Annotated in this window: 52 protein-coding genes and 1 tRNA gene (2 of these 53 cut by a window edge); 37 read left to right on the top strand and 16 right to left on the bottom strand. The window is 62.0% G+C overall.

Annotation, left to right across the window (positions count from 1 at the left end):
- On the bottom strand, positions 1–152 hold the 5' portion of the coding sequence (locus CVS28_RS12070; RefSeq protein ID WP_103481664.1) for an alpha/beta hydrolase fold domain-containing protein. 766 nt of this gene lie to the left of the window's left edge; 152 of the gene's 918 nt are visible here — the first part of the coding sequence; it begins with the start codon at positions 150–152; the stop codon falls past the left edge of the window.
- A 547-nt stretch (positions 153–699) separates the two neighbouring features.
- On the opposite strand from CVS28_RS12070, the gene CVS28_RS12075 reads away from it, so the two are divergent.
- Positions 700–1,263, top strand: coding sequence for a hypothetical protein (locus CVS28_RS12075; protein WP_133159120.1), 564 nt, complete (start codon positions 700–702; stop codon positions 1,261–1,263).
- On the opposite strand, the gene CVS28_RS12080 is transcribed toward CVS28_RS12075, so the two are convergent.
- The gene (locus tag CVS28_RS12080) at positions 1,253–1,951 is read right to left on the bottom strand and encodes a lysoplasmalogenase family protein (RefSeq protein ID WP_103481666.1); all 699 of its coding nucleotides are present in this window, start codon (positions 1,949–1,951) and stop codon (positions 1,253–1,255) included. The two genes, CVS28_RS12075 and CVS28_RS12080, sit on opposite strands and share 11 nt — an antisense overlap.
- A 96-nt stretch (positions 1,952–2,047) precedes the next feature.
- Between CVS28_RS12080 and CVS28_RS12085 the strand changes: the two genes are divergently transcribed.
- Complete coding sequence (locus CVS28_RS12085) at positions 2,048–2,665, top strand: GyrI-like domain-containing protein (RefSeq protein ID WP_207797202.1); 618 nt, start codon at positions 2,048–2,050, stop codon at positions 2,663–2,665.
- Between the two features lie 139 nt (positions 2,666–2,804).
- A complete protein-coding gene (locus tag CVS28_RS12090; protein ID WP_133159121.1) occupies positions 2,805–3,011 on the top strand; it encodes a hypothetical protein in 207 nt (68 codons plus the stop codon).
- A gap of 13 nt (positions 3,012–3,024) precedes the next feature.
- Here the strand turns inward: CVS28_RS12090 and CVS28_RS12095 are convergent, their stop codons facing one another.
- Entirely contained in the window at positions 3,025–4,824 is a 1,800-nt protein-coding gene (locus CVS28_RS12095; RefSeq protein ID WP_103481669.1) for an acyl-CoA dehydrogenase, read from the bottom strand.
- Between the two features lie 272 nt (positions 4,825–5,096).
- Between CVS28_RS12095 and CVS28_RS19715 the strand changes: the two genes are divergently transcribed.
- From CVS28_RS19715 to CVS28_RS12130, 8 genes are all read left to right on the top strand, one after another.
- Positions 5,097–5,270: a hypothetical protein gene (locus CVS28_RS19715; RefSeq protein WP_165788139.1), complete on the top strand. Its 174-nt coding sequence runs from the start codon at positions 5,097–5,099 to the stop codon at positions 5,268–5,270.
- Between the two features lie 115 nt (positions 5,271–5,385).
- Positions 5,386–6,342 (top strand): hypothetical protein, encoded by a 957-nt coding sequence (locus CVS28_RS12100; RefSeq protein ID WP_103481670.1) that lies wholly within the window; start codon positions 5,386–5,388, stop codon positions 6,340–6,342.
- A 39-nt stretch (positions 6,343–6,381) separates the two neighbouring features.
- Positions 6,382–8,241: a S8 family serine peptidase gene (locus tag CVS28_RS12105; RefSeq protein WP_103481671.1), complete on the top strand. Its 1,860-nt coding sequence runs from the start codon at positions 6,382–6,384 to the stop codon at positions 8,239–8,241.
- A 4-nt stretch (positions 8,242–8,245) separates the two neighbouring features.
- On the top strand, positions 8,246–8,620 hold the full coding sequence (locus CVS28_RS12110; protein WP_103481672.1) for a hypothetical protein: 375 nt from the start codon (positions 8,246–8,248) through the stop codon (positions 8,618–8,620).
- Complete coding sequence (locus tag CVS28_RS12115; RefSeq protein WP_103481673.1) at positions 8,617–9,261, top strand: hypothetical protein; 645 nt, start codon at positions 8,617–8,619, stop codon at positions 9,259–9,261. The genes CVS28_RS12110 and CVS28_RS12115 overlap by 4 nt, the downstream gene beginning before the upstream one ends.
- Before the next feature lie 45 nt (positions 9,262–9,306).
- A complete protein-coding gene (locus CVS28_RS12120; RefSeq protein ID WP_103466265.1) occupies positions 9,307–10,128 on the top strand; it encodes an SMP-30/gluconolactonase/LRE family protein in 822 nt (273 codons plus the stop codon).
- 199 nt (positions 10,129–10,327) lie between these two features.
- A tRNA-Lys gene (locus tag CVS28_RS12125) sits at positions 10,328–10,403 on the top strand.
- Between the two features lie 284 nt (positions 10,404–10,687).
- Positions 10,688–11,155 carry a GNAT family N-acetyltransferase gene (locus CVS28_RS12130; RefSeq protein WP_103481748.1) on the top strand — a complete coding sequence of 156 codons (468 nt, stop codon included), beginning with the start codon at positions 10,688–10,690 and terminating at the stop codon, positions 11,153–11,155.
- A 10-nt stretch (positions 11,156–11,165) separates the two neighbouring features.
- Here the strand turns inward: CVS28_RS12130 and crcB are convergent, their stop codons facing one another.
- From crcB to CVS28_RS12150, 4 genes are read right to left on the bottom strand one after another with little or no spacing between them, the layout of a single operon-like run.
- The gene (crcB, locus tag CVS28_RS12135) at positions 11,166–11,543 is read right to left on the bottom strand and encodes a fluoride efflux transporter CrcB (protein ID WP_103466264.1); all 378 of its coding nucleotides are present in this window, start codon (positions 11,541–11,543) and stop codon (positions 11,166–11,168) included.
- Positions 11,540–11,986 (bottom strand): fluoride efflux transporter FluC, encoded by a 447-nt coding sequence (locus tag CVS28_RS12140; RefSeq protein WP_243399866.1) that lies wholly within the window; start codon positions 11,984–11,986, stop codon positions 11,540–11,542. The genes crcB and CVS28_RS12140 overlap by 4 nt, the downstream gene beginning before the upstream one ends.
- Positions 11,983–12,471 (bottom strand): universal stress protein, encoded by a 489-nt coding sequence (locus CVS28_RS12145; RefSeq protein WP_165788140.1) that lies wholly within the window; start codon positions 12,469–12,471, stop codon positions 11,983–11,985. The genes CVS28_RS12140 and CVS28_RS12145 overlap by 4 nt, the downstream gene beginning before the upstream one ends.
- A 12-nt stretch (positions 12,472–12,483) precedes the next feature.
- Positions 12,484–13,257, bottom strand: a complete 774-nt coding sequence (locus CVS28_RS12150) for a hypothetical protein (RefSeq protein WP_103481674.1) — start codon at positions 13,255–13,257, stop codon at positions 12,484–12,486.
- A 217-nt stretch (positions 13,258–13,474) separates the two neighbouring features.
- On the opposite strand from CVS28_RS12150, the gene gcvH reads away from it, so the two are divergent.
- The 5 genes from gcvH (at position 13,475) to CVS28_RS12175 (ending at position 16,644) form a co-directional block, all read left to right on the top strand.
- Positions 13,475–13,861 (top strand): glycine cleavage system protein GcvH, encoded by a 387-nt coding sequence (gcvH, locus tag CVS28_RS12155; RefSeq protein ID WP_103481750.1) that lies wholly within the window; start codon positions 13,475–13,477, stop codon positions 13,859–13,861.
- Between the two features lie 150 nt (positions 13,862–14,011).
- On the top strand, positions 14,012–14,497 hold the full coding sequence (locus CVS28_RS12160; protein ID WP_103466261.1) for an FHA domain-containing protein: 486 nt from the start codon (positions 14,012–14,014) through the stop codon (positions 14,495–14,497).
- 50 nt (positions 14,498–14,547) lie between these two features.
- Positions 14,548–15,273: a transcriptional regulator FtsR gene (ftsR, locus tag CVS28_RS12165; RefSeq protein ID WP_243399873.1), complete on the top strand. Its 726-nt coding sequence runs from the start codon at positions 14,548–14,550 to the stop codon at positions 15,271–15,273.
- A complete protein-coding gene (locus tag CVS28_RS12170; protein WP_103466259.1) occupies positions 15,270–15,776 on the top strand; it encodes a bifunctional nuclease family protein in 507 nt (168 codons plus the stop codon). The genes ftsR and CVS28_RS12170 overlap by 4 nt, the downstream gene beginning before the upstream one ends.
- 274 nt (positions 15,777–16,050) lie before the next feature.
- Entirely contained in the window at positions 16,051–16,644 is a 594-nt protein-coding gene (locus CVS28_RS12175; RefSeq protein ID WP_103466258.1) for a MerR family transcriptional regulator, read from the top strand.
- A 71-nt stretch (positions 16,645–16,715) separates the two neighbouring features.
- On the opposite strand, the gene CVS28_RS12180 is transcribed toward CVS28_RS12175, so the two are convergent.
- Positions 16,716–17,654: an endonuclease domain-containing protein gene (locus CVS28_RS12180; RefSeq protein ID WP_103481675.1), complete on the bottom strand. Its 939-nt coding sequence runs from the start codon at positions 17,652–17,654 to the stop codon at positions 16,716–16,718.
- A 141-nt stretch (positions 17,655–17,795) separates the two neighbouring features.
- Positions 17,796–18,632 (bottom strand): ParA family protein, encoded by an 837-nt coding sequence (locus CVS28_RS12185; RefSeq protein WP_103466256.1) that lies wholly within the window; start codon positions 18,630–18,632, stop codon positions 17,796–17,798.
- Between the two features lie 153 nt (positions 18,633–18,785).
- On the opposite strand from CVS28_RS12185, the gene gcvP reads away from it, so the two are divergent.
- Entirely contained in the window at positions 18,786–21,632 is a 2,847-nt protein-coding gene (gene gcvP, locus CVS28_RS12190; RefSeq protein ID WP_423716401.1) for an aminomethyl-transferring glycine dehydrogenase, read from the top strand.
- Positions 21,633–21,938: 306 nt separating this feature from the next.
- Positions 21,939–25,334: a pyruvate carboxylase gene (locus CVS28_RS12195; protein ID WP_103481676.1), complete on the top strand. Its 3,396-nt coding sequence runs from the start codon at positions 21,939–21,941 to the stop codon at positions 25,332–25,334.
- An 84-nt stretch (positions 25,335–25,418) separates the two neighbouring features.
- Here CVS28_RS12195 and CVS28_RS12200 read toward each other — a convergent pair whose 3' ends face one another.
- The gene (locus CVS28_RS12200; protein ID WP_103466254.1) at positions 25,419–27,233 is read right to left on the bottom strand and encodes an AMP-dependent synthetase/ligase; all 1,815 of its coding nucleotides are present in this window, start codon (positions 27,231–27,233) and stop codon (positions 25,419–25,421) included.
- Positions 27,234–27,395: 162 nt separating this feature from the next.
- On the opposite strand from CVS28_RS12200, the gene CVS28_RS12205 reads away from it, so the two are divergent.
- Entirely contained in the window at positions 27,396–28,451 is a 1,056-nt protein-coding gene (locus CVS28_RS12205) for an ROK family glucokinase (protein ID WP_103466253.1), read from the top strand.
- A gap of 48 nt (positions 28,452–28,499) precedes the next feature.
- Here CVS28_RS12205 and CVS28_RS12210 read toward each other — a convergent pair whose 3' ends face one another.
- Together CVS28_RS12210 and CVS28_RS12215 are read right to left on the bottom strand one after the other, a co-directional pair.
- Positions 28,500–29,048: a hypothetical protein gene (locus CVS28_RS12210; RefSeq protein WP_103481677.1), complete on the bottom strand. Its 549-nt coding sequence runs from the start codon at positions 29,046–29,048 to the stop codon at positions 28,500–28,502.
- Positions 29,038–29,781: an alpha/beta hydrolase gene (locus CVS28_RS12215; RefSeq protein ID WP_103481678.1), complete on the bottom strand. Its 744-nt coding sequence runs from the start codon at positions 29,779–29,781 to the stop codon at positions 29,038–29,040. Before CVS28_RS12215 ends, CVS28_RS12210 begins: the two co-directional genes overlap by 11 nt.
- A gap of 179 nt (positions 29,782–29,960) precedes the next feature.
- Here CVS28_RS12215 and CVS28_RS12220 point away from each other — a divergent pair, with 179 nt between their 5' ends.
- Positions 29,961–30,851 (top strand): lysophospholipid acyltransferase family protein, encoded by an 891-nt coding sequence (locus tag CVS28_RS12220; protein ID WP_103466250.1) that lies wholly within the window; start codon positions 29,961–29,963, stop codon positions 30,849–30,851.
- A gap of 99 nt (positions 30,852–30,950) precedes the next feature.
- Positions 30,951–32,348, top strand: a complete 1,398-nt coding sequence (locus CVS28_RS12225) for a class II 3-deoxy-7-phosphoheptulonate synthase (RefSeq protein WP_103466249.1) — start codon at positions 30,951–30,953, stop codon at positions 32,346–32,348.
- A 181-nt stretch (positions 32,349–32,529) separates the two neighbouring features.
- Here CVS28_RS12225 and pknB read toward each other — a convergent pair whose 3' ends face one another.
- Positions 32,530–34,623, bottom strand: a complete 2,094-nt coding sequence (pknB, locus tag CVS28_RS12230) for a Stk1 family PASTA domain-containing Ser/Thr kinase (RefSeq protein ID WP_103481679.1) — start codon at positions 34,621–34,623, stop codon at positions 32,530–32,532.
- Between the two features lie 109 nt (positions 34,624–34,732).
- On the bottom strand, positions 34,733–36,106 hold the full coding sequence (locus tag CVS28_RS12235) for a LysM peptidoglycan-binding domain-containing protein (RefSeq protein WP_103481680.1): 1,374 nt from the start codon (positions 36,104–36,106) through the stop codon (positions 34,733–34,735).
- Between the two features lie 173 nt (positions 36,107–36,279).
- On the opposite strand from CVS28_RS12235, the gene CVS28_RS12240 reads away from it, so the two are divergent.
- Positions 36,280–36,633: an Rv2175c family DNA-binding protein gene (locus tag CVS28_RS12240; RefSeq protein WP_103466326.1), complete on the top strand. Its 354-nt coding sequence runs from the start codon at positions 36,280–36,282 to the stop codon at positions 36,631–36,633.
- Positions 36,634–36,840: 207 nt separating this feature from the next.
- Here the strand turns inward: CVS28_RS12240 and CVS28_RS12245 are convergent, their stop codons facing one another.
- Positions 36,841–37,944, bottom strand: a complete 1,104-nt coding sequence (locus CVS28_RS12245) for a polyprenyl synthetase family protein (RefSeq protein WP_103466246.1) — start codon at positions 37,942–37,944, stop codon at positions 36,841–36,843.
- Between the two features lie 106 nt (positions 37,945–38,050).
- A complete protein-coding gene (locus CVS28_RS12250; protein ID WP_103481681.1) occupies positions 38,051–38,614 on the bottom strand; it encodes a hypothetical protein in 564 nt (187 codons plus the stop codon).
- Between the two features lie 192 nt (positions 38,615–38,806).
- Between CVS28_RS12250 and dinB the strand changes: the two genes are divergently transcribed.
- The 15 genes from dinB to ftsZ all read left to right on the top strand — a co-directional run.
- Positions 38,807–39,964 (top strand): DNA polymerase IV, encoded by a 1,158-nt coding sequence (gene dinB / locus CVS28_RS12255; protein WP_103481752.1) that lies wholly within the window; start codon positions 38,807–38,809, stop codon positions 39,962–39,964.
- Positions 39,965–40,263: 299 nt separating this feature from the next.
- The gene (locus CVS28_RS12260; RefSeq protein ID WP_103466244.1) at positions 40,264–40,641 is read left to right on the top strand and encodes a DUF3040 domain-containing protein; all 378 of its coding nucleotides are present in this window, start codon (positions 40,264–40,266) and stop codon (positions 40,639–40,641) included.
- 522 nt (positions 40,642–41,163) lie between these two features.
- Complete coding sequence (gene mraZ, locus CVS28_RS12265) at positions 41,164–41,595, top strand: division/cell wall cluster transcriptional repressor MraZ (RefSeq protein ID WP_103466243.1); 432 nt, start codon at positions 41,164–41,166, stop codon at positions 41,593–41,595.
- Positions 41,596–41,869: 274 nt separating this feature from the next.
- A complete protein-coding gene (rsmH, locus tag CVS28_RS12270; RefSeq protein WP_103466242.1) occupies positions 41,870–42,868 on the top strand; it encodes a 16S rRNA (cytosine(1402)-N(4))-methyltransferase RsmH in 999 nt (332 codons plus the stop codon).
- Positions 42,865–43,524 carry a cell division protein FtsL gene (gene ftsL / locus CVS28_RS12275; protein ID WP_103466241.1) on the top strand — a complete coding sequence of 220 codons (660 nt, stop codon included), beginning with the start codon at positions 42,865–42,867 and terminating at the stop codon, positions 43,522–43,524. Before rsmH ends, ftsL begins: the two co-directional genes overlap by 4 nt.
- A gap of 62 nt (positions 43,525–43,586) precedes the next feature.
- On the top strand, positions 43,587–45,395 hold the full coding sequence (locus CVS28_RS12280) for a peptidoglycan D,D-transpeptidase FtsI family protein (protein WP_341476408.1): 1,809 nt from the start codon (positions 43,587–43,589) through the stop codon (positions 45,393–45,395).
- Between the two features lie 24 nt (positions 45,396–45,419).
- Positions 45,420–47,129 carry a UDP-N-acetylmuramoyl-L-alanyl-D-glutamate--2,6-diaminopimelate ligase gene (locus CVS28_RS12285; protein ID WP_243399867.1) on the top strand — a complete coding sequence of 570 codons (1,710 nt, stop codon included), beginning with the start codon at positions 45,420–45,422 and terminating at the stop codon, positions 47,127–47,129.
- Positions 47,122–48,639, top strand: coding sequence for a UDP-N-acetylmuramoyl-tripeptide--D-alanyl-D-alanine ligase (locus tag CVS28_RS12290; protein WP_103481682.1), 1,518 nt, complete (start codon positions 47,122–47,124; stop codon positions 48,637–48,639). The genes CVS28_RS12285 and CVS28_RS12290 overlap by 8 nt, the downstream gene beginning before the upstream one ends.
- Entirely contained in the window at positions 48,636–49,748 is a 1,113-nt protein-coding gene (gene mraY / locus CVS28_RS12295) for a phospho-N-acetylmuramoyl-pentapeptide-transferase (RefSeq protein WP_103466239.1), read from the top strand. The genes CVS28_RS12290 and mraY overlap by 4 nt, the downstream gene beginning before the upstream one ends.
- Positions 49,745–51,298: a UDP-N-acetylmuramoyl-L-alanine--D-glutamate ligase gene (gene murD, locus CVS28_RS12300; RefSeq protein WP_423716400.1), complete on the top strand. Its 1,554-nt coding sequence runs from the start codon at positions 49,745–49,747 to the stop codon at positions 51,296–51,298. Before mraY ends, murD begins: the two co-directional genes overlap by 4 nt.
- Positions 51,298–52,590 carry an FtsW/RodA/SpoVE family cell cycle protein gene (locus CVS28_RS12305; RefSeq protein WP_103466237.1) on the top strand — a complete coding sequence of 431 codons (1,293 nt, stop codon included), beginning with the start codon at positions 51,298–51,300 and terminating at the stop codon, positions 52,588–52,590. Before murD ends, CVS28_RS12305 begins: the two co-directional genes overlap by 1 nt.
- Complete coding sequence (gene murG / locus CVS28_RS12310) at positions 52,587–53,696, top strand: undecaprenyldiphospho-muramoylpentapeptide beta-N-acetylglucosaminyltransferase (RefSeq protein ID WP_103466236.1); 1,110 nt, start codon at positions 52,587–52,589, stop codon at positions 53,694–53,696. Before CVS28_RS12305 ends, murG begins: the two co-directional genes overlap by 4 nt.
- A 5-nt stretch (positions 53,697–53,701) precedes the next feature.
- The gene (gene murC / locus CVS28_RS12315) at positions 53,702–55,186 is read left to right on the top strand and encodes a UDP-N-acetylmuramate--L-alanine ligase (RefSeq protein ID WP_103466235.1); all 1,485 of its coding nucleotides are present in this window, start codon (positions 53,702–53,704) and stop codon (positions 55,184–55,186) included.
- Entirely contained in the window at positions 55,179–56,336 is a 1,158-nt protein-coding gene (locus tag CVS28_RS12320) for a cell division protein FtsQ/DivIB (protein ID WP_165788141.1), read from the top strand. Before murC ends, CVS28_RS12320 begins: the two co-directional genes overlap by 8 nt.
- Positions 56,337–56,636: 300 nt before the next feature.
- Positions 56,637–57,671 carry the 5' portion of a cell division protein FtsZ gene (ftsZ, locus tag CVS28_RS12325; RefSeq protein ID WP_103466233.1) on the top strand. 135 nt of this gene lie beyond the right edge of the window, so the window shows 1,035 of its 1,170 coding nt (coding positions 1–1,035); the start codon lies at positions 56,637–56,639; the stop codon falls past the right edge of the window.

Here is a 57,671-nt window from a genome sequence, read left to right on the forward strand (position 1 = left end):
GCTTTTGGTGGCGCGTAGGACTGAGGTCGAATGAGGTGTTCATCAGCTTTGCGCAGCGATGCCGTGGGAGATGAGTACTCTCTTTTGGAGCCTCTCCAGCGGATGAGGTGGGGGATGATGGCCGCGCCAACGCTGTGCCGGGGTTCGCTCATCGTCCTGCTCCTTGCTTGTTTTGGCCTGCCAGCGAATGATTGCTGTCCGAGCTGCCGCCGCGGGATGCCACAAATATGGCTGTGCCCATCCTAGCGAGGCAGCGCAACCGGGGCGGTCCGCCGTGCTGCGGGTCGCTGGACGGGAGTCCGGCAGGGGCGAATGAAAGGGTGCACGAGAAAAATTTAGCGCAGCAGGTGCTGCCAATGTTTCGCAGCCGGGCCAACCTATTCCGCTGGGATGCTGTCGATCGCTATTGCGCCCAAGCTTGGGAAGGTGTTGGGGTGCTGGAACAGGCCCGGGAGCATGAGGGTGCGGCGGCGGTGGTGCCGGTGGCACTAAAAGCCCTCACCGCGAGGGGCGGTGTCCCCTTGCCTGCCGATGACTCGAACGAGCGCATCAGCGACGTCTTCTGCCACCTGCTGAAACTCCACGCCAAACTGTGCAGGGAAGCACCGCCAACCACGGCAAAGTTGATCGGGTGGCTGATCAAGTTCCAGTTCGGCGACGGACAAGATTTCTTCCGGCCTGACGTGGTCGACTACGCGAGTGCTCTTGGAGGAAAGCCACCAGGCCGAGGCTGCAGGGGAGTACTGGTGTCAGCTGTTGCACGAACACCGGGGAGAGGAAGAGCTAGATGCTCGCCGCACGCTCTTTGTGCGGTGGCCACGCTTGGGCACTGCAAACCGGCTCCACGCTGTCGCTTCAGGGGCATGGCCGCCACAGGAAGCGGATGTCTTGGTTGCCTTGGCCGCTCGCCCTGACGACTACATTGAGTTCCCGTTGGAGACACTTCACAATGTGCCGCTGGCGTGGACGGAGGCGCATCGGCTGGACCTGGCCAGAACAGAGCTGTGGGATCGGCTCATCGCCGCCTATCAGGTGCATGACCCTGTCGCCGTCCTGCCCGTGCTGGAAAGCATCGTCGAGGCCGGCCTCATCGTGGCTGAGGTGCGCAACTACAAAATGGCAGTGGCGCGGCTGCGCAAACACCGCGCCATCGCTGCGGTTGCCGGTCGCCCGGAAGCCACTGCCGGGCTCGTTGCCTCGCTGCGAGAGCGGAACCGCAACCGTCCCAGGCTGCTGCGGGAGCTTGATCGAGTTAAGTTCTGAGCCCTTGCGCGAGCGCGGCACGGCGGCGCACGGTGAGCAGCGCCCCGGCCACTATGAGGCCTTGGCCCACCGTGTACGTGAGCATGACCATGCCGCTGGTCCAGTCCGGCATGAGTTCAAGGGCAAAGATGCGGAAGGACAAGATGGTGTCCGAGGCGAGGAAGAACAGGCCACCGCACATGACCAGGGGGTGGCAGCGAGTCGAGAGGGCAGCTGTTCCGCCCAGTACGACGCCGTACATCGCCACTGCGATGATCAACCCTCCCGCTCTGGGTCCGATAACTATCACCAGCACCAGCCACCATGCGGCGAAGGAGAATGCCCAACACGACAGTTTCTTGACGGCTAAGTGTTGCCAAAACGCCCGCATGTAGCACAGGTGCGCCACCCCAAAGAAGAGGAGCATCAGTGGCAGGGTGGGGGCGAGGGGAAAGAAGGTGCCAGCGCCGTCGCCCAGCCAGGAGAACAGTAAACCTGCCAACAACAAGCCACGAGCGTGCGGGGCGCCGAGCCGGTGCCAGCCCCAGAATACTGCAAGCATTAGAGCAGGCATGAGTAACAATTTGGTGGGATCTGCCAGCGCATCATGAGCGGCGAAGCGCGCGGCGACGTGGACTATCGACACTACGATGTAGGGGACAAACCCCCACCATAGCGGCCGGACGACGGACGTTGATGTGGTCGGCACAGCACTCCTTGGCTAGTTGCGGTTGGCATGATCCTAGACTGGACATCAACGACTGTGCCGCAGCAGGGGCCTGTGCCGGAGAAGAGGATGCCTGAGATGGACAAATTTGACGTCAAGAAAGCTTATAAGGAGCTCTTTGCGCCCAGCGCCAAGGACTTTTCCCTGGTCGAGGTGCCCCCGGTTCAGTACCTTGCGATTGACGGGCATGGCAAGCCCGGAACCTCCGCCGCATATACGGAGGCTCTCGAGGCCCTCTACTCAACGGCTTATGGAGTGAAGTTCGCCAGCAAGAACGTGCTCGGGCGTGACTTTGTTGTGGCCCCTTTGGAGGGACTCTGGTGGGCTGCGGACATGGGCGCGTTCACGGCCGGGGACAAGGACCAGTGGGACTGGACCATGATGATCAGCCAACCCGACTGGATCACTCCGGACATGGTGGCGGCCGCCGTCGAGCAGGCTTCTGCGAAGAAAACCTTGCCCGGCCTGGCCCAGTTGCGTGTCATGGAACTGAACGAGGGATTGTGCGTGCAGATCCTCCATATTGGCCCGTACGACGACGAGGCCCCCACCTTGGCCCGTTTGCACGATCACTTCATGCCGGAGAACAAATTGGTGTTCAACGGCAAGCACCACGAAATTTATCTCGGTGACCCCCGCCGTGCAGCGCCTGACAAACTCAAAACCATCTTGCGGCAACCCGTGGTTCGCCACTGAAAAGTGCCTTCCGGCATCCGGAAATGTGTTCGTTGGAGTGCGTCAGGAGCAACTGTCGAATCTTGACAGCGGAGCTGGCCATTATTGTGTTGCTCGTGGGGGCGGGCCCTCTCTGGGCCCCTGGCGGCCATCCTTGCAGGTGACCGGAACGTCGCCCACCACCATCAGGGCCAGAGTGTGGGAACAGGGACGTCCCAAGCCAGCCACATGGCAGCGCAGCATCACAGACACGACGGCAGCCCTGCAAGGCCCAGGCAGCGTGGGCTTTGCAAGCTACCTCTCCGGCACCGCCAACAACGCACCGCTGACGGTGCTGCTGGACAACCTGAAGGCGACAACATCCTAGACGAGGGTGGTTGCTAGATCCGAATCCGAGGACTGGCAACGCCAGCGAGCTGGTGCGCGTCCAAGGCAAACAAGTCGTGGGAACCGGCTGTGGCGGCTCCCAGCAAACCGGCCGACGCCGGGAGCAGTTGCTCCGCGTAGAATCGTGCCAGCACCAGCTGGCTCTGCGCCAGTGCGGCGTCGTTCGTGGCGGCGGCAGCCAGGGCCGCCCGGGCCAGCATCCACGCGCCGGTGCACAGCCCCCACATGCGCAGGAACGGCGTCGAACCGGAGAGGGCTGCATTGGGGTCAGTGGCGCCCGTGCGCAGCATCCAGTGGGTGGCCTCCTCAAGGGCGTCAAACTGCAGGCCAAGTTCCGCCGCGATACTGCCGAACTCCGCACCGGCCTGGGCCAGCTCGGTTTCAAGCTCACGCATGGTGGCGATGAACTCCAGGACGGATGCCCCGCCGCGGATGCCGAGCTTGCGCCCCACCAGGTCCGCGGCCTGGATTCCGTTGGTGCCCTCGTAGATGGCGGCAATCCGAATATCGCGCACGTGCTGGGCGGCCCCGGTTTCCTCGATGAAGCCCATGCCGCCTTGAATTTGGAGGGCAAGCGAGGTCAGCTCGTTGCCCAGGTCTGTGCCGAATGACTTGCAAATGGGGGTGAGCAGCCCCACGATCTCGGCTGCCCGTGCACGCACGGCCGGGTCCGGATCGTGGGTGCTCTTGTCCACATAGCTGGCGTCGAGCAGCATGAGGTAACGCATGGCGGCCAGATGGGCGCGCTGTGTCAGCAACATGCGCCGCACATCGGGGAACTCGATGATGGCCGAACTGGTCCCGGATGCGCCGATGGCACGTCCTTGCCTGCGCTCCTGCGCATAGGCGAGGGACTGCTGGTAGGCCCGTTCCGCAACGGCCAGGCCCTGCACCCCAACCCCGAGGCGGGCACTGTTCATCATGACAAACATGATGCGCATGCCCAGGTTCTCTTCTCCGATGAGATATCCGGTGGCGTCCTCGTAAGAAAGTACGCAGGTGGGGGAGGCGTGGATGCCCATCTTGTGCTCAAGGGAAACCGTCTGGACGGTGTTGCGCTCGCCCAGCGAACCGTCGTCGTTGATCAGGAATTTGGGCACAATGAAGCAGGAGATGCCACGGGTTCCTTCCGGGGCGCCAGGCGTGCGTGCCAGCACCAGATGGACAATCTGGTCAGCCATGTCGTGATCGCCGTAGGTGATGAAGATCTTTTGCCCGGTGATGGCGTAGCTGCCGTCGGCCCGGGGCACCGCCCGGGTGGTGAGAGCCCCGACGTCGGACCCGGCCGCAGGTTCGGTCAGGTTCATGGTGCCGGTCCATTCCCCGCTGATCATCTTGGGCAGGTAGCGCTGCTTGAGTGCGTCGTCGCCGTAGTGCAGCAGGGCCTCAATGGCGCCCTGGGTCAGCAGCGGGCACAGCGAGAACGCCATGTTGGCGCTGGTCATGAGCTCCTGGATGACAAGGCCTACCGTGCGGGGGAATCCGCCGCCGCCATACTCCTCCGGCAGTGGCACCGAGCCCCACCCGGCGTCGACGTACTGCTGGTAGACCTCCTTGAACCCGCTGGGCGTGACGACCGCACCGCCGGGCAGCAGGCGTGATCCTTCCGTGTCGCCCCGGCGGTTGGTGGGCGCCACCACCTCGGCCATGAACTCCCCGCACTGCTCAAGAAGTTCCACCACAGTTTCAAGGTCAGCGTGCTCGAAGCCGGGCAGTTTGGCCAGGTCTGGGTACCCCACGACGTGTTCCAGGGCGAAGGCAATGTCGGCAATGGGGGGCTGGTATTGGCTCATAAACGCCAGCGTACCCCGGTGGAATCGCTTTGTGGAAGGTATTTGTTACCAATCAGTAACGTGTCGCACGTCACCAAGGGTGGTGAGGGTTGCGCGGAAAATTCGGCCTTCCCCGACCAGCGCCCATGCAATGACGGATTTGGCTTCACTGTGGGCACCCAGCCCGGAGGCTGGGTTGGCCGGGGACACTCAGGTGTGTTCGTCTTGGGCGCAGGAACTGCCATGACGCTCGACGCCGAAAAACTCACCCTTGCCCTGGGCCCAAAAGGCACGTGGGTGCGCCCGCTGGGTCATTGGCTTTGGCAGCTTTTGCCGTGGACGCCGCCGGGAGGACAACCATGCGCCCGGAATTCTTCGACTCCCTGGGCTTGGCGACTTGGCGACTTGGCTGCGCCAGCAGCGCCTGCCCTGCCCGGATGGCTGACGTCCCGTCGTCGGGAACCTAGTGCGTGCAATTATTTCTTGACGGCCGGGGATCGCACCGAGGATGCTTGTCAGTACAGCGGCGGGTTCAAAATCGCTGGCACGCGGCACCGTTGGATGGGTTATCTGGAGGACCTGATGGACCAGACTGAGCGCCTAGTTTGTTATTCAGTCTCATTGGCCGACGGCGACAGAACCGACCCGTTGTTGCGCCAACTCGAGCGCAGCCTGGCCAGCCTTCGCCGCCACAACGGGAGCATTGCCGTCGTCGTCTTCCTGTACGGCACCCCCACCCCGCACCTTGTCCAGATCTGCGCTGAACAACGCGCCTGGCTCCAGCTGCAGGGCGACTACTCCCGCCGGTTGGCGGAGCTGTGTCCCCGCGGCTGGCCCGTTTTGGCCCGGTACCCTGCGCTGCACAAGTTCCTGAACAACTCGTGGCTGGCACACACCCCGGCACAGCAGGTGCTGTACTGCGACTGTGACACAATTTTCCGGGCCGACGTCGATCACCTGATTCGGGCCTACCGGGAGCCCGACATTGTGGCCCGCGAGGAGGTTCACAGCTCGCGCAGCCACCACGGTCCGGACGCCGTGTTTCTTGACGAGCCAGCGCTGCTGCGCCTGTGCAGCGCCATGGGTGTGGCCGCGGTACCCCCGTTCAACACTGGCGTGGTGTTGCTGAACCACCGGATCTGGGAGCAGCTTTCCCTGGTGGAGGGCTGGTTCATCGAGTGCGCCTGGCAACTGTTGCTGTGGATGTCGCTGCACCCGGGACACCGTTCCGATGCCCGCTTTGGGATGCTCGACGGCGTCGAGCAGGCCTACCAGCTGGCCTCCGCCACACAGTTGGCCCGGGCCCTCCCTTTCCCCTCGGCCAACCAATGGATCCTAGAGGAGATTGCCACGTGGCTTGCTCTGGGGGCGCTGCCCGCGCTGCGCACCGGCGATTTCAGTCCGGCGGATGTGGCCCAGAATGGGGAATTCACCGCCACTGACCCGGACAGGGCCGGGTGGACGTTGTGCCACTACTACTCAGGCAATCAGGGGAGCATTACCCGCTGGCTGGACGGTAGCCTCGCCAGCCGTCATTGACGTCGATCATCAAGAAAATACGATTGTAAGGGGAGAGTCATGGTTAGCAAAGCAGCAGGCAAAAAGGCCGTGAGCGCTGGTGCGGCCCACGGCGCTGGAAAGGGCAAAGGGAAGGCGTCCTCACCGCCTGCGGCAAGCAAGTTCCCGGACCGCATCTTCGCCATGGCTTCGCCACAGTCCGTCGGCGGAGTCTCGATGTTCACTCCGGGCCTGGTACCGACTGTGGACACGCTCGGGCTGCATTTCTCAGACGATGAGGTTGTCGAGAGAGCCATTGCGGCTCTCAGCGAGGCAGGCTTCGAAGTACTCCAGGCCACCAATCTCATGGTCAACTTTTGCGGCTCACGCGCATTGTTTGATTCAGCGTTCGGCGCCCACCTCTACACCCAGGAACGGCCCGTCCATAAGCCCGGCGGTGTCGAGGGGTTGGCTACTTTCATCGACAACGCCGACACGGACATCCCTGGTTTGATCGATCCGGCTGGGACAGTGTTTGAGGGCGTCCTCGATGGCATCGCCATCGAGGAACCTTACTATCTGCACACGGCGGACTCGCTGCCGCCAACGGTCAACTATTTTCATCTGAACGTCCCCGACGACGTTTCCGTGGGGCTCAACGCCGAACACCCCCATCGCTCCGGTATTACCGGCAAGGGCGTCAAGGTGGCCATGGTTGACACCGGATTTCAAACGCACCCGTTCTTCACCGAGCACGGCTACCTGGTGCAGCCCACAACTTTGGGCCCGGGCACGGCTGACCCCACAGTTGACGAGAACGGGCACGGTACCGGCGAATCTGCCAACATTTTCGCGACGGCACCGGACGTCACCTTGTTCCCGGTCAAGACGGCGACGGCGACCGGCGCACTCGTGAACGTCACCGCGGCCTTTAACGCCGCTGTGGCCCTGGGACCTGACATCATTACCAACAGTTGGGGATCGGACCAGCAGAACGGCCCGTTGAGCGCGGCCAACCAGGCGCTGGCGGCAGCAGTCGCTGCCGCTGTCTCCGGCGGAATTACTGTGGTGTTCTCTGCCGGCAACGGTGGCTGGGGCTTCCCGGGCCAGCATCCGGATGTTATTTCCGTCGGCGGCGTCAACCGCGAACGCAACGGGGCGCTGCGTGCCTCAAACTACACCAGCGGGTTCATGTCCAACATCTACGCCGGGCGGCGGGTGCCCGACGTGTCGGGCCTTGTCGGCATGCTGCCTCGGGCGATGTACATCATGCTGCCCATCCCGGAAGGTTGCGCCATCGACGTCGGCAACGGCGGCGGCACGCATCCCAACGGGGACCAGACGCTCACCAACGACGGCTGGGCTGCCTTTAGTGGCACCTCGGCTGCGGCGCCTCAGATTGCAGGAGTCTGCGCCTTGATCCGACAGACGTGCCCCCGGTTGAATCCGGCGGCCATCCGGGACATCCTCATGACCACGGCACAGGACGTCACCGCCGGAACCAACCATCCGAACTTCGGCAACGTGGCCGTGGTTGGCCCCGACACCGCCACCGGCCACGGTCTTGTTGACGCGCACAGGGCGGTGCTCATCGCCAAGCTGCGCTGCCGCATCGTCCGCCCCGTCCGTCCGCTTCCGCCGATTGTTCCGGTGATCCCGTTCCGGCCGCCCTTTGGGCCGATTGTTCCGGTGGGGCCGATCGTTCCCATCATCCCGTTCCGGCCGCCCTTTGGGCCCATCGTGCCGGTGATCCCCTTCCGGCCGCCGGTTGGACCCATTGTGCCGATCATCCCGTTCCGGCCGCCGTTTGGGCCGATTCCTCCGATCATCGGACAAGACGACGAGGGGCGGATGGAATCTGAGGGGATGTCGTTGACAGACCAAGACGTGACGGAAATTGAGCGGTTCATCATCGAGTCGCCCCAACCTCCGGAGCTGTAGAACCGTGGCTGAAACCGACGGGCTGGTCGCGCTGGTGGTCCTACAATCACCAGGTGGCCCGCCCTTGGATACCGAACTCACCGCTGCGACACTCGCGCGGCACCTGCCTGCGTCTGGAGCCTTTGCCGCAGTCCAATCCGAGCTGGCTGCGGCGGGGTTCACTGTTCATCAGCCGGTGGGCATTTCGTTTTCCATCGAGGGGCCTGCCAGCATCTTTCGGCGGTACTTCGGCGTCACACCAGTGAAGTCGGCGGATGGGGGCTGGTCGGCAGCAGGGCAAGCCGAACTTCCGCTGGACGGACTGCCGGACCACGAACGGGCCATGGTGCGCGCCGTGGTGTTTGAACCACCGGCAGAATTGATGGGAGGCGACGGTTGATCACACAGCTGCGAAGCGGGGCCGCGGAACGCCTGGCCATGGGCCCATTGGCTCAGGGCGGGGGCGTGATTGTGGTGGACGGCCTGCCCGGGACGACGCAAGCCGCCGAACTGCTGGCCGAGGCAATGATGCTGTATCCCGGCGCCGACGAGCAACGAGTAGTCGAAGGCGACGGGGCCACCGGACGTGGGGGAGCCCCTCCGCGCCAGCTCTTCACCTCAGGCGGGGGACTGGTACAGGATGCCTTATATGCCGCCCCGTGGCTGTCCGACTATCTGTCTGAGCTGTGCGGTGCACCGGTTTCGCCCACTGGTGGGCGCGGCAGCTACAGCTACTACGTGCGCCCGGGTGACTATTTGGGCCTTCACCTGGACATCGACGCCTGCGACGTCACCCTGATCACTGTGTTGCGCGATGATTCACCGCCGGATGATCCGGCAGGGGCACTTCTGGTCCATCCCGGCTACCGGGGTGCGGACCTTGACGCCGTGCGCAGGGACCCGAAGGGTGGTGCGGGCATGGTGAAGGCCGTACCGGGGCAGAGCATTGTGCTGTTGGGCGGGCTGGTGCCGCATGAAACAATTCCTGTGGATGAGCGTGGCCCGCGCATCATTTCAGCCCTCTGTTTCCGGGCCAGTTGACGGCGGATTCACGGTGCAAGTCACGGCGAAGGTGAAGGAGCCTCCATGAATAACATGCGTGTGCTGGCCGAAGGGCTCGGCATGGGTGAGTCGGCCCGCTGGCATGGCGGCCGGTTTTGGTACGCCGACTGGCTCCAGGGCCACATCCATGCCATGGATCCGGCCGGCCTGGACCATCAAAGCATCCCCGTCCCGTCGTTCCCCATCACCTTCGACTGGCTCCCGGACGGCCAGTTGCTGATCGTCTCCGGCTCGGAGTGCAAACTTCTGCGCCTGAGTCCGGCGGGCACCCTTGAGGACGTTGCGGATCTTGGCCAGCACTCGGGTTCCCCGTGGAATGAGGTGGCCACTGCAGGTGCCAACGCCTACGTCAACTGCATTGGATTCACTTTCCCCGGTCCTGCCGCAGTTGCCGGGACTATTGCCCTGGTGACTCCCGACGGCGCGTCCCGGGTTGTTGCTGACGGCCTGGCCTTCCCCAATGGGATGGTTGTTACCGGCGACGGCGGAACTCTGGTGGTTGCCGAATCCCACGCGGGGCACCTCACGGCTTTTGATATCCACGACGATGGTTCGCTGACCAATCGGCGCGTGTGGGCAGCCGTGCCGGGTAGTGCCCCGGATGGGATTTGCTGGGGTGAGGGCGGGATTTGGTATGCCGATGTGGGGCAACGGCACTGCGTGCTGGTTGCCGAGGGCGGCCACGTGGTGCGCACTGTTGCCTTCGAACAGGCCTGCTTCTCCTGCGCCGTGGGCGGCGATGACGCCAACACTCTGTACGCGCTGGTTGCGGATTGGCCCGGTGTTATGGATCAGTCACTGCCGGCGTCGGGCCGGGTTGTGGCGGTCCAACTGACAGCCAAATGACCACCAAAGTGACCTTTCCCTCATTTGGCTGTTTCGATGCCGATAATCCGGCTGGGGGCAGGTATTGTTCTACGTAGCCAAGGCGCCCTTCTCAGGGTTAGCGGCGGTTAGGCTCGTACAGTATCTCGCCGATGCTGTGCGAGTCGCCTTAACAAATTCTCCACTGGGGAGCATGTTGAGAGTGGTAAATGCCGTACATGCACCTCTAGCTCAATTGGCAGAGCAATTGACTCTTAATCAATGGGTTTCCGGTTCAAGTCCGGAGGGGTGCACCAAAAAGAACCGCTTCACCACCTGCAACATCGGGTGTTGAAGCGGTTTTTTGTTGCCCTGATGTGTCCGGGGGCCTTTGTGTTCTTTCGCCAGAGGCACCCTGTCGCCAGCGAATGTCTGCAACGGCCCCAGACGCGGAAAATATGTCATCGACAAGCAGCGGCAATAACATTTTGATCTCATCGGGCACATCCGGCATGGCCCGGCTGTAGGGTGAGAATTGCTCAGCGACGGACGCGCAGAAGCACTCACCACCAAGACCAGCCCAGGGGACGATGACGGGACCATGAAAAGTGCACCCGTTCTGACCCTGCGAGAATCTCGCGGACCTGAAGACTTGGAAGAACTCACCAATATTTGGCGCGATTCCGTGGAAGCAACCCATCACTTCCTGCCCCCGGAAGTGATTGATCGGCTGGAACCGGTAGTCCGGGATGAGTACCTGCCAAACCTGACGGTGCAGGTGGCGGAGGTCAACGGTTGCCTTGTGGGGTTCATTGGCATGCAGGCCCGGCAAATTGCCATGCTCTTCGTGGCCGACGAGGCGCGGTCAATGGGCGTTGGCAGCATGCTTCTTGACTGGGCCAAGCAGCGCTTTTCCACCTTGACCCTGGATGTCAACGAACAAAACCCGCGGGCTGCAGTTTTCTACATCAGGCGCGGTTTCAAGCCACGGGGCCGTTCGGAAACAGATGCCCAGGGATTGCTGTTCCCGCTCCTGCACATGAGCTGGAGCGTTGAGCCAACGGGCTAGCTGGGCGGCGTCAGAGCAGGCTTCCCAGCCCATATCCCAACGCCGCAGCCCCAACACTGGCCGCCAGTGTGCCCAGGGCATTGGTCAATGAGGCCAGAATGCGCCTGTCCATCAACAGCCGGATGGTTTCATAGCTGGTGCTGCTGAAGGTGGTGTAACCGCCTAGGAATCCGACACCCAAAATCAGGGACCACTCCGGCGGCAGGAAGACCCCAGCGGCCGCAGCCGACAACAAGCCCAAGGCCAATGAACCGGAGACGTTGATGATGAAGGTGGCCCACGGAAAAGAGGCTTGCAGCTTGTGGCCGATGAACCCGTCCAAGGCAAAACGGGCCGCAGCGCCCACACCGCCAGCAACGGCAATGGCCAGAAAAATCAGAGGTGTCATCGCTGGCCGTCTGTTTTCAACGGGCGATGGACGGCGCCTGGACCGGCCAGGATCCCCACAGCTATTCCGGCCCAGGTGGCAAGTGCCCCGAACAAAACTGTGCCCAAGGCGTAGGCGGTGGCCCAGAACAGGCCCCCGGATCCGGCCAGCACAACAACACCCAAGGCCAAGGTGCTGTAGGTGGTGAATCCGCCACAAAAACCAGTGCCCAGCAGCAACCGCAGCCGCCTGGTTCGCTGCGCGCGCGCCTGGGGGATCGTGGACAAGGCTGAATAGAGCAATCCCAAGAGGAACGCGCCCACAATGTTCGCAAGGACTATTGCCCAAGGAACGTGACCGACGTCGGGCATCCCCAGAATCAGCGCCTCGCGTGCCCCGGCGCCAAGAGTGCCCCCGAGCGCCACCCAACCCAAGGATTGCGGGCGCAGGAATGGCAGGCTCACTTGGGCTCCGGCGGCCGGTGGTGTGTGGGGATGACGAGAACGGGCCGGTGCTGTTGGCGGGCAAGCCTGGCGGCGACGGAATGGCTGAAAACCTGCCGCAGCGAGGTGTGGGCGTCGCCATGGGTGCCTACCACGATCATGCCGGCGGCCAGGGTGTTGGCGCAACGGGCCAGGGACTGCGCGGGGTCGCCGGCCAAAAGCAGCGTACGCCACGGCATGTGCAGCGTGGCGAGCTGCCCCGCCAAGGCAATCGCAAGGCCGGTGGGGAAATCTGCGTCGGCGTCGTCAGCGAAATCGGGGTCAACGGACGCCGAGGTGACGCTTCCGTCAGTGGCTTCGCTGACTAGATATCTGGCCGGGTTGGAATAGGCACACACCAGGGGATAGCCCAAAGCGTCAGCCAACTTTGCCCCCTCATGCACCACCGCCGCCGGCTGCCCGGGGTAGACGCCCACCAGCACGCACGGCATTGAAACAATCCGCATTGACGCAACCATCTAGGCCTGGGGTGGTTCCGGAGGGGAGCCAACGCCGGAGCTGCTGGCATTGTCGGGCGCCCCGCCCGGGCCGCGGCGGTTGGCCCGTGCCGCAGCCTTCTCGGCCTTGTCGGCTGCCCGGGCATCCTCACGGGCCTTTTTTTCGGCCATCTTGGCGTTCTCCTTGGCGGTGCGGGCTTGGGCCTGCTCAGTCTCACGGACCAGTTTCTGTGCAGCCTTGAATTCGCGGATACTCTTGCCACGGCGCAACAACATCCGGCCCAGGACGATCACCGCTACTCCACTGACAACACCAATCACCATGAAAAGTTGGCTCCAGGTGCCGAACCAATTGGCGCCGGTGGCCCAGGTGGCCCGCGCGTCGGCCGCAGTTCCCGTGTCCCCGTACAGGACTGCCAAGGTGAGCAGATTTGGCAAGGTGAGCAACAGACCCACTGCCAGGAGGGAAATTCTGACCCACTTGTTCAGCTTGGGGCGGCGTGCCTGCCACACCAGGAGAACCGGGAAAAAAGTGAAGATGAAACCGTAAAACATGCCCAGCGGAATGCTGTTTTGCAGCTGGCTGCCCACCTGGTCCCGGATGGAATTCGCCCACACCAAGGGAACAGTGACTGAGGCGATGAGAAAGGCAATCACCAAAAGCGCCGCCCCGCCCACGCCAAAAATGGTGAAGAGCAACCACTGCGGCATGGCGGCCTTCGTTTTCTTGTCCCCATCGGCGCTCAGTGTGGCTTGGGGTTGGCTGGCCGGACTAGGTGATGCGGAATCGGTCATAGCTAAATCATCGCAGAGATGAGGCCGCCTGCGGATAAAATACTGGCCAAAATTGCTAGAAGGTACCTTCGACTTGTGAATAATGCTGACACACTAAAGACTGGATATGGTTTATGGAAAGAAACGTCCTTCCTGCGCCGTGTTCTACTAGTTCAACTAGTTTTTTGTTTAGTCATATTCTTCGCCCGGCCGCGATGAACCTTGAAAGGTGCCCACCATGAGCAACATTCCCGCAGACTTGTCCTACACAGCAGAGCACGAATGGGTGTCAGCACCCTCCGCGGACGGTGTGGTGCGCGTGGGCATCACCGATTTCGCCCAGGACGCCCTCGGTGACGTGGTTTACGTCCAGGTGCCCGAGAGTGGCACCGACGTCACTGCCGACACCGTGGTGGGAGAGGTTGAATCCACCAAGAGCGTCAGCGACATTTACGCCCCCTTGGGTGGTGTGGTCAGCGCCCGCAACGAGGCTTTGGATGCAGAGCCAGCCTTGATTAACTCCGATCCCTACGGTGCTGGCTGGTTGCTTGAAATTACCCTTTCCGACTCCGCCAGCTACGGCGCTTTGCTCAGCGCAGCGCAGTACCAAGAAAAGGTAGGCTAGGGAGTTAAAGGTCGTTTGCATGGATTCACCAGCTCCACCAACACGGGGCACGTGAGATCATGCAGGCCTTTCCCAGCCACGGCTCGTAGGTTTGTAGTACTTGGGAACTCAACAGAATTCCCATCATCTTTTTTGCTAGGAGGAGTACCAATGGTTGACAGGAGTAATGACGCCGGTGTTACGGGTCAGGCGAACTCCCAGGACCAGCCTGGTGCCACGGACACCACCTCAATTGCGCTCCCATTAGTGGCGACTGGGGGACCCACATCGGTTCCCGTGTTGGCCCCTGATGAGCAAAATGCCGTGAACTCGCTTCCTGCCGGTTCCGCACTGCTCATTGCGCATGTTGGACCCAACGCAGGGGCACGTTTCCTGCTGGACAGCGCCGTCACCACGGCTGGCCGCCACCCCGATGCAGACATCTTCCTGGATGATGTGACAGTTTCGCGCCGTCACGTGAATTTCATGAAGTGCGACGGCGGTTTTGAGGTTCTCGACGCCGGAAGCCTGAATGGCACCTACGTTAACGGGGACAGGGTTGACTCGGTGCGCCTGCGGACCGGCAATGAAGTGCAGATCGGCAAGTTCCGCTTGACGTACTACTTCAGCGCCAGCGAACCCGCTACCGGCTCCTAGGGGCGAGAGTGGCAAGTTTGAACGCCGCTGCCGGACGCCGATTGGTGGATGTGCAATCCACCAATCGGCGGAACGGTGCTGCCGCCGTATTGAACATTGGCGAGGTCCTGGCTCTTTTGACCACGGACTTTCCCTCGGTGACGGCATCGAAAATTCGTTTTTATGAGGAAAAGGGCTTGATCAGCCCCCAGCGCACCCCTGCAGGGTACCGGCAATTCCGGGAGTCCGACGTCGAACGCCTGCGGTTTGTGCTGGGCCTCCAACGCGACCACTACCTGCCGCTGAAGGTCATCCGCGACTACCTCGATGACCTTGATGCGGGACTTACGCCGCAAAATCTTCCGCCCGGTGTTTCCGTGGCGCCGCGCATGGTTTCCGAAGATCTGGCCCGTGAACTCAACGGCAGGTCGCGCCGGTTTACCCCTGAGGAACTGCTGCGCGAATCCGGTGCCAGCGAGCAGCTGTTCGAGACCATGCTCAGCTACGGACTGGTGGAATCGCACAGGGGCACCTTCGATGACCACGCCCTCAAAGTCGCCCAGGCCTGCACGGCCTTGGCCGCCCACGGATTGGAACCGCGGCATCTGCGTCCGTTTCAGGCCGCAGCGGACAGGGAGTTTGGTCTGGTGGAGCGGGCGGTTGCGCCGTTGTCCTCACGGAAGGACAGCACCTCGGCCGTGCGGGCCGCTGAAGCCGCACGGGAGATTGCCGAGCTGTGCCTGAGCCTGCACAGCGCTCTGGTCCATGCCCGCATCGCAGACATGGAAGCGCCATGATTGAGGTCACCATCGTTGGGGTGCGGATCGAGATGCCCTCAAATCAGCCCCTGGTGCTGCTGCGCGAGCTCTTGGGCGAACGCCATATCCCGATCTGGATTGGTGCCGCAGAGGCCACGGCCATAGCCATGGCTGAACAAGGCGTGGTGCCGCCGCGGCCCCTCACCCATGACTTGCTGTGCGGAGTTGTGCTGGCCCTGGGCCACAGCATTGTGCGGGTCAATCTGACAAAAGTTGAGGACGGTGTCTTCTACGCGGAGCTGGTCTTTGACGACGGCACCACAGTGAGTTCACGTGCCTCGGATGCCATCGCCATTGCGCAGCGGGCCCAGTGCGCTATCTGGGCCGTCGAGAGCCTGGTGGAGGAGGCCGGCGTCGTGATCGGTGATCATGATGAGGACGGCACCGAGTCCGAGGTGGTCGACGACGAGGCCAAGGAACGTGAGCTTCGTCAGTTCCGCGAATTCCTCAACGACGTTGAGCCCGAGGATTTCGGCCAATAGTTCGCGTATTCTAGGGAATTTTGGCGAATCTCTAACCTTAAAGCTGAGGCTGAAACTTTCGACACGGCAAAATTGTTGTGCAAACGTCTTTGACCTTGCTCCCGCGGCGTTCTAACGTCGAAGTATAGAGTTCCCCATTGCGAGCCGCGGCTGGTACGGGCACACTGGAAGATTAGAGCCGTTAAAGTCTCATTTAAAGTCTCATTCCGGGTGTTTTGTGCTGTGCTGCGAGTTGGCAGCCCATCCATTCGGGGACTGTCAACAGGAGGATAACGTGAGTCCCACGAGCGATGCTGGCGAGCTGGCGGCAACCGTTGTCCCCAGCCCCGCTACAAGGGCCGGTGCCCAGGGCTTGCTCTTCACCGAGGATCTGCCTGTTCTTGACGAACATGCCGGCTACCGCGGACCTACAGCGTGCAAAGCGGCCGGGATCACCTACCGCCAGCTGGACTACTGGGCCCGCACCGGCTTAGTCGAACCGGCCGTGCGAGGCGCCGCAGGTTCAGGATCACAGCGCCTCTATGGTTTCCGAGACATCTTGGTGCTCAAAGTCGTCAAGCGCCTTTTGGACACCGGCGTATCACTGCAGCAAATTCGCACAGCCGTTGAACACCTGCGTGAGCGCGGCGTTGAGGACCTCGCCCAAATCACCTTGATGAGCGATGGCGCATCGGTATACGAGTGCACCTCAGCCGATGAGGTCATCGATCTGGTGCAAGGCGGCCAGGGCGTGTTCGGCATTGCCGTGGGCCGTGTGTGGCGCGAGGTTGAAGGCAGCCTGGCAGCCCTGCCCAGCGAACACGCAGCGGTTCAGGGCTACGCCGACGACGAGCTCAGCAAACGCCGCGCCAACCGCAAAATCTCCTAGCTTTTCCAACTGACCCGCAGAAAACGGCGAAAATACACGGTTTTACCGTGATTTTCGCCGTTTTCTGCGGGTCAGTTCTTTTTGGGCCGCCAGCCACGGCTGTAGAGCGCGTCGCGGATTTTGCGGACGGCCGCCTTGGCATCGTCACGCATGTGAACCTTGCCGATGCGCACCTCAACCCACCCAGCTTCCTGAAAGTCCTCTTGGCGCAGGATGTCGCGGCCCACCTGCTCTGACTCATTGTGGGTGCCGCCGTCATATTCAACAGCAACACAATAGTCGGGGAACTGCGCGTCGGGTGTGCGTGACTTTCCATGGGCCAGAGCCACGGGTACGTTGATCAGTGGCTCCGGCAAACCTGCATCGGCAAGAGCCAGACGCAGCCGGGTTTCGGGTGCAGAATCCGAACCCACGCGGGCCAGTGTCAGGGCTTGTCGGGCCTTCTGGATTCCGGGTGTCCCTTTGTGGCGTTCCAGCATTTGTTCGAGTTCTGCAAGGGTTGCGTAGGGTTCGGTCCGGTCTTCGAACTCGGGGCGCGGGAGTCGGAGGAGATGGTCGGCCACAACAACCAGCTCCTCGATGGACATGCGCCGTGAGCAATCTAGCCACGTGCGGACCCGCGTGGTGAGCCACAGCCCGTCGAGGCAGAACACCTCGTCGTCACGGAATTTGGTCGTGTGGCCATGGATTCCGGCACGTCGGGGTTCATCGTGGGGCGCTTGGCGGGAAATGTGGATCACGTTGTCGTCACTGCCGGGCAGGAAACCCGGAAACTCCCAAATAGTGAACGCCGTGGCATGGGATGCTGCCGAATATCCGGTTACCTGCGTGAACGGTGCGGTGAGCAGCGCCAGAGATGCGTCCTGGATGTTGATGGCCTTGATGCCGCGGCTGAGCCTGAGCACATCGGCGTGCTTGAGCCTGCCCGGGCCTACGCCAAGGAAATTGGCCAGTTCAATGCTGAACGGCCCTGCGAGCAACTCGGGTGGAAAGTTTTCTGGATGGAACATGGTTCCAGCATGGCAACTATTCTGGTTCAGCGTTTGGGTTATCCACAGTTGGCGGCCCATTAAGCAACTGACCCGCAGAAAACGGCGAAAAGTAACGTTTTTCGCGTAATTTTCGGCAGTTTCTGCGGGTCAGTTGGAAAGCTAGCCGCGGTAGAGGCGACTTCTGGTGGCGCTCTGGTTGAGCACCGAATCCAACAACCGGTCGAACAACGCCGAGGCGTTTTTGGCAGAATCGCCGGGCCACTGGTGCACCGGGTGGGCGGCGCCCTGGATCTGCTGCCAGTTGGCCTGCTCGGGAATGGTGGGGGAGAGCAGCAACTCGCCGAACATGGTGTTCATCTCGGCCAACCGGTAAGCATGCTCGTTGGAGCCAGTGCGGACACGGTTGGCCACAATGCCGGCCGGAACCAGTGCCGGGGCAAATTCTGTGCGGAACAGTTCAATGGCGCGCAGGGTGCGCTGGGTGCCGGCCACGGAGAACAGGCCAGGCTCAGCCACCAGGAGCACACGGCTGCTGGCCGTCCAGGCCATGCGGGTCAGGCCGTTCAGTGACGGCGGGCAGTCGATGAGCACCAATTGGTACGGTGCTGTGCCGTCCCGGTCGGCATTCGCCAAAACTGTGGCGAGCCGGCGGAGATCGCGTTTGCCCAAATCGGGGCGGTCGTAGATGCCGCTGAACGCCGAGCCCATGGCGACGTCAAGGGTTGGTGTGGCCACGCCGTCGTGCTTATGGGCGGCAAGCCACCCGCTGGGAACCACATTGGCGCCCAGATCTGCCTTGCGGGAGGTCTTGATGAGCTGGCCGATGTCCAGCTGGCCACGCGCCGCAACGCCCAGGCCGGTGGTGGCGTCGGCGTGCGGGTCAAGGTCAATCACCAGGGTGGGGATGCCCGCCGCCAATGCTGCTGACGCCAAGCCAAGCGTGACTGAGGTCTTGCCGACCCCACCTTTGAGGCTGCTGATACTCACTACTTGCACGGATGAACCATTACCCTTTGCGTTGCTTACTCAAACATGTGCTGCTGCGAATAGCCGTGACACATACAATGGCTGTGGAACGTTCGCGACTTGGAGAACCCATTGACAAATACCGCTGAAAATTTGCCCGGACACCAGAACACAAACGACCTCGTGTCGGCCGTGTTTAGTGATCGACACATTGGGGTTACTGCGCAGCCCCACATTCATCATATGTTGAGCACTCTTGAATTTGGCTCTTTAGAGGAGCTTTCGGAGGCCGCGCTGCCGGAATCTATCTATACGGCTGAGCCGATGAAGCTCCAAGCCGCCGTCTCCGAGGAAGCAATGCTTGCTGAATTGCGGGCTCTGGCGGGCAAAAACACGGTTAACAAGTCCTTCATCGGCCAGGGCTACTACGGCACCCACACCCCGGGTGTGATTCAGCGCAACGTGCTGGAAAGTCCCGCCTGGTACACGGCCTACACCCCTTATCAGCCGGAAATTTCCCAGGGCCGCCTGGAAGCTCTGCTGAATTTCCAAACTGTCGTGTCGGATTTGAGTGGCATGCTCACGGCCAACGCCTCCATGCTGGATGAGGGAACCGCCGCCGCCGAGGCTGTGGCCCTCATGCGCCGCACCAACCGCACCGCCCCGGACAGTGCCGTTCTGTTGGTGGACGCCGATGTGTTCCCGCAGACCCTGGCCGTGGTGACCACCCGCGCCAAGGCCATGGGCCTGCCACTGCTGGTTCACGACTTCGACGGCGAACTCCCTGACGTTGAGTTCTTTGGCGTGCTTCTGCAGTACCCGGGCGATTCCGGCCGGGTCCGCGAGATTGCCCCGATCATTGCCGCCGCCAAGGAGCGTAAGGCCGTGGTGGCGGTTGCCGCCGACCTGCTGGCGCTGACCCTGCTGGAATCCCCGGGTGCGCTGGGCGCTGACCTGGCCGTTGGCACCTCCCAGCGATTCGGCGTTCCCATGGGCTTTGGTGGCCCGCACGCAGGCTACATGGCAGTGCGCAAGGGCCTTGAACGGTCCCTGCCGGGGCGCCTGGTGGGTGTGTCCAAGGACGCCGCCGGGAACCAGGCCTACCGCCTGGCCCTGCAGACCCGCGAGCAGCACATCCGCCGCGAAAAGGCCACCTCCAACATCTGTACAGCACAGGTTCTGCTGGCAGTCATGGCCGGCATGTACGCCGTCTACCACGGCCCGGAAGGGCTGCGAAAGATCGCCACCCGTGTCCATGTCCGTGCACAGGCCGTGGCAGCGGCAGCAACCGCGGCAGGCCACACGGTTATCCACGCCAACTTCTTTGACACCGTGAAGATCAAGGTCACTTCGCAGAGCGGACACGCGGCCGCAGAGCTGGTTGCCGCAGCCCACCGCGCCGGCTACCTGCTCCGCCAGGTTGACCATGACCACCTCCAGATCGCCGTGGACGAGACCACCACAGAGGCCGATGTTGCTGCGTTGGCGGCCTTGTTCGGCGCTGAGGCGCCGGAATCCGCCAACGATGCGGCCGCCGTCGTGCTTCCAACACCCGTCCGGGCCACGGATTACATGACCAACCCCGTGTTCCATGCGCACAACTCCGAAACCCAGATGCTGCGCTACCTGCGCAAGCTCTCGGACGCGGACTACGCGCTGGATCGCGGCATGATTCCGCTGGGTTCATGCACCATGAAGCTCAACGCCACGGCCGAGATGGCTGCCGTGACCTGGCCCGAGTTCTCCAATCTGCACCCCTTTGCGCCTGCCTCGGACACCGTGGGCATGGTGGAAATGGCAACTCAGCTGGAGTCATGGCTGGCCGAGATCACCGGCTATGACGCCGTCTCCGTGCAGCCCAACGCCGGCTCACAGGGCGAGTTTGCCGGCCTCATGGCCATCCGCGCCTTCCACGTGGAAAACGGCAACCCGGACCGAGACATCGTGCTGATCCCGACCTCCGCCCACGGCACCAACGCGGCATCCGCCGTCATGGCCGGGCTGAAGGTTGTTGCTGTGGCCACCGACGGCTTCGGCAACATCGACATCGACGACCTCAAGCGCCAGATCGCCACACACGAGAACCGCCTGGCCGCCATCATGGTCACCTACCCCTCAACCCATGGCGTGTTCGAGACCGAGATCAGCACCATCTGCGCCATGATTCACGACGCCGGAGGCCAGGTTTACGTTGACGGCGCCAACCTCAACGCCCTGGTGGGCCTGGCCCAGCCGGGCAAGTTTGGTGCCGACGTTTCCCACCTGAACCTGCATAAGACCTTCTGCATCCCGCACGGCGGCGGTGGTCCCGGTGTGGGACCCGTAGCCGTTGGCGCGCACCTGGCCAAGCACCTGCCCGCCCGCGAACTGGGCATTGACTCCTCCGTGGGTCTGGTGTCCAGCGCGCCGTACGGTTCGGCGTCGATCCTTCCCATCTCCTGGGCCTACATTCGCATGATGGGCCCGGACGGTCTGCGCCTGGCCACCCAGACTGCGATCCTGTCCGCCAACTACATTGCCCGCCGCCTGCGCGACCACTATCCGGTGCTGTACACGGGGGCCCACGATTTGGTGGCGCACGAGTGCATCCTGGACCTGCGCGGCATCACGGCAGACTCCGGGGTGACCGTTGACGATGTGGCCAAGCGCCTCATCGACTACGGCTTCCACGCACCCACCATGTCCTTCCCGGTGGCCGGCACCTTGATGGTGGAGCCCACCGAGTCCGAAGACTTGGGCGAGATTGACCGTTTTATCAACGCCATGATCTCCATCCGCAAGGAAATCGCCGCCGTCCAGGACGGCCTCTGGCCGGCCGAGGACAACCCGCTGGTCAACGCCCCGCACACAGCCCAAAGCATCACCCAGGAGTGGGAGCACCCCTACAGCCGTGAAGACGCCGTCTTCCCGGCAGGCGTGGACCCGCGGGCCAAGTACTGGCCCATTGTGCGCCGCATCGACCAAGCCTACGGCGACAGGAACCTGGTCTGCTCCTGCCCGTCCATTGAGGAACTGGCAGAAGCCTTCTAGTCCCCAGCCCCGAGGGCCCAGTCCTGTGGTTTCCAGGACTGGTCTGGCGCTGGCCGCCTCTGGGCGTTGGGACCGGCGGTACTGTTTATTACGGGACCTACGGTGAGATGCGCCACACAATTTGGTGCATGCCAGTTGGCGGGGTGAGACTGGCACCACTTTGTGTCGCAGTACAACATTAGTTTTTTACAAGGCGGCACGGTTTCGGGGCTTGCAAGGCGCCGAACACTGTGCTCTCGATTGTGATCCGCGCACTCCACTTACGGCTTGTGCGTGCCACCACACCATCGTTCACACAGGAGTGAGATGTTTTCGAAGATTCTGGTTGCCAATCGCGGCGAAATCGCTATCCGTGCTTTCCGGGCCAGCTACGAGCTCGGGGCCAAGACTGTTGCTGTTTTCCCTTATGAGGACAGAACGTCCATCCACCGGCAAAAGGCCGATGAGGCGTACCTGATAGGCGAAGAGGGGCACCCGGTGCGCGCCTACCTGGACGTGGCAGAGGTCATCCGCGTTGCCAAGGAAGCCGGCGCGGACGCCATCTACCCCGGCTACGGCTTCCTGTCTGAAAACCCGGATCTTGCGGCAGCTGCCAAGGAAGCCGGCATCACGTTCGTCGGCCCCCCAGCCGAGGTCCTCGAACTCACGGGCAACAAGGTCCATGCCATTGACGCGGCCAGAGCAGCAGGCATTCCGGTCCTCAAATCCAGTGCGCCCAGCGACAACTTGGAAGAACTGCTGGCATCGGCTGCGGACATTGGTTTCCCCATCTTTGCCAAGGCTGTGGCAGGCGGTGGCGGCCGCGGCATGCGCCGTGTGGACAAGCCAGAAGACCTTGAGGAAGCTTTGAAAGCCGCCATGCGTGAAGCGGACTCCGCATTCGGGGACGCCACCATGTTCCTGGAACAGGCCGTATTGCGCCCGCGCCACATTGAGGTCCAGATTCTGGCCGACGGCGAAGGCAATGTGGTCCACCTCTTTGAGCGTGACTGCTCCCTGCAGCGCCGCCACCAAAAAGTCATTGAAATCGCCCCGGCGCCGAACCTTGATGAGAACATCCGCAAGGCCCTCCACAGCGACGCCGTGAAGTTCGCCAAGGCCATGGGCTACGTCAACGCCGGCACAGTCGAGTTCCTCGTGGACACCGTGGGGGAGCGGGCCGGCCAGCACGTCTTTATTGAGATGAACCCGCGCATCCAGGTGGAGCACACGGTCACCGAGGAGATCACAGACGTCGACCTGGTCCAAGCCCAGCTGCGCATCGCCGCGGGGGAGACCCTGGCCGATCTGGGCCTGACCCAGGAAAACATCCACGTCAAGGGTGCGGCCCTGCAGTGCCGCATCACCACCGAAGACCCCTCAAACGGCTTCCGGCCCGACGTCGGAAAGATCACCACCTACCGCTCAGCTGGTGGCGCGGGCATCAGGCTCGACGGCGGCACCATTTACGCCGGTGCCGAGATCAGCCCGCACTTTGATTCCATGCTGGTCAAGCTCACCTGCCGCGGGCGCGACTACCCCGCAGCGGTGGCCCGTGCCCGACGTGCCCTGGCAGAGTTCCGAATCCGCGGCGTGTCCACCAACATTTCCTTCCTGCAGGCAGTTTTGGAAGACCCCGCCTTCAACGCAGGCGATGTGGCAACGTCCTTCATCGATGAGCGCCCCGAATTGCTGAACTCACATGTCTCCTCGGACCGTGGCACCAAGCTGCTGACCTGGTTGGCTGATGTGAGCGTCAACAAGCCGCACGGGGAGCTGACCGTGCTGGCAGACCCCGCCAGCAAACTGCCCGAGGTTGACGTGGCCCAGGCTCCGGCCGGAACACGGCAACTGCTCGCCGAGCTGGGTCCGGAAGGGTTCGCCGCAGGGTTGCGCGCTCAAACTGCTGTGGCCGTCACTGACACCACCTTCCGCGACGCGCACCAGTCCCTGCTGGCCACCCGCGTGCGCACCCGGGACCTGCTGGCAGCCGGCCCGGCAGTGTCGGTCCTGACGCCCCAGCTGCTCTCGGTTGAGGCCTGGGGTGGTGCCACCTATGACGTTGCCCTCCGCTTCCTCGGTGAGGACCCCTGGGAGCGCCTGGCCAAACTGCGCGAAGCCCTGCCCAACGTGTGTTTGCAAATGCTCCTGCGCGGGCGCAACACTGTTGGCTACACGCCCTACCCGGCAGAAGTTACGGATGCGTTCGTGGCTGAAGCTGCAGCCAGTGGCATCGACATCTTCCGCATCTTCGACGCCCTCAACGACGTTGACCAGATGGAACCTGCCATCAAGGCTGTGCGCGCCACGGGGACAGCCGTCGCCGAAGTAGCCCTCTGCTACACGGGTGACCTGCTGGACCCAGCCGAGACCATCTACACCCTTGACTACTACCTGGAACTGGCGCAGCGCATTGTCGATGCCGGCGCCCACATCCTGGCCATCAAGGACATGGCTGGGGTTTTGCGCCCGGCAGCCGCCGCCAAGCTGGTCACGGCACTGCGCGAACGCTTTGACCTGCCGGTGCACCTGCACACGCACGACACGGCGGGCGGCCAGCTGGCCACGCTGATGGCGGCCATCAATGCAGGGGTCGACGCCGTTGACGTCGCCTCGGCGTCGTTGGCCGGCACCACCAGCCAACCCTCTGCCTCGGCCCTGGTTGCAGCCCTGGCCCACACCGAACGCGACACAGGCATTGACCTGGCGGCCATCAGCTCGCTGGAACCGTACTGGGAAGCCGTGCGGCGCCTGTACTCGCCCTTCGAATCAGGACTGGCAGCGCCCACGGGCCGTGTGTACCTGCACGAAATCCCGGGCGGCCAGCTGTCGAACCTGCGCCAACAGGCCATCGCCTTGGGCTTGGGGGAGCGCTTCGAGGAGATCGAGGATATGTACACGGCGGCGGACAGGATCCTGGGGCACCTGGTCAAGGTCACGCCGTCGTCCAAGGTGGTGGGCGATTTGGCCCTGCACCTGGTGGGCATCAAGGCCGATCCTGCCGATTTCGAGGCAAACCCGCAAAACTACGACATCCCCGATTCCGTGGTGGGCTTCCTGGGCGGCGAGCTGGGCACCCCTCCCGGTGGCTGGCCGGAACCGTTCCGCACCAAGGCCTTGCAGGGGCGCACCATTGTTGAGCGCATGGGCACCTTGACTGGGGCCGACAGTGCTGAATTGGCCGGCGAGAGCACCACCCGCCGGGCAGCCTTGAACCGACTGCTGTTTGCCGGCCCGACCAAGGATTTCCAGGCCGTGCGCAAAACCTACGGTGACGTCTCCGTGCTGGACACCCGCGATTACCTGTACGGGCTGCGCCGCGGCGTGGAACATGTCATGGATCTGGGCAAGGGAGTGCACTTGATCGCGGAGCTGGAAACCATCTCCGAGGCCGATGAAAAGGGCATGCGCACTGTTACCTGCAAGCTCAACGGCCAGAGCCGTCCCGTCACGGTGCGGGACAGGAGCATTGAAAGCACCGTCAAGGTTGCCGAGAAGGCCGATGAGTCAGTTGCGGGCCAGGTTGCTGCGCCCTTCGCTGGCGCCGTGAGCCTGCAGGTTGCCGTGGGGGATGTGGTCGAAGCCGGTGCCACCATTGCCACCATTGAGGCCATGAAGATGGAAGCATCCATTACGACGCCGGTGGGCGGCACAGTGACCCGACTGGCTGTCGCTGAGGTCGCCCAGGTCCAAGGCGGGGACCTGTTGGCAGTCATCTCCTAAAACAAAACTGACCCGCAGTCGTGGTCGAAAAACAACGCGAAATCGCGTTTTTTCGACCACTACTGCGGGTCACTTTTTTGGTGGCTAGACGGGCTTCTTGCTTAGGTAGATTTCATCCACCACGGTGTCAAAGTCCTTCAGCACCTGGGCGCGCTTGACCTTCATGGACGGCGTCAGGTGGCCCGATGTTTCGGTGAAGTCGGTGTCAACGATCCGGAACTGCTTGATGGCCTCAGCAGCAGAAACTGTGCTGTTGGCTCGGGACACTGCGCCCTGCACAGCGGCAATGACAATGGGGTCCTTGGCTGCCGCGGCAACGCTGATGCCGGCGGTGAGGCCGTGCGCCTTGCCCCACTGCGGCAGTGCCTCCTCGTCAATGGTCACTATGGCGGCGATGAACGGGCGCTGGTCGCCAATGACCACGCACTGCGAGACGATGGCATCGGCACGGATCTGGTCCTCCAACAGGGCCGGAACCACGTTCTTTCCGCTGGAGGTGACGATGATTTCCTTCTTGCGACCTGTGATCTTCAAGAATCCTTCATCGTCCAGCTCGCCAATGTCGCCCGTTCGGAACCAGCCGTCAACAAAGGTTTCAGCCGTCAAGTCCTCGCGGCCAAAGTAGCCCTTCATGACGCAAACACCCTTGGCGAGGATCTCGCCGTCGTCGGCTATCTTTACCGCGTTGCCGGGCAGAGGGGCGCCGACTGTGCCGATGCGGATGTGTTCGGGGCGGTTGACAGTGATGGGGGCGGTGGTTTCCGTGAGCCCGTAGCCCTCAAGAATCTGCAGTCCGATGCCCTGGAAGAAGTGGCCAAGGCGCTCGCCCAACGGGCCGCCGCCGGAAACTGCGTGGCGGACGTTGCCGCCCATGGCGTTGCGCAACTTGACGTACACCAGCTTGTCAAAAACCAGGTGCTTGAGCTTCAGGCCCAAGCCAACCTTGCCATCCTGGGTTGCGCGGGAGAACTCAATGGCGGTCTTGGTGGCCGCCGCGAAGATTTTTCCTTTGCCCTCGCTCTCGGCTTTGAGGGTGGCCGAGTTGTACACCTTTTCAAAGACGCGCGGAACGGCCAAGATGAAGGTTGGCTTGAAGCTCTGGAGGTCTTCCAGGAGATGCTTGATGTCCGGAGTGTGGCCAACTTTGGCACCGCCTGCGACAGCCAGCACGGAGATGTAGCGGGCAAAAACGTGGGCCAGCGGAAGGAACATGATGGTTTGCGAACCCGGGACCACCACGGTCGCCCCCAAAACAGCCAAGGCATTCTCGCTGAGCTCCACAAAGTTTGAGTGCGTCAACATGCAGCCCTTGGGGCGCCCCGTGGTGCCGGAGGTGTAAATGATGGTGGCCACATCGGCCAAGCCATTGGCGGTGCGTGCTGCCTCGAGTGCCTCGTCCGGGACGTCCTTGCCAGCGTCGCGCAGAGTGTCCAGGCCGTCTCCTTCCAGCTGCCACACATGGGCCAAGGCATCCAGGCCTTCGTTGTGAGCGGCCTGCCGAACGATGTTCTCGTGTTTGCCGGACTCGGCAAAGACGGCGACGGCGTTGGAGTCGCCCAGGTTCCATGCCACCTGGGACGGGGAGGAGGTTTCGTAGATCGGCACGGAAACGGCACCGGCAAACCAGATGGCGAAGTCCACCAGGGACCATTCGTAGCGGGTGCGGGCCATGATGCCCACCCTGTCGCCAACATTGACTCCGACGGCTATCAGGCCCTTGGCGATGGCGCAGACATCTGCATGGAATTCCTTGGCGGAAACATCGACCCACACATTGTCTTCATTGCGACGGGAGAAAAGTGACGGGTTGTTGGCCAGCTTCGCCTGACGCAGCACGAAATCGGTGACATTCATGGTGGGCGGGCTGACGACCTTGGCCGGAACAGAAATCTCTTGCACAATAGCTCCTTTGATATGTGGGCCTGCGTTGGTGTTGCTTTACTCTATCCGGCCAGCAGGCCATCTGCCGGGAGAATTTTGTTACCGGTGAGTAACTTTATGTTGTCCAGCTCACACTTTCAATTTGGTGAATTGATTCGCCGTGCTGACTAGACTGAGCCAATGCAATTGCCGCCTCCCGATTCCGCTGTTCCAGCTCCGAACCCCGCACCCGCCCTGGCCGCGCCCGTAAGCGGCCCCAACCGTGGCGGCCTGGCTCTGGGCATTGACATTGGGGGCACCAAAGTTGCTGCCGGGGTGGTGGATGGAAACGGCGCCATCTTAGCTCAACTGCGCCGGGATACGCCCGGGCGTGATGCCCGTGCCGTGGAAGCCGTCATTGTGGAGCTGGTCAACGAACTCGATGCGAAGTACCACGTGGAGTCCATCGGCATTGGGGCTGCGGGGTGGATGGACTTGGACGGGTCCACGGTGGTTTTCAGCCCGCATTTGGCGTGGCGCGAGGAGCCCCTGCGCCAGACCCTGGAAGCCATGCTGGGGCGCCCAGTCCTAGTGACCAACGACGCCGACGCTGCGGGCTGGGCCGAATGGCGCTTTGGAGCCGGCCGCGGCCAGAACAGGCTCGTCATGCTGACGCTGGGAACCGGCATTGGCGGGGCACTGGTCATGGACGGGCGGGTGGAGCGCGGCAGTTTTGGCATGGCTGGCGAGTTTGGCCATCAAATCATCATGCCGGGCGGCCACCGCTGTGAGTGCGGCAATCGGGGTTGCTGGGAGCAGTACGCCTCGGGCAATGCACTAGGCCGTGAAGGCCGGGAACTAGCCAAGAAGCATTCACCCATGGCTGCCGGATTGTTGGGCGCCGTCAACGGTCGGGGCAAGGACATCACCGGCACAGTTGTCACGGAGCTCGCCTTGCAGGGTGAGGCGACGGCGAAGGAACTGGTCGCCGAGGTGGGCGAGTGGCTTGGGCTGGGCATCGCCAACTTGGCTGCCGCCTTGGATCCTGCGCTCTTCATCATCGGGGGCGGGTTAAGCACCGCCGGTGAGCTGTTGTTGGAGCCTGCCCGCCGAGCCTATGCCCGGAATCTCACCGGACGGGGCTACAGAAAAGAAGCCCACATCACGGTGGCCCAATTGGGTCCGGCTGCCGGGTTGATCGGCGCAGCCGACCTGGCCCGGGTCAGGGCGCACAAGGAACGAGACGCCAGCGCCTAGCCGCTTGCCAACTTCGCCGCGGCGCCTGAGCCGATCCTGTGGAGCCAACTAGACAACGGCGCCGTCGCCGCTGTCGTGGTCGCGGTGGTTCGGCAGCCGGTACAGCAAGTAGCCGGTTCCGGCCAGGAATGCCGCTATCACACCAATCACGAGCATCATGGGGATTTGGCGCCAAAAAATGGCAGCAATGACGAGAAAAATGGGGCCGCCGGCCGCGCCGATCCAAGACAGCACGATGGCTGGTTCGGAATTGGCCAGGCTGGGCAGTTCCTCCGGCACAAAGCCCTCGTCGTCGTCCTCGGCAACATAGTCGCGGGGACCCTGTGACGGGGCACCGTCTGCTGTGTAATCAGTTCCGGGGCGTTCCATGGGTGCCGGAGCTTCCTGACGCTGCCACACGCCCAGGGGGTCAAAGTCAACGACGCCCTTGGTGTCGGGCTCGACGGTGGCGGTTCCGGTGGCTGGTGGTAGTGCTGTCGCATCGGGGGCGTCCAGAAACGAATCTTCGGGTTCTTCCAGCCGGGCTACAAGGTCGCGCCACACCTCATCGTCAGTGCCGCCGGGGTGCGGGGTGCCCGCGCCGGGGTCAGAGTGCATGAATGTTCCTCCGAAAGAAGTCAGCTGACTGGGAAAAGATCAACGGTGCATCGTTGTCCATGGTGGCTACATGGTAACTGTTTTCCAGCGTCACCAGCTGCAGCTCGGCATTGCTGAGGTTTTCCTTCAGCAAGGAAATGCTGGTGTCGGGCACCACGTGGTCCACGCTGGAGCGGAATACCAGCGTGGGTGCCGTAACCTGCGGCAACCTGGCAATGGTGTCAACGAAGAGTTGGGACAGTTCGTGCACGGCTGCGACGGGTGTGCGGGTGTAGGCCTCCTCGCTGATCCCAGTCATTTTGATGTCGTCCCCAATGGCGGGCACGCTCTTGAGCAGCCACTTGAGCAGCCCGGAGTATTTGGCCCGCGGATCACTGAACGTCAGCCCCGGGTTCACCACGGCCACCCCCGCCACAGGATGAAGTGCCGCCACTCGCAACGCCAAGGCCCCTCCCATGGACATGCCGGCAACAAAAACAGTGTCGCACCGGGCTGCCAGTTCCAAATAGGACGCCTCAAAGTCCCGGTACCAATGCTCCCACGGAGTTTTGGACAGCTCCTGCCAGGTGGTGCCGTGGCCAGCCAGCAAGGGCATGTTGACGGCGAATCCTTCCTGAGCCAGATAATCGCTCCATCCCTGCATGCTGACCGGCGAACCAGTGAACCCATGGCAAACAGCAACACCGACACGGGCCAAATCCCCGTGCCCCTCTGAACGGAACGCTAGCGCCATGGTGATGGCCCCTTTCCTGCCCGGTGTGATTCGCCGGATAGATTGCTTGATTTGGCACGGCTGGGCTGTGCACTAATTGCTGCCGCTGTCACTAGACTACTGTTGGTACGTCCATGGCGGGGGTACCGCGCTGAACTCGGTCTGCCTGCAGCCGGGAGCACCAGAGGAGGAACACCACAGTGATCTATTGGGTATTGAAGAAGATTTTTCTGGGCCCGGTCCTGAAGGTACTGTTCCGTCCCTGGACGAAGGGCCTGGACAACTTGCCGACCGAGGGTCCGGCGGTGCTGGCCAGCAACCATTTGTCCTTCTCCGATTCCATTTTTATGCCCCTCATGGTGCCGCGGCCAGTGGTTTTTCTGGCCAAGAGCGACTACTTCACCGGCAAGGGCATCAAGGGCCGGCTGACGGCGGCCTTCTTTAAGCTCACCAACCAGCTGCCCATGGACCGTTCGGGAGGTGCCGCATCCGCGAGTTCCCTGGACACGGGCGTCCAGGTGCTCAAGGATGGCGGGCTTTTGGGCATTTATCCCGAGGGCACACGCAGCCCCGATGGCAGGCTTTACCGTGGCAAAGTGGGGGTGGCCAAGCTTGTGCTCACGGCCAACGTGCCGGTGATCCCTGTGGCCATGATTGGCACCGACAAGGTCCAGCCCATTGGCCGGCGGATCCCCACCATCCGCCGCCTGGGTGTGATTTTTGGTGAACCCATGGACTTTAGCCGGTACCAGGGCATGGCCGATGACAGGTTCGTGCAGCGGTCCGTCACGGATGAGATCATGTATGAACTCATGCGACTTTCCGGCCAGGAATATGTTGATTCCTACGCCACCACCGTTAAGGAGAAACTGGCGGCCGAAAAGGCCGAGAAGAACACCAAGGCGGCCCCCGGCAAAGACGGCAAGGATGGCAAAGCAACCGTAGGCGATGCCAAGAATCCGGCCGGTGCTGTGCGGCTGGAACCGGAACCGACGTTGTTGCCCGGTACGGTAAGCATCATTGGTGCCAAGACGAATACTCAGGAGGCCATGCCTCCCGCTGTGGAAGACCCGCAGGAATCAGCCAAATAGGGGCCAAATACCAGCCGCACCGGCCGGTATCTAGTCCAGGCGCCATCTCAGGACATGGACTGGTTTCTGGCCAGTCGTTCGGGGGGATAGGCTTAAGGCGTGACTGATCTAACTTTTACCTCGACACAAGCACCCGCCGCCGGAATTTCCGTCCCCGGTGCTGCCGTATATCCGGGCCTGGATGCTTGGCGCGAGTTGCCTATTGCCCAGCAGCCCACCTGGTCCGAGTCCCCGGCCTTTGAGCCCACGGTGAAGGAGCTTTCGGTCCTGCCGCCGCTGGTGTTTGCCGGTGAAGTGGACGTGTTGCGTTCACGGTTGGCCCAGGCTGCCCAGGGCAAGGCGTTCCTGCTTCAGGGCGGCGACTGTGCCGAAACTTTCGAAGCCGCCACGGCGGATAAGATCAGCGCCCGCGTCAAGACCATCCTGCAGATGGCAGTGGTGCTCACTTACGGCGCCCAGCTGCCTGTCATCAAGATGGGCCGCATGGCCGGCCAGTTCGCCAAGCCGCGTTCCTCCAATGATGAAACGCGCGACGGCGTGACCCTCCCGGCATACCGTGGCGACATCGTGAACGGCTACGACTTCACCCCGGAATCCCGCCAGCACGATCCCGCCCGCATGCTCAAGGCCTACCACACCTCGGCATCCACCTTGAATCTGATCCGCGCCTTCACGCAGGGCGGCTTTGCCGATCTGCGCAGCGTGCACGAGTGGAACAAGGGCTTCACCTCCAACCCGGCCCACAGCCGCTACGAGCAGCTGGCCAAGGACATCGACAACGCGATTAAGTTCATGGCGTCCTGCGGTGCCGATTTTGAGGCATTGAAGACTGTCGAATTCTTTGCCAGCCACGAGGCACTGCTGCTGGACTACGAGCGCGCACTGACGCGGATCGACTCACGCACGGGCCTTCCTTACGACACCTCCGCCCACTTCTTGTGGATTGGTGAGCGCACCCGCGACCTGGATCAGGCCCACGTGGAGTTCCTCTCCCGTGTCCGCAACCCGATCGGTGTGAAGCTTGGCCCCACCACGTCCCCTGATGATGCACTGCGCCTCATTGAAAAGCTTGACCCGAACCGCGAACCCGGCCGCCTGACGTTCATCACGCGCATGGGTGCCACCAACATTCGGGAGAAGCTGCCGAACCTGGTGGAGAAAGTAACGGCCTCCGGTGCGCAGGTGCTGTGGGTCACAGACCCCATGCACGGCAACACAGTCACCTCGCCCAACGGCTACAAGACCCGCAACTTTGACGACGTCATTGATGAAGTCCGCGGCTTCTTCGAAGTTCACCAGGCCCAGGGTACCTTCCCGGGTGGCCTGCACGTGGAGATGACCGGCGACGACGTGGCCGAGTGCCTCGGTGGCGCCGACCCCGTGGACCAGGAAGCGTTCCTGACCGGCTACGAGTCTGTTTGCGACCCCCGCCTGAACCACAAGCAGTCACTGGAAATGGCATTCCTGGTCGCTGAAGCACTGGGCAAGTCCAAGTAGTTCCCGCAGAAAAGTCCCGTTCAAAGGACCCCGCCCGCTTCGCGGACGCCCGAAGCCGCTCCCGGGTCCTTTGAACGGGACTTTTCTGTACCCGCTCATCCTTGAGACACCGAAACGGTCATCCGCTGCTGAAATAGCGTCAGCGGATGACCGTTTCGTCGTCCCAGCGACAGGGGCGGCGCTAGATGACCTGCAGCACGATGGTGGAGCCTTCCGGGGCTTGGCCGCCGTCGGGCGTCTGGAAGCGCACTGTGCCGAAGAATCCACCCAGCAGCTTCTCCACGCTGACCTTGAAGCCCAGGTCCTCCAGCGCCTTGGTGGCGGCGTCAACCTGCTTGCCCACCTGGTTGGGTACGGTGATCATCCGCGGTCCCTTGGAGAGCGTCAGGGTGACGGTGTCGCCGGCCTTGAGGTTGCCCGCGTCCGGACTTTGGGAGACTACCGAACCGGTGCGAACCGTGAGACTGTTGACGCGCTCGGGAGCGATGGCTGCCACCAGACCCACGGCCTTCAGGGCTGCCACGGCGTCGGCTTCGGTTTTGCCTGCCAAGGCCGGGACAGGGATGGGCTCCGGCCCCTTGGAGACCACCAGGTTCACTTTGGTGTTGGCCCGGAACTCTTTCCCCGTGGCTGGATCCTGACTCAGTACGACGCCGGCCGGCACCTTCTCGTCGAAGGTCTCCGTGACGGTGCCCACGGCCAGTTGGCCGTCGGTGAGGAGTGTCTGGGCCGCGTCCAGTGCCTGCCCGGTCACGGCGGGGACCTTGTAGAGAACAGGCCCTGCCGAGACTTTCAAGGTGACCGATTGAAACTTCCGGATCGATTCCCCGGCGCCGGGATCGGTGGCCACCACAAAACCGGCAGCAACCTTCTCATCAAACACGTTGGAGGTTGGTAGCAGCTCAAACCCTTGGGCCTGCAGCAGTTCCTGGGCTTGTGCCACTGTCTTGTTGTGGACGTCAGGGACCGTTGACAGGGCGCCGGGACCCAAAGCGAGGAACCAGCCGGCAACCGCGACAACGACGAAGAGCAGCACCACCAGAAGGCTCCACAACAGGGCCCTGCGCCGGGGGTTTTTGGGGCCAAGAACTATTTGCGGTGTGGCGGCTGCCTTGGCGCGGGCCTTGGCATCGGCGCTGGCCTGGCGCTTGGAAAGGGCAGGCGCGGAGGTGCCGTCTCCCGCCTGGGCATAGGAGCTGGCGCCGATGTGCGCGGCGCTGGTGTTCCCGGCGTCGTACATGTCCGTGCGGGAATCCTCGGTGTACAGCCTCGACGACGGCGGCAGAACTGAGGTGGGGAAGTTGGGGGCGGCAATTACGCTGGTGGCATCGTTGTGAATCGCAGAGGTTGCCTGGGAAATAGCCTCGGTGTTGGCGTTGGATCCCACCACGGGACGCTGGCCCAACGGGGTGCCGCCAAAATCCAATTCGGCAGGCGTGAGTGTCTGGCGGATATGGCGGAGGTCCTCCAGGAGTGCGGCGCCATTGGCAGGCCTGTGGTCAGGATCCTTCTCGGTCATGTAGCGCACCAGCTCGTCCATGACCGGAGGGAGCCCGGCAATGGCAAGGGAAGGCGCCGGAACGTCATCTTGGATGTGCGCCATGACCACGGCAACCGGCACTGTGCCGCGGAAGGGCTGGACGCCTGTGAGTAGTTCATAGAGCATGATGCCGGCGGAATAAATGTCGCTGCGGGCATCGCCATTGTGGCCCTGGGCAAGCTCAGGGGCAATGTAGCCCACCGTGCCCAGCAACGTTCCCGTGTTGGTGTTGGTGGTGACGGCCCGGGACAAGCCGAAGTCACCGATCTTGACCCAGCCCTGACGTGAAATCAGCACGTTCTCGGGCTTCACGTCCCGGTGAACCAGGCTGGCGTTGTGCGCGGCCGCCAGGCCCTCAACGACGGGATCCAGCAGGTCCAGCGCCTGCCGTGGGCTCAGGGCCCCACGTTGATTGATGACATCACGCAGGGTGTAGCCGTCAATGAATTCAAAGACCAGGTAGGCGTGCTGCGGACCCACACCGTGGTCATGGATTTGCACCACATGGGGGTGGGAGAGGCTCGCCGCACTTTGGGCCTCCCGCTGCAGCCGGGCAATGAAGGCGGCATCGGTGGCCAGGTGCGGATGCAGGATCTTCAGCGCAATGTTTCTGTGTAGGCGCAAGTCCTTGGCTAAATACACTGTGGACATGCCGCCGTGAGCCACCTTGGACAAAACCAGGTAGCGCTCATCAACGGTGGACCCGATCAGGGGGTCAGCTGCGGGATCTTGCACTCTTCCAGCTTATGAGTTGAAACGAAAAGGGACACCCTGCAACACAGTGCAGGGCGTCCCTTTTCGTTGAGAGCGTACTTTAGCGGGCTAAAAGTTTAGTGAAAACAATTCAGCTAAAAAGCGCACGGTTGGCTTTGATGCCGGCCACGTAAATGACAGTGTCCTTGAACATGCCGTTCACACTGACCGAGTATTGGCCCTGGTAGTAACCGGCAATGGCCAAATCCTCCGACGGTGCACCCTTGAGCAGCGCCCGAATAATCGCCACGCCGGCCGTCACATTGTCCTGCGGGTCCAACAAATTCAGCTTCCGGCCCACCAAGCCCGAGGCCCAGTCGCCGGCATCCGGGATGACCTGCATGGTGCCAATGGCGTTGGCCGGTGACACTGACTGGTGGTTGAAACCGGATTCCTGCTGCGCGAACGCCAGGGCCAGCGCGGGATCCACTCCCATGCTTGCTGCTGTGCTGGCAACAATCTCCTTCATCTGCGCCCGGTTGGGTGCCGGCGCTGCCAGAAGTTCAGCCTTGTTCTTGTTGGCGTCACTGACAACGGCATCGGGGTAGACGTAGTGCAGGAAGGTGTTGGGCACCTTCTGGTCCTCGGTCAGGGCGCCCGGGGCCGCCGGTGACGGCGCCAGCGGCGTGATGTCGCTGGAGGCAGTTCCGATTCCGGGGATCACCAGGGTTTTGCCCGGATGGATGGTGCTGCGCAGCTCCATGCTGTTCGCGGATGCCAACGCCGAAACGCTCACATCGTGGTTCGCCGCAATGGCGGAGAGGGTGTCCCCGGCCTTGATGACATAGTTGTCTCCGCCGGCAGGCTGGGCAGTGGAGACCTGCGGGGACGACGGCGCAGCCGCCGCCGCCTGGCCACCCACCTTGATCTCCTGGCCGGGATGGATGATGGAACTGCCATTGAGATTGTTCAAGGACAATACCGTTGACAGGCTCACCTTGTGCTGGGCCGCAATTCCGCTGAGCGTGTCACCGCTGCGCACTGTGTAGCTAGCTGCCGCGGTTGCCGTCGTGGGGCTGGCAGCAGCTGCCTGATCTCCGGAAATGAGCAGGACCTTGCCGGGGTGGATAATCGAAGTGGCGGAGAGGTTGTTCAGTGTGAGCACTGACTGCGTGGAGACACCGTAGCGTGCGCCAATCGCTGAGACGGTGTCGCCTGCGGCAACGGTGTGCTTGCTGTTGGTGGCGGTTTGCGCGGGCATGGTTGCCTTGGCGGGAAGTCCGCGGGGAACCGACGTTGCCACGACAGCAGCCGAAATGCTGGTGCCGGTGGACGTGCGGGCCTTGACTGCGGCAAGGACGCTCTTGCCGTCAATGGCGCCGTGGGGCGCTGTTTGGGTCTTGACCGGAGCGGCCGTTGCGGGCGGGGCCATGGCTAAGGAGGAGAGCATGACTACGGGAATGGCTGCTGTGGCGACTGCTGCTAGCTGCTTGCCGGCGGTAGTCGAGGGGCGTGTGGGTGTCATGGGTGCATACCTCAAGTTTTCCGTTACGGATGATGCTATTGGTAACGATGTTACTGATGTGACTCAAATTGAACCTACACTAAACCACCAGCGTGGCGGGTTTATTTGTGGAATCAGGCACAATTTATTGGCAGCTTTATACCGTGGGAGCTGATCTGTGGGAACCTTTGAGTGTGAGTAAAGTTGAAACAGTAGTCAGCGAATGGCTGCCCCTGCCCGATGTAGCCGAGAAACTTGATGTCTCGGTCACCAAAGTCCACGCCATGGTCAAGGACGGTTCCTTGCTGGCAGCACGTATAGGTGAACGCTCAATTCGAGCTGTTCCGGCCGAATTCTTTGCCGATGACCACATCCTGGAAAGCCTGCGCGGCACCATCTCGGTGCTTCACGATGCAGGATTTGAAGATGACGAAGCCATTGTTTGGCTCTTCACCTTTGATGAGTCATTGCCGGGCCGTCCCATCGATGCCCTGCACGCCGGCCGGAAGACTGAAATTCGCCGTCGCGCATCAGCCTTGGGCTGGTAATTCAAAACCTTTGAAGTGTTGGGCCCCAGCGTCGCGGGCCTGGCACTGCCAGCGCGCCCGTCCCCGCTTTTCGCACCCGTTCCTACGGGTGCGAAAAGCGGGGACGGGCGCGTCTGCTTAACCGTTGGGAGCGGCTGGTGGGCCCACAGCTCCGAGAGGCTCCAATGGGAGACGCGCCAGCGGATCTCATTGGAGAGGAGCTGGGGACTAGGACGTCCTGGAAACGGCGCCGCGGCCCAAAGCTGACAGCGCCACCGACACAAAGTCCTCGATGGGCAACGTGTCCAAGGCGGCAAAGGCCGTTTCACTGAGATCCGCGATCATGGCCTCGGTGCTGGCAAGCGCCCCCGACTCGACCATGATGGCGCACAGGCGGGCCACCTCGGCGTCCGTCAAGTCCTGGCGGCCCAGATTTTTATCAACAAATTCCTTCTCGGCCTCTGCCGCGGCGTCAATGGTCAGTCCCACCAAGACCGTTCGTTTGCCTTCGCGAAGATCGTCGCCAGCCGGCTTTCCCGTTTGTACCGGGTCCCCAAAAACTCCCAGGACGTCGTCGCGCAGTTGGAAGGCCTCACCCAAAGGCAGGGCGAAGGCGCTGTAACCCGCCAGAAGTGACTCTTGGGCGCCGGCCAGTGCGCCACCGAGCACCAGGGGGTGCTCCGAGGAGTATTTGGCACTCTTAAAGCGAATGATGGCCGATGCCCTGGCCACAGCAGTGTTGTGTGGTTTTGAGGGGCCGGCCACTTCTTCCAAAATATCCAGGTACTGCCCCGCCATGACCTCTGTTCGCATGAGGTTGAAAACCGCACGGGCCCGTGGGTTGCTGCCCTGGTCCACGCGGGCGAACATTTCCTCGCTCAGGGACAGGCACAGGTCGCCTGTCAGAATGGCCGCAGCATGGCCGAATCGTTCAGCGTCCAAAGCCCAGCCCTGATCAGCGTGGAGCGTGCTGAACTGCTTGTGCACGCTGGGCCCGCCGCGGCGGGTATCCGAGCGGTCAATAATGTCATCGTGGATCAAGGCCGCGGCTTGAAAGAGTTCCAGGGCCGCTCCCGCGGCAATGATTGACGTCGAATCGGCGGCGCCCCCCGCGCCGCGCCAGCCCCAGTAACACAGCAGCGCGCGCATCCGTTTTCCACCAGTGACAAGTGTCTTGATGGAATCGATCAGGACCAGCGTCGCCGGAGAAATCTCGGCCAAGAGCTGGTGCTTCTCGGCCAGGAAGTCATTCAATTGCGCGGCAACGCCAGCAATGTAGGCCTCGTTTTCACCAGCAATGGCGGCGTCAGTCTGCTCAGGCGTTGCGTTCATGCTTTCAGAGTTCCTAGCTGTGGGAGGTGCTGGCCGGTCGTAGGGGGGTTGCGCAGGGAGGGCATGATCTTGCCCGGGGCATGCTGCGCCGTTGAACTGGGTGAATCTACTTCAGCGAGGCAGGCAACAATGTGGCGCCCACCGTGAAGGTGGCTGTGGCCGCTGTTTGGACCACCGAGACGGTGATGATTTCCTGGCCCCCAGCCCGGATAAACGTCTTCAGCGGCACTCCGTCCACGGCGTCGCCGGGCTGGGCAGTGAAGCCCTGGTCGGTAAAGACCTTGGAGTAGTAGCTCAAAACATCGGCGGCAGGGGCCGTCACTGTGGCAGTCAGTGCGGCAACGGAAACAGGTGTGGTCAGCTGAACGCTGGACGCCTGGATCTGCGCGCCCGTCATGAGCGGGACCACCGTCTTGGGAAAGCCGTCAACGAGCTCCTTCACAGCCGACTTTGCGGTGGCAGCGGCCGTTTCGGTGCCTGAGGCGGTAGCCGCAGCGGTTGAGGGTGTAGCCGCTGGCGCACTTGACGCGGTTGCAGTTGGCGTGTTGGTGGGTGTGGCCGGGCTTGAGCAAGCGGCCAAAAGTATCACGGCGGAACTTGCCGCGACGCCGAACAGGCCCCTGCGTGCGAGCAACAGGGGGGAGCCGGGGCGGGGTGTGGAGTTTGTCATGACTTTTCCTTTGCTGCCGGTGCCGGTGCGTTGGCACCAACTCTCAGTTTACCCACTACGGGCAACGGTACCCCAGCACATGTTGTGCACCTCACTCCCGCAGTGGGGTGCAGCGTTCACCATCACTAGACTTGAGGGGTGAACCAGCAACTGCAGCAGGACAAGCTTCCCGAGCAAGACGGCTGCACCATCATGCATGTTGACATGGACGCGTTCTTTGTCTCGGTGGAGTTGCGCGAGCGCCCGGATTTGGTGGGCAAGAAGGTTATAGTTGGCCACCCGCTGGGACGTTCGGTGGTGCTTTCAGCCTCCTATGAAGCCCGGGCCGTGGGGGTTCGCTCGGCCATGCCCATGGCGACTGCGCTACGCCTGTGCCCGACCGCCGTCGTGATTGAACCTCGCCACCAGCTCTACTATCAGGTTTCGGCCCAGGTGATGGAGGTCTTCAACTCCATCACTGACACGGTGGAGCAACTGAGTGTGGATGAGGCGTTTCTGGACATTCGCGGTGCTCTCCGGCGTTTGGGTACGCCCTTGGAAATTGGGGCGTTGATCCGTTCGCGGATTTCTGCGGAGATAGGAATTACTGCCTCGGTGGGGATAGCGGCGAGCAAATTTGTGGCCAAGGTGGCGTCAACCCGGTGCAAACCCAATGGGATGCTGCTGATCGAGCAGGAAGGCACAGTGGCCTACCTGCACACCTTGCCGGTGGAAGCCCTGTGGGGAGTGGGGGCAAAAACCCGTGAAGTCCTGGCCCGTCTGGGGATCTTCACCGTGGCGGATGTTGCCGCCACTCCCGTGGCAAGCTTGCAAAAGGCCCTGGGCAGCACAGGGTCCGCCCTGCATGCGCTGTCATGGGGGATCGATCCGCGCCCCGTGTCAACGGTGCGCGCGGAGAAGAGTATTGGTGCCGAGGAGACTTTCGCCCAAGACACGTACGACGACGAGATTCTCACCCGTGAACTGTTGCGCCTCTCGCACCGGGTGGCCGCGCGGCTGCGGCTTGCCAATCTCAGTGGCCGCACCCTGGCCTTGAAAATCAAGTACACAGACTTTTCGACCATCACCCGGTCCAAAACCTTGGGAGCGGGCACTGACAGTGCCGCCCAAATCTACGCAGGGGCCGTGGCGCTGCTACTTGCCCTCGGGACCAGACCCCAGAGCGTGCGCCTGATAGGGGTGCGCATTGACCAGCTGGAATCGGTGGACTCTGCCCCACTGCAATTTTCCCTGGACCCGCGTGAGGACAATAACCGTAGTACAGAGGTGGTGGGTGATGCCATTGCGGCACGCTTTGGCAGCGCCAAAATCGTGCCGGCCAGGCTCCTGAAACCGCGGGATTCACCGTAAACAAAAATTGCGTTTGTTACGCCACCGTGCAGGACGGGTGGGGCGCGTTTTCCAGGCCCTGAACGGCGACTCGCAACTCTCACGTGGAGCTTGTCAACACCTTTGCAGATGCGGGTTTCAGATCGGCAAAATCAAGCCTATTGTTAGTACAAGGAGTTAAATCTTGGATGGCTTCCCAACTCATTGACGATCTGGGTAAATTAGGGACACGGCGTGTACCTGACCCCCGGGGAACCGATGACGTTGCAAGGACGTTAACGAGTACAGACGCCTACGGCCCTGACCTGAAGGAGGTCGTCATGCCCCTCTCTGAGCACGAGCAGAGACTGTTGGACCAGCTGGAGCAGCAGTTGCATGCTGAAGATCCCAAGTTTGCCAACGTCTTGTCCACCTCACCCAGCAGATCACTGTCCACACGGAACATTGTGATCGGCGTGCTGGTGGTGATCATCGGGTTGATGATCTTGTTGGGCGGTGTGGCCTCCCAACTAATAGTCGTGGGAATTCTAGGATTCCTCGTCATGGGTGCAGGAGTTTACTTGGCCATCTCGAAACCGAAGTTTGGGGCTGACCCGCAAAGGGTTGGTAAAGCTGGCGGCAATGCCGGTGCCAAGCCCAAGAGCGGCTTCATGAACAATCTTGAAGAGAAGTGGGACGAGCGCCGCCGCGAACAGTAGGCGATGGGTTGACGTGCGCGTGAGGTATTAACGAGCGTCCGTCGGCCGGATCAAGCTGGCCTTTACATTCAGGCTGTGCCTGAGCCATGAGATTCCCAATAAATAGGCCCCCTGGGGGGCCTATTTGTGTTTAAGTGATCTTTTCCCAACGGATGTGGTTCACGACCCCGCCGGGTGCCCTACCTGTCCGCGCCCACACACGCCGGGTGGCGCCAAAGTCCTCCACAGTGGCCACCAAAGTCCTCCACTTTCCCCCCCTAGAGGCGGCAATCGCCCCCAGATTGGCCCCTGGTGGGGTGAAAATGTGGCAAAAATCCAGTTCGCGACGTCATTGTTGATTTTTCCCCTCCACTATGTTGACACGGATCACTTCCCCGGAAACATGGGAAATCTTTGGAACATTTGAGGGGAACACGGGCTCAAATGGAATTGACGGTGGAGGATTGTGGAGTAATGTGGAGCACGTAAGAGGGAATAGGGCTAGGTTGGTCCTAAAGTCTCGACATTGAAGGTGGTGATGGGTTGTTTCTCGGAACACACTCACCGCGCCTTGATGAGAAGGGAAGGATCATTCTTCCCGCAAAGTTCCGGGAGGAGCTTTCCAGCGGACTTGTCCTTACCAAAGGGCAGGAAAACTGCATCTACGTCTTCAGTGCCCGGGAGTTTGAAAAGGTCTTGGCGCAAATGCAGGATGCGCCACTGTCGAACATGGCGGCCCGCGACTACATCCGAATCTTTCTGTCAGGCGCCTCAGATGAGGTGCCTGACAAACAGGGACGCGTGACCATTCCGGCCACCTTGCGTTCCTATGCGGGCCTGGAGAAGGAACTGGTGGTCATTGGTGCCGGCAGCCGGGCGGAGATCTGGGATGCAACAGCTTGGCGCGAGTACTTGGCAGCCAAGGAGGGTGCGTTCTCGGCCACTGATGAACAAGCAATTCCCGGAATTAGCTAGAGCACTTTCGTTTCACTGGTGATGATCTTGAGCGAGATCTCCAGCCGCCCAGCATGGTTCAACCTGACTCACCTTCCCCGGAGCCAGGCAGGACAAGGCTTGGCGCGGAGGGGGATCTGGTTTAAGAACACACCACGCAAGAGGCGCCGGTGTCGACGGATTCCAGCACAGCAGTACAGCAGCACCAGAAAAGATTTTCATTGCCATATTTGCATTGCCACTGGGGAACGATTTTTTCCCCTTCCGGTTTTGACCGAAGAGAAACGGAGTCGTGATGACGTCGGAAAACCCCACGCCACCAACGTCCGAACGCCACACTCCCGTTTTGAAAGATCGCTGCATCAATCTCCTGGCCCCGGCTTTTGAGGTTGCCCGGGCAGCCGGCCGCACCCCCATCGTCATTGACGCGACACTGGGCATGGGCGGCCACAGCGAAGCTATGCTGCAGCGCTACCCGGATCTGCACCTGATTGGCATTGACCGGGACACCGAAGCGCTGGGTTTGGCGGGGGAGCGGCTTTCACCCTTCGCGGACCGCACCGATCTGGTGCACGCTGTCTACGACGAAATCGCCTCTGTGCTGGATGATCTTGGCATTCGGCGCATTGACGGCATCCTCATGGATCTGGGCGTCTCGTCCTTGCAACTGGATGAGCGTGAGCGCGGCTTTGCTTATTCCTTCGATGCTCCCTTGGACATGCGCATGGATACCAGTCGGGGCCAAACAGCTGCGGACGTCATCAACCAGTACTCCGAGGAGGACCTGGTTCGCATCATCCGCAAATGGGGCGAGGAAAAATTTGCCGGCCGTATAGCGAACCATATTGTTGCAGCGCGAAACGTTGCGCCGCTAACCCGAACCGGGGAGTTGGTGGATATCATCCGAAATGTTGTCCCCTCCGGCGCCGCCAAAACGGGTGGCCACCCCGCCAAGCGAACATTCCAGGCCTTGCGCATTGAAGTCAACGAGGAACTCAGCGTCCTGGAAACCGCCATTCCAGCAGCCGTTGACGCCCTGGCCCTCCACGGCCGCGCAGTAGTCATGTCCTACCACTCCCTTGAGGACAAGATCGTCAAGGCAGTCTTCGCCGCTGGCTCCTCTTCCTCGGCCCCGGCCGGCTTCCCGGTGGAACTCGAAGAACACAAGGCAACTCTTAAACGTCTCACCAAGGGAACCGAAATCCCCACGGATGAGGAAATCGCAGAAAATCCAAGGGCCGCATCGGCGCGGCTGCGGGCAGTGGAAAAGATCAGAGTCAGGAGTGCATCATGAGCCAGCGTGCATCACGCACCTTCACCGTGACCGAGGGCAACACGGCACTGAGACTGCAGCACGACGACCCCGAACTTTTGCTCCCGGACCCCAAAACCAAGAAGGCGCGCACACCGCTCTCCCTGGTGGTCTCAACGCCACGCCGGAGTCGCTCCTCCGTGGTGGTCATCTTCTTTCTGGTGATCCTGGCAGCAACAGCCGTAGTCCTGGGCACCAGCATCTCCGTAAGCAAGGGCCAGTATGAGCTAGTGGGGTTGAAGAACCAGCAGTCTGATCTGCACAAAGCCAACCAGACGCTGGAGCAGGAGATCGCTGCCCGCCAGGCGCCGCAGAACCTTGTTTCAAGGGCCGCAGCCCTGGGCATGGTGCCGGCCGGAACCACCGGCCAGATAGATGTGCGGAACAAAACTGTCAGCGGTTCACCGCTGCCTGCCACAGCAGATACCAAGGGCCTGGCCAGCATCCCGCCAGCACTGATTGACCCGCCCACAGCAGTGGCGCCTGCAGAGCCTGTGTTGAGTCCTGCCGCCATTGCCCAGTCGGGCGAAAAGTCCCAGCAGCCGGCGCCCACTACACCAGCTCCCAATCCAGCCGCAGCCGTGAGTCCTGAACTCAACGGCGGGACCATCCCGGCCCCCGCCCAAAAGGACAGTTAGGCTATTCGAAAGGGCCTGGCAGCTTTGACTGCCCCAACGCTTGAGTGCAAGGAATCGTAGCAGTGGCACAAAACTCCAACCAGAGCGCACCGGGCGTCAATGCCCTCCAACTCAACAAGGTTGGCCGCGGACGGATGCGGCTTGGTTTCATCATCATGCTGGCGGTCCTGCTGGTCATTGCCGGTCGCTTGATCATGGTTCAAGGTCTGGACACTGGCAACATGGCCCAGGCTGCCGAGAATCAGCGGACGGTGGTACAGAAATTGCCGGCCGTTCGGGGCAAAATCATTGATTCCAAGGGCAAGGTCCTGGCCGAGAGCATCATTCGCTACAACATCACCGTCTCCCAAATCAATGTTGCGGATTTTGAGGAATATGCGCACCGGAACGCTGATACGGGCGTGATCGAAGAATTCACCAAGGACGAAGGCCTGAAGAAGGTTGCCGATGTTCTGGGTCTGGCCTTTGCGGACGTGAAGAAGAACGCAACGGGAACCAAGAACCACAACTACCTGGCCATGGACGTCAGCCCGCTGGTGGAGAAGGAAATTGCGGGGCTTGGCGTGCCCGGCATCTACTCCGAAGCTGTCACGAAACGTGTCTACCCCATGGGAGCCGTGGGCGGGCCGATCGTTGGCTTTGTTGATGCCGACGGCCAGCCGCTGGCCGGCATTGAGCAGACCATGAACTCCAAGCTCACAGGCACCGACGGCAGCCGCACCTACCAGGCTGGCAAGAATGGCATCATCATTCCCACCGCACCGGTGCGCACCGTCCCGGCCGTCGACGGTCAAACCGTTAAACTGACCATCGATCAAGACATGCAGTACTACGCCCAACAGGCCGCCCAGCAGCAAAAGCAGCAATACAGCGCCCAGTGGGCCAGCGTTTCAGTCATTGAAGTCAAAACTGGCAAAGTGGTGGCCCTGGCCGACAGTGATTCCTACGATCCCAACAACGTGGGCGCCTCCGATCCCAACAACATTGGCTCACGCACAGTGAGTTCGGTGGTCGAGCCTGGTTCAACAGACAAGATCGTCACTGCCTCGGCAGTGGTGGAGGAGGGCCTGGCCACGCCCATGAGCGAGTTCCTGGTTCCGTCATCGTTGAACATTGGCGGCCAGAACTTCTCCGACGCCTTCGACCACGGAACAGAACAACGTACCCTGGCGGGCATCATTGCCGATTCCATGAACACCGGAACTGTCATGGCAGGGTCCAAGCTGTCCTTGCAACAACGCTATGACTACCTGCGCAAGTTCGGTGTTGGCGAAAAAACGGGCATTGAGCTGCCCGGCGAAAGCCCCGGCATTCTGGCTGACTGGAAGAACTGGGATGGCCGCCAGCAGTACACAGTGCTGTTTGGTCAGGGCGTGGCTCAAACACCTCTGCAGACCACCATGATCTTCCAAACGGTGGCCAACAATGGCGTCAGGCTCAAGCCCACCATCATTGATTCGTTCACAGCCGCCGACGGAACGGTGGAAACGCCCGCGCAAGCCCCCGGCGTCAAGGTCATCAGTCCCGAGACAGCGCAGGATGCCAGGGACATGCTCGAGGGCGTGGTGACCATGACCGACTACAAGGTGGTGGGCATTCCCGGCTACCGGACCGGTGGCAAGACAGGCACCTCGGAAGCGCCTGCGGACAACGGTGTGGGCTTTGACGGTTACACGTCATCGTTCATCGGCATGGCACCCATGGAGGATCCCCGCTATGTGGTGGGTATTACCGTCCAACGCCCCCAAGGAGAAATTTATGGCGTCACCCAGGGGGTAACGTTTAATCAAGTGATGGGCCAGGTGCTGCGCAGCAACGATGTTCCGCCGTCGACCACAGCCCCCGTCAAGCTGCCCAAGTTCTACAAGTAAAACGGAACCAGGGAAATAAGTATTGTGAATGAAAAGGATGGCGTGGAAGTGCCTGTGAATATTCCGTCGGCGCCGCTGCGTCCGCACCACCCCCAAGGGGCCACCCTCGGAGAGCTTGCAGCCTTGCTGGAAGCCGCACTGAGCCACCCCATGGACACCGCGGCAGCCCTGCGGGTCACCGGCGTCAGCCTGGATTCACGCGCCATTTGTCCGGGCGATCTCTATATTGCCCTGCCGGGCGCCAAAACCCATGGTGCGCAATTTGCTGCCTCAGCCGTTGCCAGCGGTGCCGCTGCCATCTTGACGGACGACGCCGGCACGCGCCTTTTGGCCGGAGGGTCCAATGTTCCGGTGCTCACTGTCGACGATGCCCGGGCAGCCACTGGCGTTGTGGCCGCCACTGTTTACGGCACAGCCGCCATCAGCACCACGCTGCCATTGTTTGCTGTTACCGGCACCAACGGCAAGACCACCACAACGTACTTCTTGAATTCATTGCTTCAGGCCTTGGGGAACACCACAGGGCTCATAGGCACCATTGAGATTCTTGCTGGGGATGTTGCCATCCCCAGCAAGTTGACCACCCCGGAATCCACTGACATTCACGCCCTGCTGGCCGTCATGGCTGAGCGTGGCATAGCAGCCGCCTCTATGGAGGTCTCCTCGCACGCCTTGGCCTTCGGGCGGGTGGATTCGGTGCGCTTCAACGTGGCAGGATTTACCAACCTGACCCAGGACCACCTGGACCTGCACGGGGGCATGGAAGCCTACTTCGAAACCAAGGCGGCCCTGTTCACGCCCCAGCACGCTAGCGCGGCCGTGATCTGCGTTGATGACAGCTGGGGCCTGCGGATGGCCGCCGCCAGCAACGTGCCCACAGTCACCTTGTCCACCACGGACGCCAGCATCACCCCCACGGACGCGGCGAACCACTGGCAGGTGCGCACTGTGCGCCGGGACGGAATCGGCTCACGCTTCAGCCTGCACGGACCGGCCGGTGAAGTTTTGCGGGCCGGCACAGCCCTGCCCGGTGACTTCAATGTCTCCAACGCCGCCCTGGCGTTGCTCATGGTGACCACGCAACTGCTTGCCGAAGCTGCCCAGCCCGGGGACGGCGCAGTGCCCCACGCTGCGAGCCAGGAGGTGCTGGCACGCCTGCAACACGCCCTGGACAGTCATGACCCGTTCTCCGTTGAAGTGCCCGGGCGTATGCAGCTCATTGGCACCGCCCCCGTGGCAGTGGTCGATTTTGCGCACAATCCTGACGCCCTTCAAAGGGCCCTGCAGGCTGTCCGCCCGGCCACCGCCGGCGCCCGCGTGATTGCTGTCTTTGGTGCCACGGGGGAGCGGGACGCCACCAAACGCCCCATTATGGGTGCTGTGGTGGCCCAATACGCCGACGTGGTGATTATCACCGACGACGATCCGCATGATGAGGACCCGGCAGCCATCCGGGCAGACGTGCTGGCCGGGGCCGTTGCGGCCAATGAGCGTGGCGCCTTGGGCCGGATTATCGAAGAATTCGACCAGCGGGCCAACGCCATTGACCGCGCCGTTGAGCTGGCCACGGCCGTCGACGTCATATTGGTGGCCGGGCGCGGCCACGAAGTTTATCAAGAAGTCAAAGGGGTCAATCTTTCCCTCGATGACAGGGTCGAATTGCGGGCTGCCTTGACAGCCCGCGGATTCCCGATCACAGCGCCAACCACGATAGAGTCCTCAACTGATGATTGAATTTTCTGCGGCCCACATTGCCGCGCTTACCAATGGCACGCTTTCAGCCACCCTTGATCCGAACACGTCTGTGGACGTGGCCAAGATCGTCACCGATTCCCGCGACGCAGTTCCGGGGAGCATGTACGTGGCCAAGGCGGGGGAAAACTCCGACGGCCATGACTTCATTGGCGCGGCGCTTGCCGCCGGTGCAGTTGCTGTGCTGGCCGAGCGCCAGGTTGCTTCGGACGACGCCGGCACTCCCTTCCCGGCTGTTATTGTTGCCGACGCCGTGCTCGCCATGGGCGTCTTGGCCGCCGAGGTCTTGCGGCGTATTCGGGCCCACTCACCCGTAAGCGTCATTGGGATTACCGGTTCAGCCGGAAAGACCACTACGAAGGACCTCTTGAGCGGCATTTTGTCCCCACAGGGTGAGACAGTGGCGCCCGTGGGGTCCTATAACGGTGAAGTGGGTGTGCCGCTGACTGTATTCCGTGCAGTGGAGAGCACCCGGTACTTGATCATTGAAATGGGCGCCACCAAAATGGGGCAGATTTCCTACCTTTCCAGCATGGTCCGCCCCGACCTTGGTGTTGTCTTGTGTGTGGGCAGCGCCCACGCCGGCGAGTTTGGCTCCATTGACAACATTGCCGTTGCCAAGGGTGAACTGGTGGAGTCACTGGCCCCTGCTGGCCGGGCACTGCTGAACTTTGATGACCAGCGGGTCCGGGCCATGGCGCAGCGCTCCACTGCACCCATTACCTTCTTCAGCAGCGCCGATGCGGCCGTGGCTGAAGAAACCACCGAAGGCGGGCAGGACTTCCTGCAGGCCCGCAATGTGCAAACCAACGCAGACGGTCAGCCCGAGTTTGACCTGATCTTCCCGGGCAGCACCCAACCATGGCAGGTGCGCAGCAAATTGCTGGGGCTCCACCATGTCACCAATCTTTTGGCTGCCGCATCCGCCGCCCATGCCCTGGGCATTGGCCCTGCCGACATTGTTTCATCGCTGAATGTGCAAAAAGCTGCCAGCCGGTACCGGATGGAGCGCACTGACCGCAGCGACGGTGTGAGCATCATCAATGACGCCTACAACGCCAACCCCGAATCCATGCGGGCGGCCCTGCGCACCCTTGCCGAGCTCGGCGGAAGTGGCGCCCGGCGCACCTGGGCGGTGCTGGGCGAGATGCTTGAACTTGGCAATGACTCGGTGTTGGAGCATGACGCCGTGGGCCGGGTTGCCGTGCGGCTGAACATCTCCCGACTGCTGGTGGTGGGCACAGGCGCCCGGGCCATGCACGTGGGCGCCGTCATGGAAGGATCATGGGGCAACGAATCCATGTTCTTTGACGATGCCGACGCCGCCTACCAAGTACTGGAGGCAGAACTTGAGCCAGGGGACATAGTTTTGGTCAAATCATCCAATGGTTCAGGGCTGAGGTTCCTAGGTGATCGGATAGCATTACCTTCGGGGAACGGCCCCACAGAAATAAGTGACATAACAACAGGTGAAAGGACTGACCAGCCATGATTGCATTGCTCATTGGTGCTGGCTTGGCCTTGGCCTTCGCCATGATCGGCACCCCCTTGTTTATCCGTTTCCTGGTTAAGCAAGGCTATGGACAGATCATCCGCGAGGACGGTCCCACCAGCCACCAAATCAAACGCGGCACGCCCACCATGGGCGGCACAGTGGTGGTCGGCTCCGTGGTGGCCTCCTACTTCATCACACACCTGATTGTGTGGCTCCTGAACCCGAACTCCGCCGGCCCCACAGCCTCGGGACTGCTCATGATCTTCCTGATGGTGGGCATGGGATTGGTGGGCTTCCTGGATGACTTCCTCAAAATCACCAAGCAACACAACACTGGCTTGAACGCCAAGAGCAAGCTGGCCGGCCAGGCAATCGTGGGCATCGCCTTCGCCATCATGGCCTTGGGGTTCCCCAATGAGTTGGGGCGAACACCTGCCAGCACCTTCATCTCCTTTGCCAGGGACATCCCCTCACTGAACCTGGCCTTTGCCGGGGCAGGTTTGGGCGTTGTCTTGTTCGTGGTGTGGTCAAACCTGATCATTGCCGCAGCCACCAACGGCGTGAACCTGACCGACGGGCTGGATGGCCTGGCCACGGGCGCTGCGATCCTGGTCTTTGGCGCCTACACGCTCATTGGCATGTGGCAGAGCAGCCAAGCCTGCGGCGGCGGCAAACTCCCGGCGGAAACCGTCTGCTACGAAGTCCGGGACCCGTTGGACCTGTCCCTGCTGGCAGCCATCATGTTTGCTGCCCTGATTGGGTTCCTGTGGTGGAACACCTCACCGGCAAAGATTTTCATGGGCGACACCGGCTCCCTGGCCATTGGCGGCGCCATGGCAGGCTTCGCCATCCTCTCGCGCACCGAACTGCTGCTGGCCATCATTGGCGGCCTCTTCGTCCTGATCACGTTCTCCGTCATCATCCAGGTGGGCTTCTTCAAGCTCTCCAAGGGCAAGCGAGTGTTCCTCATGGCACCCCTGCAGCACCACTTCGAGCTCAAGGGCTGGAAGGAAGTCACAGTGGTTGTGCGGTTCTGGATTTTGGCTGGACTCATGGTCGCCGTGGGCCTTGGCGCCTTCTACGCTGAATGGATTGTTCGACTGTGAGTGAAACTGCACCAACGGACACAACCGCCCACCGCCTCGAATCGCTGACCTCCTGGGACGCCGATTGGGCCGGACTGGCGGTGGTTGTGACCGGCATCAGCAAGACCGGGTTTTCCGTTGCAGACACCTTGGCCGAGTTGGGTGCCCGCGTGGTGGTGGTGGCCGCCTCGGACGACGCCGAATCCCTGGCTCTTGCCGACACGCTGAAGATTGTGGGCGTCAAGGACGTCATCCTTGGTGCGGCAACCTCAACAATGCTGCCCCTGGTTGAGGGTGAACAACCGCAGCTGGTGGTGACAAGCCCCGGATACCGGCCCGACCATCCCTTGCTGGCTGCCGCCGCAGCGGCCAACATCCCCATTTGGGGCGATGTTGAACTGGCGTGGCGGGTGCGCACCAAGGCCGGCCGGAAGACGGCTGCATGGATCACTATTACCGGCACCAACGGCAAGACCACCACAACCACCATGGTGGAATCGATGTTGCAGGGCGCCGGTTTGCGAGCCATAGCGGCGGGCAATATTGGCACTCCAATCCTCGACGCCGTGCGTGACCCGGAAGGCTATGACGCACTGGCAGTGGAACTTTCCAGCTTTCAATTGCACTGGACCGAATCCGTGGCGCCCGTTGCCAGCGTCTGCCTCAACCTTGCCGAAGACCATGTTGACTGGCACGGTGGCTTTGATGCCTATGCCAGCGACAAGGCCAAGATCTATGCCAACACCCAGATAGCCTGCGTGTACAACGCCGAACAAATCGAAACCGAACGCATGGTTGAAGCGGCAGACGTTCAAGAGGGCTGCCGCGCCGTAGGATTCACCACCTCCATCCCCGCCATCAGCATGGTGGGTGTGGTTGAGGGCTTGCTGGTCGATAGAGCTTTCCTTGCCGAACGCAAGGATTCAGCCACCGAACTGGCTGCGATCAGCGAAATTGGTGATCTTGTGCCGCGGCACCTGGTGGCCAATGCTGCTGCCGCTGCTGCCCTAGTCCTGGCCTACGGCTTGACGCCTGCTGATGTGCGCAAGGGCCTGCAGGCCTACCATAACGGTGACCACAGGATTCAGGCCGTGGCGTCCGCGGAGGGAGTGCTGTGGGTCAATGACTCAAAGGCCACCAACCCGCATGCGGCAGCGGCCTCACTGGCTTCTTTCAATCCCGTGATCTGGATTGCCGGCGGACTGTCAAAAGGTGTTGACTACAACGAGCTGGTGCGAGAGCACGCGCCCCGACTCAAAGCAGTTGTCCTCATCGGGGAGGACAGCTCAGCCCTGGCCAACTCGTTGGCACGCCACGCCCCCAATGTCCGTGTGATCATGGCGAGTGGGGCGCACACTGAAACTGTTGGGAAAACAGCCAATGGTGATGGTGTGATGGCACAAGCAGTGGCAGAAGCCGCGGCTCTCTCCACACCGGGGGACACGGTGCTCATGGCGCCGGCGTCGGCCTCGATGGACCAATTCACGTCCTACGCCCACCGTGGCCAGGCGTTTATTGACGCCGTCAGGGAACTGTTGGAATCACGGGCAAGCGCCAAAAAGGAGTCATAGTGGCCAAGACGCCCACACAGCCAGGCACATCCGCCGTTCGCCCCGCCAAGGGCAAAGCTGTTGTGGAGCCATCGGCCGAGGTTTCCACGCCGGCTGCCAAGCAGTCAAAACCGCGGGCCACCGCGCAGACACCTGCTAAGGCGCGCCCGTTTAAACGGCACAGGGACTGGTTCAACGCGCATGTGGGAAGGCCCACGGCGTCCTACTACTGGATCATCGGAACAACCGTCACCCTGACCATCATTGGGCGCATGACTGTCCTGTCCGCCTCAACGGCTGAAACAATTTCCGAAGGCAAGGACCCCTACGGTCTTTTCATTCGGGAATCCCAATTTGCCGTGGGCGGGATGGTGCTGATGTTTATCCTCTCCTGCTTGCCTTCCGCCTGGTACAAGAAGCTTTCCTATCCCTTGATGGGCCTGGCAATTTTGTTGCTGGCCCTGATTTTCACCCCCATGGGAGTGGACATCGCAGGTAACAAGAACTGGCTCGAAATTGGACCCGTTCAGTTCCAGCCCTCCGAGGCCGCAAAACTTGCCCTGGCCATCTGGATGGGGGCAGTGCTGGCCACGAAGGGGCGTCTGGTGCGCAAGCTGCCGCACGTCCTCTTCCCCGTGGGTCTTGGGGCAGGTATTATTCTGGGTTTGATTCTGTTCGGCAAGGATATGGGCACGGCGATCATTGTGGGCATGATGGTGCTGGCCGGCCTGGCCTTCGCGGGGGTCCAGAAGCGGTTTCTGGCGCTGGCCCTGGTGCTGGCCGGCGTCGCTGCAGCACTGCTTTCCCTACTCAGCAGCAACCGCACCAGCCGCTTTTCGGCCTGGCTCGGTGACTGCAGCGAGCCAGGTGTGTGTGACCAGTACTTGAATGGCATGTATGCCCTGGCCTCCGGCGGCTGGTTTGGTGTTGGTCTGGGTCAAAGCAGGCAAAAGTGGAACTGGATCCCTGAAGCGCATAACGACTTCATCTTCGCCATCATCGGGGAAGAATTTGGTCTGCTGGGCACCCTGGTGATTGTTGGCCTGTACGGGGTATTGGCATTCGCCATTTTCCGTGTCATCAACACCCGCAACGACCCCTTCTCCCGGATCGTGTGTGGGATGATCTTGACTTGGATCATTGGCCAGGCCGTGGTGAACATTGCGGTGGTGGTTGGCCTGTTGCCAGTCATTGGTGTTCCCCTGCCACTAATTTCCTACGGCGGGACGGCACTGATCATGGTGCTGGCGGCCCTGGGCGTAGTCCTTTCCTTTTCCCGAACTGACCCAGAAAGCACCCTGAAGACGTCATGACGCAGAACCACAACTCCCCACTGTCAGTAGTCCTGGCCGGGGGAGGGTCCGCAGGGCATGTCAGCCCGCTCCTTGCCATCGCCGCAGCCATCCGAGACAGGACACCCCAAGCGGCCATCGTGGCCGTGGGCACTGAAGCAGGATTGGAAACAACCTTGGTTCCGGCAGCCGGGTTTGAACTGGTGCTGATTGACCGCATCCCGCTGCCACGCAAACCATCCATTGACCTGCTCAAGCTGCCGTGGCGCATGCGGGGAGCTGTGCGCACGGCCAAGAAAATACTCCGTGATGCCAAAGCGGATGTTTTGGTGGGTGTGGGCGGCTACGTCTGCACACCCATGTATCTGGCCGCAAAGTCGCTGCAGGTGCCCATTGTTATCCATGAGGCCAATACCAAGGCAGGGATTGCCAACAAGCTTGGCGCCCGCTACACCACCTACGTTGGCACGGCCTTTGCCGCAACCAAGATCCGCCACGCCCACCTGGTGGGGATGCCCATGCGGCACAGTGTGGCAACGTTGAACCGGGCCAAGGCGCAAAGTGCCGCCCGCGAACGGCTGGGCTTGGATGCGCACCTGCCCACCTTGATCGTCACCGGAGGATCCCTGGGCGCACTGCGCCTGAACAACGCCGTGGCCGGGGCCGTTGAAGCCCTGGCAGCGGCAGGGATTCAAACCCTGCACATCACCGGCAAGGGCAAATCCGTCAAGGCCCACGACGGGGAACTGCTGCGCGCAGATCATTACCGCCAGGTGGAATATGTTGACGCCATGGAGGACGTGTACGCCGCGGCAAGTCTGCTGTTGTGCCGCTCAGGTGCCGGCACAGTGTCGGAGGTGGCGGCCGTCGGACTTCCTGCCGTGTTTGTGCCGCTGCCCATAGGCAACGGCGAACAAGCCCGTAACGCCGCCGAGCTGGTGGGCGCCGGTGCTGCGCTGCTGGTGCCCGATGCCGAACTGGATGCCCACTGGATTGAAAGTGAACTAATTCCCTTGTGCCTCGACGAGCCGCGGCTGGACAAGATGTCCAGCACTGCTTCGCATTGGGGTATTCGTGACGCCGCCGAACGCATGGCGGACATGGTTTTGGCTGCAGGCGGGAAGTGAATCACATGAGTGGCAAGAACACCTCAGCGCCGTACCAGCCGCCAACGCTGGCGGAACTGGGCCGCGTGCATTTCATTGGCATGGGCGGGGCCGGCATGTCCGCCATTGCCCGGATCATGCTGGGACAGGGCCTTGCCGTGAGCGGCTCGGACGCCAAAGCATCAGCGGCCCTGGCTGAGCTCGGCGCCATGGGTGCCATAGTCCACGTGGGCCAGGCCGCCGAAAACGTTGCAGCCGTTGACACAGTGGTTGTTTCCACGGCCATCAGGGAGAACAACCCTGAACTTATGGCTGCCCGTGCCGGCGGGCTCCGTGTCCTGCACAGATCCCAGGCCCTCGCCGCCGCCATGGCCGAGGATGTCGTGGTTGCCGTGGCAGGCACCCACGGCAAAACCACCACCACCTCCATGATCACCGTGATGCTCAAGGGCGCAGGGGTGGATGCCTCCTTTGCTGTGGGTGGCACCGTTGCGGGCCTGGGCGTCAACGCAGCCCACGGCAGTGCCGCCGTGTTTGTGGCAGAGGCCGACGAGTCCGATGCCTCCTTCCTGAACTACAGGCCGAACATTGCGGTGGTGACCAACCTTGAGGCCGACCACCTGGACCACTACGGCACGGCCGAGGCCGTGTTTGCTGCCTTTGAGCAGTTCATGGGTCTCCTGCCGGCGGATGGCACGCTGGTTGCCTGCGCCGACGACGCCGGATCGGCCGCCTTGGCTGCCCAAGCCGCAGCTGCCGGAAAGCGGTGTATCAGCTACGGGTTCTCCCCGGCAGCTGACATCCGTCTGATTCCGGGCACCCACGACGGCTTGCACACCACGGCCACGGTAGTTCTCGCGGATCATCTGGGCGGTGCCGGCTCCCACACCCTTCGTTTGCAGGTTCCGGGAGATCACAACCTCAGCAATGCTGCGGCCGCTGTGGCCGTTGCCCTGACTCTGGGGGTAGAACTGCCGGCTGCACTGGATGCACTGGCCGGTTTCAGAGGTGCTGGCAGGCGCTTTGAAGACAAGGGGCAAGGACGCGGGGTAAGGGTCTTTGACGACTACGCCCACCATCCCACTGAAGTCACTGCTGCGCTCAAGGCGGCAAGAACTGTGGCTGGCAGCCACAAGGTTCACGTGTTGTTTCAGCCGCACCTGTTTTCCAGGACAGCCGAGTTCGCCACGGAGTTCGCCAAGGCCCTGGACTTGGCGGACACAGTAGCCGTCCTGGACATTTTCGCCTCTCGTGAAGACCCCGTCCCCGGTGTCACCAGCGAACTCATCACCCGGGCACTTTCAACACCGTTTGGTTACGCACCGGATCCCGCTGCCGCGGTGGCGCAGCTGGCGGCCCTGGCTGTGCCCGGCGACATCATCTTAACTGTTGGGGCGGGTGACGTCACCGAGTACGGCCCCGCCTTGGTGGCCGCCTTGAATGCCGGCGTCGAACCCGCATCCCCCGACGTCCCACCCATCGGGCTCGACGGCGGCCGCAGCGATGGCTGAACCACGCAAACCACGGGTCATCAGGACCCGGCCCGAGACTGTCCGGGCGCAGGCGGAAAATTCCGGTGCCGCCCAGGCTGACCGTGCCCAGCCTGACCGTGCCCAGACTCTGGCTGCGGCGCGGCAGGACAGTGCGGCGGAGCCGTCATCCGCCGTTCGGGCCACCAGCTCCAAGGTCTCCGTTGCTCCGCTGCCCGCGGATACGGCAACACCGGCGGCAGCGTTGGCTCAGTCTGACGTGGCTGGAACAGTCGAAGCGGGGGCCACCGCAAAGCCGGCCGGCAAGAAGAAGCTGGCAGGTATGGGCCAGGTGTTCGCCAGGCCGGCCAAGCCCGTTGCGCAGGACAAGCAGGACAAGCAGGACAAGCAGGCCCAGCCCACGCAGGAGCCCATGGCCGGGCAACAAGCGCAGGTCCTGGCGTTCCCCATGCCTGAACACAAGCGCCGCCGTCGAACTTTGCTTTTCTCTTCCCTGGCAGTTGCGGCAGTCGTGGCGTTGGCCATGGCGATGGCCTTGTTTTCACCGGCGCTGGCCGTGAAGACGGTGGTATTTGAAGGTCAAAAGCTGGTGGGGGAGCAGATCCTCCAAGAGGCGGTTGCGCCGCTGGTGTCCAGGCCCTTGCCGCAGGTGAGGGGTGTTGAGGTTGCGGAACTGCTCAAACCCATTATTCAAGTCAAGAGTTCGCGCATCGAGGCCAGGCCGCCATCTACGCTGGTGGTCCACATTGTGGAGCGGGTGCCTGTGGCGCTGTTGAAAAATGGTGAGGAGTACCTTTTGGTGGACCAGGACGGCGTGCAGCTGGCGGCCACCAAGGATCCGAGCTCGGTGGCATTGCCCTTGATCGACGGCGGCACGGCAGCCATTGGCAAGGACACCTTCGCAGCCATGACCGCGGTGTTGGCCAACCTGCCGCAGTCCATCTTGGGGCAGCTGGCCAATGCTTCGGCCAAGTCTCCCGACGCCGTGGAGCTTAAGCTTGCGGACGGGCGCAGCGTTACCTGGGGCAACGCCAGCGACATGGTGCTCAAGGCGCAGGTGTTGGAGGCCTTGCTGAATGCCCCGCCGCCCACCGCGGTGCCGGGCAAACCGGCACCAGTGCCGGCGAAGGTCTTTGACGTCAGTGCCCCGCGTCACCCCGTGACTCGGTGAGGTGTCCTGCCGGCCAATAACAGGGTGCGCCAGGGGAAGTTTTGGGGACTTTTTGTAAGGATTCTTTTCGACACGCGGGGGCGGTAATTGCATGCAGCGCGGATGCACCATAGCGTCACTAAGAAGAGATAGTTGACATAACTATAACCTTCAAGTTGAAGGTTAGGCTACAGAAGCTTCAAGTACAATTTGTTGTTTGCTCCCAGGAACCATGCTGGCAGCAACAAAATGGCTCAAAGCATCGGTAGCCACCAGCGATTTTTAGAACTTCTGGCAACATACGAACAAGGGACACTTAACGTGGCAGCACCCCAGAATTACTTGGCAGTCATCAAGGTCGTCGGCATCGGCGGCGGCGGCGTAAATGCAGTGAACCGCATGATTGACGTGGGCTTGCGCGGCGTTGAGTTCATCGCCATCAACACCGACGCACAGGCCTTGCTGATGAGTGACGCCGACGTCAAGCTTGACGTTGGCCGGGAGCTGACGCGCGGTTTGGGTGCCGGCGCCAACCCCGATGTGGGACGCCAGGCGGCCGAAGACCACCAGGAAGAGATCGAAGAGGTGCTCCGCGGTGCGGACATGGTCTTCGTCACCGCCGGTGAAGGTGGTGGCACCGGAACTGGTGGCGCGCCTGTTGTGGCCCGCATTGCCCGCGGCCTAGGCGCGCTGACCATTGGTGTGGTCACCCGCCCGTTCACCTTCGAAGGCCGACGTCGCGCCACCAGCGCCGACAGTGGCATTGAAGCACTGCGTGACGAGGTGGACACGCTGATCGTGATCCCCAACGATCGCCTCCTGTCCATCAGTGACCGCAATGTCTCGGTGCTTGAAGCTTTCCGCTCAGCCGACCAGGTGCTGCTGTCAGGTGTTCAGGGCATCACCGACCTCATCACCACTCCCGGCTTGATCAACCTTGACTTCGCTGACGTCAAGTCCGTGATGCAGGGCGCAGGCTCGGCCTTGATGGGCATTGGCTCGGCACGTGGCGAAGACCGCGCCGTCAAGGCAGCTGAGCTGGCCATTGCTTCCCCGCTGCTGGAAGCGTCCATCGACGGTGCGCACGGCGTTCTGCTGTCCATCCAGGGTGGCTCCGATCTTGGTCTGTTCGAGATCAACGAGGCTGCCCGCCTGGTCCAGGAAGTTGCCCACCCCGAGGCCAACATCATCTTCGGTGCCGTCATTGACGACGCCCTGGGCGACGAAGTGCGCGTCACTGTCATTGCCGCCGGTTTTGACGCTCCAGACAAGCCTGGCGAGACGCAGGAGCCGGCTGCCCAGTTGGCTCCGCCCGTACCCGCGGCAGTGCCCAGCAGCGCAACCGTCACCAACCTG

Origin of the sequence: Arthrobacter glacialis, from assembly GCF_002909415.1 — a bacterium.
GTDB classification, from domain to species: domain Bacteria; phylum Actinomycetota; class Actinomycetes; order Actinomycetales; family Micrococcaceae; genus Specibacter; species Specibacter glacialis.

Coding starts and splice junctions, on each gene's coding strand:
- murG (WP_103466236.1), top strand. CDS start 52,587: ATGACGCAGAACCACAACTCCCCACTGTCAGTAGTCCTGGCCGGGGGA.
- CVS28_RS12105 (WP_103481671.1), top strand. CDS start 6,382: ATGGTTAGCAAAGCAGCAGGCAAAAAGGCCGTGAGCGCTGGTGCGGCC.
- CVS28_RS12210 (WP_103481677.1), bottom strand. CDS start 29,048: ATGCACTCTGACCCCGGCGCGGGCACCCCGCACCCCGGCGGCACTGAC.
- CVS28_RS12180 (WP_103481675.1), bottom strand. CDS start 17,654: ATGTTCCATCCAGAAAACTTTCCACCCGAGTTGCTCGCAGGGCCGTTC.
- CVS28_RS12150 (WP_103481674.1), bottom strand. CDS start 13,257: ATGACCGATTCCGCATCACCTAGTCCGGCCAGCCAACCCCAAGCCACA.
- CVS28_RS12130 (WP_103481748.1), top strand. CDS start 10,688: ATGAAAAGTGCACCCGTTCTGACCCTGCGAGAATCTCGCGGACCTGAA.
- CVS28_RS12250 (WP_103481681.1), bottom strand. CDS start 38,614: ATGACAAACTCCACACCCCGCCCCGGCTCCCCCCTGTTGCTCGCACGC.
- gcvH (WP_103481750.1), top strand. CDS start 13,475: ATGAGCAACATTCCCGCAGACTTGTCCTACACAGCAGAGCACGAATGG.
- ftsL (WP_103466241.1), top strand. CDS start 42,865: ATGAGCCAGCGTGCATCACGCACCTTCACCGTGACCGAGGGCAACACG.
- CVS28_RS12205 (WP_103466253.1), top strand. CDS start 27,396: ATGCAATTGCCGCCTCCCGATTCCGCTGTTCCAGCTCCGAACCCCGCA.
- murC (WP_103466235.1), top strand. CDS start 53,702: ATGAGTGGCAAGAACACCTCAGCGCCGTACCAGCCGCCAACGCTGGCG.
- rsmH (WP_103466242.1), top strand. CDS start 41,870: ATGACGTCGGAAAACCCCACGCCACCAACGTCCGAACGCCACACTCCC.
- CVS28_RS12120 (WP_103466265.1), top strand. CDS start 9,307: ATGAATAACATGCGTGTGCTGGCCGAAGGGCTCGGCATGGGTGAGTCG.
- CVS28_RS12170 (WP_103466259.1), top strand. CDS start 15,270: ATGATTGAGGTCACCATCGTTGGGGTGCGGATCGAGATGCCCTCAAAT.
- CVS28_RS12245 (WP_103466246.1), bottom strand. CDS start 37,944: ATGAACGCAACGCCTGAGCAGACTGACGCCGCCATTGCTGGTGAAAAC.
- CVS28_RS12260 (WP_103466244.1), top strand. CDS start 40,264: ATGCCCCTCTCTGAGCACGAGCAGAGACTGTTGGACCAGCTGGAGCAG.
- mraY (WP_103466239.1), top strand. CDS start 48,636: ATGATTGCATTGCTCATTGGTGCTGGCTTGGCCTTGGCCTTCGCCATG.
- CVS28_RS12100 (WP_103481670.1), top strand. CDS start 5,386: ATGGACCAGACTGAGCGCCTAGTTTGTTATTCAGTCTCATTGGCCGAC.
- CVS28_RS12085 (WP_207797202.1), top strand. CDS start 2,048: ATGGACAAATTTGACGTCAAGAAAGCTTATAAGGAGCTCTTTGCGCCC.
- CVS28_RS12095 (WP_103481669.1), bottom strand. CDS start 4,824: ATGAGCCAATACCAGCCCCCCATTGCCGACATTGCCTTCGCCCTGGAA.
- CVS28_RS12160 (WP_103466261.1), top strand. CDS start 14,012: ATGGTTGACAGGAGTAATGACGCCGGTGTTACGGGTCAGGCGAACTCC.
- CVS28_RS12235 (WP_103481680.1), bottom strand. CDS start 36,106: ATGACACCCACACGCCCCTCGACTACCGCCGGCAAGCAGCTAGCAGCA.
- CVS28_RS12290 (WP_103481682.1), top strand. CDS start 47,122: ATGATTGAATTTTCTGCGGCCCACATTGCCGCGCTTACCAATGGCACG.
- CVS28_RS12215 (WP_103481678.1), bottom strand. CDS start 29,781: ATGGCGCTAGCGTTCCGTTCAGAGGGGCACGGGGATTTGGCCCGTGTC.
- CVS28_RS12195 (WP_103481676.1), top strand. CDS start 21,939: ATGTTTTCGAAGATTCTGGTTGCCAATCGCGGCGAAATCGCTATCCGT.
- CVS28_RS12145 (WP_165788140.1), bottom strand. CDS start 12,471: ATGCGGATTGTTTCAATGCCGTGCGTGCTGGTGGGCGTCTACCCCGGG.
- crcB (WP_103466264.1), bottom strand. CDS start 11,543: ATGACACCTCTGATTTTTCTGGCCATTGCCGTTGCTGGCGGTGTGGGC.
- dinB (WP_103481752.1), top strand. CDS start 38,807: ATGCATGTTGACATGGACGCGTTCTTTGTCTCGGTGGAGTTGCGCGAG.
- CVS28_RS12320 (WP_165788141.1), top strand. CDS start 55,179: ATGGCTGAACCACGCAAACCACGGGTCATCAGGACCCGGCCCGAGACT.